54 protein-coding genes and 1 pseudogene (1 of these 55 running past the window's edge) are annotated in these 57,671 nt (G+C 49.7%); 13 read left to right on the forward strand and 42 right to left on the reverse strand.

The window, feature by feature from the left end:
• Positions 1–123: 123 nt before the first annotated feature.
• Entirely contained in the window at positions 124–786 is a 663-nt protein-coding gene (locus K1558_RS12085) for a TetR/AcrR family transcriptional regulator (protein WP_238651836.1), read from the reverse strand.
• Positions 787–951: 165 nt separating this feature from the next.
• Here K1558_RS12085 and K1558_RS12090 point away from each other — a divergent pair, with 165 nt between their 5' ends.
• Positions 952–1,941 carry an aldo/keto reductase gene (locus tag K1558_RS12090; RefSeq protein WP_238651837.1) on the forward strand — a complete coding sequence of 330 codons (990 nt, stop codon included), beginning with the start codon at positions 952–954 and terminating at the stop codon, positions 1,939–1,941.
• Between the two features lie 207 nt (positions 1,942–2,148).
• Here K1558_RS12090 and K1558_RS12095 read toward each other — a convergent pair whose 3' ends face one another.
• Both K1558_RS12095 and K1558_RS12100 read right to left on the reverse strand, forming a co-directional pair.
• Positions 2,149–2,763: a sugar O-acetyltransferase gene (locus K1558_RS12095; RefSeq protein ID WP_274528543.1), complete on the reverse strand. Its 615-nt coding sequence runs from the start codon at positions 2,761–2,763 to the stop codon at positions 2,149–2,151.
• Positions 2,750–3,742 carry an ROK family transcriptional regulator gene (locus K1558_RS12100; protein WP_238651838.1) on the reverse strand — a complete coding sequence of 331 codons (993 nt, stop codon included), beginning with the start codon at positions 3,740–3,742 and terminating at the stop codon, positions 2,750–2,752. Before K1558_RS12100 ends, K1558_RS12095 begins: the two co-directional genes overlap by 14 nt.
• Before the next feature lie 114 nt (positions 3,743–3,856).
• On the opposite strand from K1558_RS12100, the gene K1558_RS12105 reads away from it, so the two are divergent.
• Together K1558_RS12105 and K1558_RS33175 are read left to right on the forward strand one after the other, a co-directional pair.
• Positions 3,857–4,468: a DUF1349 domain-containing protein gene (locus tag K1558_RS12105; protein ID WP_238651839.1), complete on the forward strand. Its 612-nt coding sequence runs from the start codon at positions 3,857–3,859 to the stop codon at positions 4,466–4,468.
• Between the two features lie 67 nt (positions 4,469–4,535).
• Positions 4,536–4,627 (forward strand): annotated as a pseudogene (locus K1558_RS33175) (group II intron maturase-specific domain-containing protein); the annotation flags it as partial.
• A 58-nt stretch (positions 4,628–4,685) separates the two neighbouring features.
• Here K1558_RS33175 and K1558_RS12110 read toward each other — a convergent pair.
• The 15 genes from K1558_RS12110 to K1558_RS12180 form a co-directional block, all read right to left on the reverse strand.
• A complete protein-coding gene (locus K1558_RS12110; RefSeq protein WP_238651840.1) occupies positions 4,686–5,528 on the reverse strand; it encodes a sugar phosphate isomerase/epimerase family protein in 843 nt (280 codons plus the stop codon).
• A 60-nt stretch (positions 5,529–5,588) separates the two neighbouring features.
• On the reverse strand, positions 5,589–6,665 hold the full coding sequence (locus K1558_RS12115) for a hypothetical protein (protein WP_238651841.1): 1,077 nt from the start codon (positions 6,663–6,665) through the stop codon (positions 5,589–5,591).
• 30 nt (positions 6,666–6,695) lie between these two features.
• A complete protein-coding gene (locus K1558_RS12120; RefSeq protein WP_238651842.1) occupies positions 6,696–7,967 on the reverse strand; it encodes a type III PLP-dependent enzyme domain-containing protein in 1,272 nt (423 codons plus the stop codon).
• Positions 7,964–9,250, reverse strand: coding sequence for an ATP-grasp domain-containing protein (locus K1558_RS12125; protein WP_238651843.1), 1,287 nt, complete (start codon positions 9,248–9,250; stop codon positions 7,964–7,966). Before K1558_RS12125 ends, K1558_RS12120 begins: the two co-directional genes overlap by 4 nt.
• Positions 9,247–10,125, reverse strand: a complete 879-nt coding sequence (locus K1558_RS12130) for a sugar phosphate isomerase/epimerase family protein (RefSeq protein WP_238651844.1) — start codon at positions 10,123–10,125, stop codon at positions 9,247–9,249. Before K1558_RS12130 ends, K1558_RS12125 begins: the two co-directional genes overlap by 4 nt.
• Positions 10,106–11,098 carry a hypothetical protein gene (locus K1558_RS12135; protein ID WP_238651845.1) on the reverse strand — a complete coding sequence of 331 codons (993 nt, stop codon included), beginning with the start codon at positions 11,096–11,098 and terminating at the stop codon, positions 10,106–10,108. The genes K1558_RS12130 and K1558_RS12135 overlap by 20 nt, the downstream gene beginning before the upstream one ends.
• 4 nt (positions 11,099–11,102) lie before the next feature.
• Positions 11,103–12,245, reverse strand: coding sequence for a phenylacetate--CoA ligase family protein (locus K1558_RS12140; RefSeq protein ID WP_238651846.1), 1,143 nt, complete (start codon positions 12,243–12,245; stop codon positions 11,103–11,105).
• The gene (locus tag K1558_RS12145; RefSeq protein ID WP_238651847.1) at positions 12,242–12,499 is read right to left on the reverse strand and encodes an acyl carrier protein; all 258 of its coding nucleotides are present in this window, start codon (positions 12,497–12,499) and stop codon (positions 12,242–12,244) included. Before K1558_RS12145 ends, K1558_RS12140 begins: the two co-directional genes overlap by 4 nt.
• The gene (locus tag K1558_RS12150) at positions 12,483–14,027 is read right to left on the reverse strand and encodes a class I adenylate-forming enzyme family protein (protein ID WP_238651848.1); all 1,545 of its coding nucleotides are present in this window, start codon (positions 14,025–14,027) and stop codon (positions 12,483–12,485) included. The genes K1558_RS12145 and K1558_RS12150 overlap by 17 nt, the downstream gene beginning before the upstream one ends.
• The gene (locus tag K1558_RS12155) at positions 14,024–15,820 is read right to left on the reverse strand and encodes an ABC transporter ATP-binding protein (protein ID WP_238651849.1); all 1,797 of its coding nucleotides are present in this window, start codon (positions 15,818–15,820) and stop codon (positions 14,024–14,026) included. Before K1558_RS12155 ends, K1558_RS12150 begins: the two co-directional genes overlap by 4 nt.
• Complete coding sequence (locus tag K1558_RS12160) at positions 15,807–17,183, reverse strand: glycosyltransferase family 4 protein (RefSeq protein WP_238651850.1); 1,377 nt, start codon at positions 17,181–17,183, stop codon at positions 15,807–15,809. The genes K1558_RS12155 and K1558_RS12160 overlap by 14 nt, the downstream gene beginning before the upstream one ends.
• Positions 17,146–18,093, reverse strand: coding sequence for a DUF6005 family protein (locus K1558_RS12165; RefSeq protein WP_238651851.1), 948 nt, complete (start codon positions 18,091–18,093; stop codon positions 17,146–17,148). The genes K1558_RS12160 and K1558_RS12165 overlap by 38 nt, the downstream gene beginning before the upstream one ends.
• Position 18,094: 1 nt before the next feature.
• Positions 18,095–18,601, reverse strand: a complete 507-nt coding sequence (locus K1558_RS12170; RefSeq protein ID WP_238651852.1) for a phosphopantetheine-binding protein — start codon at positions 18,599–18,601, stop codon at positions 18,095–18,097.
• Entirely contained in the window at positions 18,594–19,856 is a 1,263-nt protein-coding gene (locus tag K1558_RS12175) for an AMP-binding protein (RefSeq protein WP_238651853.1), read from the reverse strand. Before K1558_RS12175 ends, K1558_RS12170 begins: the two co-directional genes overlap by 8 nt.
• A 152-nt stretch (positions 19,857–20,008) precedes the next feature.
• Positions 20,009–25,354: a sugar-binding protein gene (locus tag K1558_RS12180; RefSeq protein ID WP_238651854.1), complete on the reverse strand. Its 5,346-nt coding sequence runs from the start codon at positions 25,352–25,354 to the stop codon at positions 20,009–20,011.
• 309 nt (positions 25,355–25,663) lie between these two features.
• Here K1558_RS12180 and K1558_RS12185 point away from each other — a divergent pair, with 309 nt between their 5' ends.
• The 3 genes from K1558_RS12185 to K1558_RS12195 are packed head-to-tail and all read left to right on the forward strand — an operon-like array spanning position 25,664 to position 28,593.
• The gene (locus tag K1558_RS12185; protein WP_238651855.1) at positions 25,664–26,623 is read left to right on the forward strand and encodes a phosphatidylinositol-specific phospholipase C/glycerophosphodiester phosphodiesterase family protein; all 960 of its coding nucleotides are present in this window, start codon (positions 25,664–25,666) and stop codon (positions 26,621–26,623) included.
• Positions 26,610–27,308 carry a response regulator transcription factor gene (locus K1558_RS12190; protein WP_238651856.1) on the forward strand — a complete coding sequence of 233 codons (699 nt, stop codon included), beginning with the start codon at positions 26,610–26,612 and terminating at the stop codon, positions 27,306–27,308. The genes K1558_RS12185 and K1558_RS12190 overlap by 14 nt, the downstream gene beginning before the upstream one ends.
• Positions 27,283–28,593, forward strand: coding sequence for a sensor histidine kinase (locus K1558_RS12195; protein WP_238651857.1), 1,311 nt, complete (start codon positions 27,283–27,285; stop codon positions 28,591–28,593). The genes K1558_RS12190 and K1558_RS12195 overlap by 26 nt, the downstream gene beginning before the upstream one ends.
• 227 nt (positions 28,594–28,820) lie before the next feature.
• Here K1558_RS12195 and rsiV read toward each other — a convergent pair whose 3' ends face one another.
• The 3 genes from rsiV to K1558_RS12210 form a co-directional block, all read right to left on the reverse strand.
• The gene (gene rsiV / locus K1558_RS12200) at positions 28,821–29,705 is read right to left on the reverse strand and encodes an anti-sigma-V factor RsiV (RefSeq protein ID WP_238651858.1); all 885 of its coding nucleotides are present in this window, start codon (positions 29,703–29,705) and stop codon (positions 28,821–28,823) included.
• A 17-nt stretch (positions 29,706–29,722) separates the two neighbouring features.
• Positions 29,723–30,217, reverse strand: a complete 495-nt coding sequence (locus K1558_RS12205) for an RNA polymerase sigma factor (RefSeq protein WP_238651859.1) — start codon at positions 30,215–30,217, stop codon at positions 29,723–29,725.
• A 261-nt stretch (positions 30,218–30,478) separates the two neighbouring features.
• The gene (locus K1558_RS12210) at positions 30,479–31,003 is read right to left on the reverse strand and encodes a GNAT family N-acetyltransferase (protein ID WP_238652058.1); all 525 of its coding nucleotides are present in this window, start codon (positions 31,001–31,003) and stop codon (positions 30,479–30,481) included.
• 460 nt (positions 31,004–31,463) lie between these two features.
• Between K1558_RS12210 and K1558_RS12215 the strand changes: the two genes are divergently transcribed.
• Positions 31,464–32,048 carry a TetR/AcrR family transcriptional regulator gene (locus K1558_RS12215; RefSeq protein WP_238651860.1) on the forward strand — a complete coding sequence of 195 codons (585 nt, stop codon included), beginning with the start codon at positions 31,464–31,466 and terminating at the stop codon, positions 32,046–32,048.
• 105 nt (positions 32,049–32,153) lie between these two features.
• Positions 32,154–32,795, forward strand: coding sequence for a peroxiredoxin-like family protein (locus K1558_RS12220; RefSeq protein ID WP_238651861.1), 642 nt, complete (start codon positions 32,154–32,156; stop codon positions 32,793–32,795).
• Between the two features lie 120 nt (positions 32,796–32,915).
• On the opposite strand, the gene K1558_RS12225 is transcribed toward K1558_RS12220, so the two are convergent.
• Both K1558_RS12225 and K1558_RS12230 read right to left on the reverse strand, forming a co-directional pair.
• Positions 32,916–33,449, reverse strand: a complete 534-nt coding sequence (locus K1558_RS12225; RefSeq protein WP_238651862.1) for a 3'-5' exonuclease — start codon at positions 33,447–33,449, stop codon at positions 32,916–32,918.
• Complete coding sequence (locus K1558_RS12230; protein ID WP_238651863.1) at positions 33,446–34,009, reverse strand: TetR/AcrR family transcriptional regulator C-terminal domain-containing protein; 564 nt, start codon at positions 34,007–34,009, stop codon at positions 33,446–33,448. Before K1558_RS12230 ends, K1558_RS12225 begins: the two co-directional genes overlap by 4 nt.
• A gap of 140 nt (positions 34,010–34,149) precedes the next feature.
• On the opposite strand from K1558_RS12230, the gene K1558_RS12235 reads away from it, so the two are divergent.
• Entirely contained in the window at positions 34,150–35,127 is a 978-nt protein-coding gene (locus K1558_RS12235) for an NAD(P)H-dependent flavin oxidoreductase (RefSeq protein WP_238651864.1), read from the forward strand.
• Between the two features lie 135 nt (positions 35,128–35,262).
• Positions 35,263–36,006 (forward strand): suppressor of fused domain protein, encoded by a 744-nt coding sequence (locus K1558_RS12240; RefSeq protein ID WP_238651865.1) that lies wholly within the window; start codon positions 35,263–35,265, stop codon positions 36,004–36,006.
• Between the two features lie 84 nt (positions 36,007–36,090).
• Here the strand turns inward: K1558_RS12240 and K1558_RS12245 are convergent, their stop codons facing one another.
• From K1558_RS12245 to K1558_RS12295, 11 genes are all read right to left on the reverse strand, one after another.
• Positions 36,091–37,440: an FAD-dependent oxidoreductase gene (locus K1558_RS12245; protein WP_238651866.1), complete on the reverse strand. Its 1,350-nt coding sequence runs from the start codon at positions 37,438–37,440 to the stop codon at positions 36,091–36,093.
• Positions 37,441–37,481: 41 nt separating this feature from the next.
• Entirely contained in the window at positions 37,482–39,110 is a 1,629-nt protein-coding gene (locus tag K1558_RS12250) for a response regulator (RefSeq protein ID WP_238651867.1), read from the reverse strand.
• Positions 39,091–40,944 (reverse strand): sensor histidine kinase, encoded by a 1,854-nt coding sequence (locus K1558_RS12255; RefSeq protein WP_238651868.1) that lies wholly within the window; start codon positions 40,942–40,944, stop codon positions 39,091–39,093. The genes K1558_RS12250 and K1558_RS12255 overlap by 20 nt, the downstream gene beginning before the upstream one ends.
• Positions 40,945–41,004: 60 nt before the next feature.
• Positions 41,005–42,498 carry an extracellular solute-binding protein gene (locus tag K1558_RS12260; RefSeq protein WP_238651869.1) on the reverse strand — a complete coding sequence of 498 codons (1,494 nt, stop codon included), beginning with the start codon at positions 42,496–42,498 and terminating at the stop codon, positions 41,005–41,007.
• A gap of 36 nt (positions 42,499–42,534) precedes the next feature.
• Positions 42,535–43,416 (reverse strand): carbohydrate ABC transporter permease, encoded by an 882-nt coding sequence (locus K1558_RS12265; RefSeq protein ID WP_238651870.1) that lies wholly within the window; start codon positions 43,414–43,416, stop codon positions 42,535–42,537.
• A 13-nt stretch (positions 43,417–43,429) separates the two neighbouring features.
• Complete coding sequence (locus K1558_RS12270; RefSeq protein ID WP_238651871.1) at positions 43,430–44,395, reverse strand: ABC transporter permease; 966 nt, start codon at positions 44,393–44,395, stop codon at positions 43,430–43,432.
• 244 nt (positions 44,396–44,639) lie between these two features.
• Positions 44,640–45,026 carry a MerR family transcriptional regulator gene (locus K1558_RS12275; protein WP_238651872.1) on the reverse strand — a complete coding sequence of 129 codons (387 nt, stop codon included), beginning with the start codon at positions 45,024–45,026 and terminating at the stop codon, positions 44,640–44,642.
• Between the two features lie 15 nt (positions 45,027–45,041).
• The gene (locus K1558_RS12280) at positions 45,042–45,992 is read right to left on the reverse strand and encodes an aldo/keto reductase (RefSeq protein WP_238651873.1); all 951 of its coding nucleotides are present in this window, start codon (positions 45,990–45,992) and stop codon (positions 45,042–45,044) included.
• 319 nt (positions 45,993–46,311) lie between these two features.
• Positions 46,312–46,779 carry a DinB family protein gene (locus K1558_RS12285; protein WP_238651874.1) on the reverse strand — a complete coding sequence of 156 codons (468 nt, stop codon included), beginning with the start codon at positions 46,777–46,779 and terminating at the stop codon, positions 46,312–46,314.
• Positions 46,780–46,907: 128 nt separating this feature from the next.
• Positions 46,908–47,879, reverse strand: a complete 972-nt coding sequence (locus K1558_RS12290; protein WP_238651875.1) for a proline dehydrogenase family protein — start codon at positions 47,877–47,879, stop codon at positions 46,908–46,910.
• A gap of 75 nt (positions 47,880–47,954) precedes the next feature.
• Positions 47,955–48,764 (reverse strand): AraC family transcriptional regulator, encoded by an 810-nt coding sequence (locus K1558_RS12295; RefSeq protein ID WP_238651876.1) that lies wholly within the window; start codon positions 48,762–48,764, stop codon positions 47,955–47,957.
• 203 nt (positions 48,765–48,967) lie between these two features.
• On the opposite strand from K1558_RS12295, the gene K1558_RS12300 reads away from it, so the two are divergent.
• Both K1558_RS12300 and K1558_RS12305 read left to right on the forward strand, forming a co-directional pair.
• Complete coding sequence (locus K1558_RS12300) at positions 48,968–49,726, forward strand: 3-oxoacyl-ACP reductase family protein (RefSeq protein ID WP_238651877.1); 759 nt, start codon at positions 48,968–48,970, stop codon at positions 49,724–49,726.
• 71 nt (positions 49,727–49,797) lie between these two features.
• Positions 49,798–50,397: a TetR/AcrR family transcriptional regulator gene (locus tag K1558_RS12305; protein WP_238651878.1), complete on the forward strand. Its 600-nt coding sequence runs from the start codon at positions 49,798–49,800 to the stop codon at positions 50,395–50,397.
• Here K1558_RS12305 and K1558_RS12310 read toward each other — a convergent pair.
• From K1558_RS12310 to K1558_RS12340, 7 genes are all read right to left on the reverse strand, one after another.
• Complete coding sequence (locus K1558_RS12310; protein ID WP_238651879.1) at positions 50,387–51,874, reverse strand: 4-hydroxyphenylacetate 3-hydroxylase family protein; 1,488 nt, start codon at positions 51,872–51,874, stop codon at positions 50,387–50,389. The genes K1558_RS12305 and K1558_RS12310 overlap by 11 nt on opposite strands.
• Positions 51,875–52,273: 399 nt before the next feature.
• Positions 52,274–52,729, reverse strand: a complete 456-nt coding sequence (locus K1558_RS12315) for a GNAT family N-acetyltransferase (RefSeq protein WP_238651880.1) — start codon at positions 52,727–52,729, stop codon at positions 52,274–52,276.
• Between the two features lie 147 nt (positions 52,730–52,876).
• Positions 52,877–53,422: a DUF2812 domain-containing protein gene (locus K1558_RS12320; RefSeq protein ID WP_238651881.1), complete on the reverse strand. Its 546-nt coding sequence runs from the start codon at positions 53,420–53,422 to the stop codon at positions 52,877–52,879.
• Entirely contained in the window at positions 53,419–53,751 is a 333-nt protein-coding gene (locus K1558_RS12325; protein WP_238651882.1) for a PadR family transcriptional regulator, read from the reverse strand. The genes K1558_RS12320 and K1558_RS12325 overlap by 4 nt, the downstream gene beginning before the upstream one ends.
• 127 nt (positions 53,752–53,878) lie before the next feature.
• Positions 53,879–55,027 carry a galactonate dehydratase gene (dgoD, locus tag K1558_RS12330; protein WP_238651883.1) on the reverse strand — a complete coding sequence of 383 codons (1,149 nt, stop codon included), beginning with the start codon at positions 55,025–55,027 and terminating at the stop codon, positions 53,879–53,881.
• A gap of 3 nt (positions 55,028–55,030) precedes the next feature.
• On the reverse strand, positions 55,031–55,696 hold the full coding sequence (locus tag K1558_RS12335; protein ID WP_238651884.1) for a bifunctional 4-hydroxy-2-oxoglutarate aldolase/2-dehydro-3-deoxy-phosphogluconate aldolase: 666 nt from the start codon (positions 55,694–55,696) through the stop codon (positions 55,031–55,033).
• A gap of 30 nt (positions 55,697–55,726) precedes the next feature.
• Positions 55,727–56,683 carry a sugar kinase gene (locus K1558_RS12340; RefSeq protein ID WP_238651885.1) on the reverse strand — a complete coding sequence of 319 codons (957 nt, stop codon included), beginning with the start codon at positions 56,681–56,683 and terminating at the stop codon, positions 55,727–55,729.
• A gap of 215 nt (positions 56,684–56,898) precedes the next feature.
• Here K1558_RS12340 and K1558_RS12345 point away from each other — a divergent pair, with 215 nt between their 5' ends.
• Positions 56,899–57,588 carry a FadR/GntR family transcriptional regulator gene (locus tag K1558_RS12345; protein WP_238651886.1) on the forward strand — a complete coding sequence of 230 codons (690 nt, stop codon included), beginning with the start codon at positions 56,899–56,901 and terminating at the stop codon, positions 57,586–57,588.
• 58 nt (positions 57,589–57,646) lie between these two features.
• Here K1558_RS12345 and K1558_RS12350 read toward each other — a convergent pair whose 3' ends face one another.
• Positions 57,647–57,671: the final stretch of an AbfB domain-containing protein gene (locus tag K1558_RS12350; protein ID WP_238651887.1), read on the reverse strand. Its footprint extends 1,964 nt past the window's final position; 25 of the gene's 1,989 nt are visible here — the last part of the coding sequence; the start codon falls outside the window, past its right edge — the gene reads right to left on this strand; it ends in the stop codon at positions 57,647–57,649.

Genomic DNA, 57,671 nt, shown 5'->3' on the forward strand with positions numbered 1-57,671 from the left:
AGGTGGCTTGGTCCCTCCTTTGGTTGGATTTTCACCAACTAGATAATGCGTGCCTCTGGGCGCGCATACAATAAAAGAAGGTCCCGACAGAATGCAGTCGACACCTTCTTTTACAACAAAATCTCAGAACAGGTTTCTCGTAATTTTTTGAGCCATATACTCCAGTTTGGGCAGAAATATTTGATCATCTACAAGGTGAAGTTTTTCCGTTCGGAACAACTGGAATTTTCGAAGTTGATAATAATCGTATAGCGCTTGATAAACAGTTAAATTATTTTCCAGCAAAAATTGAGCATCTAGCATATACAACAATATTTCATCCTGCAATGCAATGAGCTGGCCACTAACAGGATTGAAAACACCTTGACTCTGCCCTGCTTCATAAAAGCGAAGCTGCTGTTCATCTCTACGTTTCATCGTCTGCTTCAGCAGCTCATATTGATCAGGATAGCCTTGCTCCAGATCATGCAAGAAGATTCGGGTCAAAAATTCTCTTAACATAACCGATTTTTCGAATATCTCCTGAAAACGGATACCCAGTCTTGTCGCCCCTTCTTCATCGATCACTTCTTCAATGTTTAGCACAAATGCGTGGACCAAAAACTCAATAATATCATCCTTTGTAGAAAAATATTTATATAAAGTGGCACGACTGACACCGGAAATTTTGGATATTTCATCCATCGTCAACGATAAGAACCCATTCTTTCGTACATAGGATAGCAGCTTTTCTATAATTTTGTTTCGATTCTCATTACGACGTTCACTTATCTCTTTTTCACTCATTTCAGGACCTCCCTCATCATCGCTATTATACTGCACAATACATGAAAAATACACACGAAACATTACAAAGTATACAAAGTAATCTTAATTTGTTTACTTTGTAATCATTGTGTGGTATTCTCTTCTCGCAGCAACACTAATCATAAAGTAAAGGAGAATCAATTTATGAAACATCGCAAATTAGGTGGACAAGGTTTGGAAGTATCAGCAATTGGCTTTGGATGCATGGGGATTTCCACGGCTTACGGCCCTACTACGGATGAAGATGGCATCAAGACTATCCAAAAAGCCTTTGATGTAGGGATTAACTTCTTCGACACAGCCGAGGTCTACGGTGCAGGGCACAATGAGCAGGTTCTGGGTAAGGCAATCAAGGGCTTCCGTGATAAGGTTATACTGGCTACAAAGTTTGGCGTAGACATGGAGACTGAGCCTTTCGGCTCTGGATTCAACAGTAGACCCGAGAATATCAAAAAAGTAGCTGAAAAAAGCCTGAAATATCTCCAGACGGACTATATCGATGTATTTTATCAGCATGTACCAGATCCTAATGTTCCTATTGAAGAGGTAGCAGGAGCCGTGGGTGACCTGATTAAGGAAGGGAAAGTTAAATATTTTGGGCTCAGCAATGTCGGTTCTACAACTATTCGTCGTGCGCATGCTGTCACTCCTGTATCCGTATTGCAGAGTGAATATTCCGTTTTCGAGCGGGAACTGGATGAACGAAAGATTACAACTACACTTCAAGAACTGGGGATCGGTCTTGTACCTTACTCCCCACTAGGCAGAGGCTTCCTGACAGATGCAGTCAAACCTGCTGAGGAGTATGCTGAGGACGATTATCGCCGCATTGATGAGCGCTGGAAGGGCGAGAATTTCATATACAACAAGCGTGCAGTAGAACAGTTAAAGGCTCTTGCTGCAAGCAAAAATATCACCGTTGCCCAGCTTGCCTTGGCCTGGATCTTGGCGCAGGATGAGCAAATTGTACCGATACCAGGCTCACGCAGTCCTAAGCGTGTAGCTGAAAATGCCGGTGCTGCAGATGTGGATCTGACCACAGCGGATTTACAAACTATCGCAGAGATCATTCCGAATGGATCAGCCGGCAGCCGCTATCCGGAGAGCATGCTGGGTGTTTTCACAACTGATTAAGAGTACTACATCTTGTATAGCATGAAAAAACGTTGTGCTGGGCTCTGCTGTGCGGTTCACATATATCGCCTGTCGGAGCCATCAAAAAACCGTTGAGCAATGGAGCTCAACGGTTTTTCTCATGATTAATTCTCGGAACTAATGCTAACCTGTTTATTGGTTTACTGAAAGAGATTAAACATTACACTCCTGATGGGAAATGCCCTTTTACAATTGCCCTGACGAAGTCTCGCTTTTGTGATATTTTCTTTTGTCTTCTTCCGTAATTTCTCTAAGCACTCTACAAGGATTACCTACTGCAATCACACCGGAAGGAATGTCCTTATTAACAATGCTGCCCGCACCAATAACGACATCATTTCCAATAGTTACTCCCGGTAATACCGTAACCCCAGCACCGAACCATACGTTATTGCCAACTGTAATTGGATAAGCAAATTCAAGCCCCGCATTTCTTTGTTCAGAATCAAGTGGGTGTCCCGCTGTTGAAAAGCAGCAGTTTGGTGCAATAAATACATATTTCCCGAATGTTACTTTAGCTCCATCAAGGATAGTACAATTAAAGTTAGAGAAAAACCCTTCCCCTATCTCAATGTTATAACCGAAATCACAATAAAAAGGAGCAGTAATGACAAAATTCTCAGGTATCTTTTCCAAAATTTCAGCTAAAATTTCTCGTTTCTTTTTCGTTTCTGATGGTTTTAATTGATTAAAGTCATGACATAAATCTTGGCATTTCTCTTTTTCTTTGAGTAGTTCCGGATCGTAATTAGCATCGTACAACCACCCTTTTTTTGCTTTCTCTTTTTCAGTGATGCTCATATCCTTCACTAACCTCCAACGCCCGATGAAACATTCCCCGGACATAGTATTTTTCCATATCTTCTACATACACAAATGTTGGCAAATATTCTTCAGGAATACTATTAGCACATGTTGTCTTTAATAACTCAACTTCTTGCAAATTCAATAAATCACCACACAAAACCATTTTGTGTGGATTTAACGCTACAATAATAGATACAATTGATTTAGCAGTAAATTCCAAGTGAGAATCAGAGGAGAATTTGGTTTTTAATTCTTCTCTTGAAATCCCAAAGGGAAGGAAGCCGACAAGTCCAGCAATCTGATTAGCTCCGCGAATAATATGTCCTTTAACAATTGTGCTTGTCCCAGGCAAAAGATGTTCTGAGAATAAACCAAGGGTAACAATCTCATTTTCAATACATTCTGCCTTAAAATAGCCGTATGCTTTCAGATGCATATCGTTTTCCATTGCTACTGGAAGTGAAAGTTCCTTAACAAAACTGCTGCCTTCAAGTTCCGGGATATCGCAGTATTTAATGATGTTATGTTCCGCAATACTCGGTGTACCGATACTAATTGAACAGATACGCGGATATTTAAGTCTAATATCGGCAATGACTTTTAAAAGCATAGATTCGTCTAAAAAATCATGGGTTTCAACGCTACGTTCCAACACATGCTCATATATTGTCATAACATTCCAGGTAAGCACCCGTTTTGTCTTGACCATAGAAAATTCTAGGCATAAATAAAGTTCATAATATTCGTTTAGTGAGTAAATAGATGTTGAACGTCCAACTTTACTTGTCAAGGTTTTTTCAGAAACAACTTCTCCTTCGGACTCCATTTCATTTAGAAGTGTATTGCAGGTAGCGACACTCAAGCCAGTCATATTTGACATTTGCTGTTTTGAGGCGGTTATATTCTTACGAAGTTCTTGGCGAATTTTTTTCTTGTTATGTTTTCGAACTTCTGAATTATCGCGAATAATCAATGCCCTCCCTTCTATAATTATAGATATTATAATAATACTTGTAATAATTACGTTAAATCAAGTATTATATGACCAAGGACGCTCAAAATAACTGTAGGAAGAAGGAAACGTTCTATGACACAGCACATCTCATGGCAAAAGGGCAGTTGGACCACTGAACCTAAATCTTCAAGTGAAACAGACAGCCATTTAGTTGTCGAAGCATTGAAAGGTAGTGACTATTGGCAAAAAACAATGTATGAATTCCAGCATGACAATGGACATGCACTTTTGATACCCTGGGATACTGGACAAGCGATGGAAGTGACTTTCATGTTTGAAGGCTTCTCAGAACTCTACGATCAGGCAGGTATTATGTTATGGCATTCTCCAAATCAGTGGATCAAGGCCGGAATTGAAGTTACCGACGGGGTTCCGCATATCGGAGCAGTTGTTACCGATGAGTTTTCTGATTGGTCTACATTCCCGTTGCCAGCTAATTGGAGTGAAAAAAAAGTGACTATTCGTGCTTCGGTGTACAAAGATGCCGTTATCATTAGGGCTCGTGCCCAAGATAGCCATTGGCATACTATTCGTGTTGCACGTTTTCCTTATTCGGAAGGCAATCATGCTGGGCCTTTCCTGTGCGCACCTACTAGTGATGCATTTAAGGTTACCTTTACAAATTGGGTTATCAATGATCCTGATGAAGATATTCATACCGATCCTCCAATAACCGAAAATTAAAATAGAAATTAATTATCATAAAGTAAATATTATGACATATACAACACATACTTAATAATAATCATAAATGTCCCGGAACACCAACAATGCCCTTCCGGCTTCCTACTGGGAAGCGAAAGGGCTGAAAGTTTGCTTTCACGGTACCTGGAGCTTTGTTAACCTTTTTGGAACCGCCATATGCGGACCCGCATGTACGGTGGTGTTAGAGCACGGGAGCTTACACCGGGAGTCCGGCAGCGGTAAATACAAGGTCGAACCCTGCCTTGGAGCGGAGAACCAGCTGCTCCGGCTTATCTTTCGGCTTATCTGCCGTCAGAACCTCCTGGGATACGATTCCGTCATAACCAATATGCTGCAGTCCTCTTAAAAAACCTTCCAGATTGATGACACCTTCCCCGGTGTACAGACGTCCGTTATCGCGCACAGCCTCCAGAGGTATATCCGGAGCGTCGTTAATGTGCACATGAACGATTTGCTGCGCCTGCAGCCGCTCAATGTCACCTGGAGTCTGGCCATTCGTGTGCCAATGAAACGCATCCAGCAGCAGACCGACATTCGGCTCCCCGATCGCGTCTATCCAGTCCAGCGTCTCTTCCATCGTCCAGATGAAGGGGTATTTCCAGGCTGTCCGCAGATGATGCGGTCCGACAAATTCCAGTCCCAGCCTGATACCATAGGCACCCAGTATTTGCGCGCAGACCCGCAGGCGCCGGGTGGCAACTGCTAAAAAGTGGGCAGGTTTGGCGTCGGTTGATGGCAGGATGTAAGTACAGCAGCGTGTGCAGCCGAGCGAACGTGCAGCAGCAGCCGCTTCAGTTAAGCCGGTCAGCCCTGCCCGAAACCGGTCCTCATCAGCTCTCCATTCCACAGGCAAACCTATTGCACCAATCACGATGCCGTGCTGCTGTAGCATCGCACGGGCCCCGTCAATTCCCAGACGTTGTATCAATCCTCTGGCATCCAGGTCAACCGCCTGAAAACCGCCGTTGCCGGCCAGTTCGATGAATCGCTCGTCACTTTCCACTGCCCCCAGACCGCTTAAGGTCAAACCTCTCAGCATTTCATAATCCCCCTCAATGAACAGAAGTTTCAGTCAGTATCCATTAGTCTGACTTCATTATCACTTGTTCCTTGAACCGGCGCAAGATTTGCTAACCTCATTTGCCATTTTCATCGTCTGGACCATGTTATATTCCTTCTTCACAATCTCTTCGAGTTTTACGATCGCTTGATCATGATCACGATTATTAGAGGCGATCATTTTAATAACCGTCGTTCTATAAATTTCCCATAAACGACTTAGCTCCATGCTTTGTTCTGCTAACTTCTTATAGAGATTTGTATGTGACGATTGATCTTCCAGTAACTTGAAAAGCCTGTTATTCTTCTTATGATTTTGTGCAAAAGAACTGCTTCTCAAGGCAAATATGCTAGTATCATTCAAATGACCTACAAGTTCTTCGAATTCCTCTACATAATCGGTCAACGCTTGTAGTCCCAACTGATAATGAAGACCATATTGCTCAAGCAAAACGACTTTATCCTCCAATAGGTTGCTTCTGAGTTCTGAGATAAACGAGTCCTGTATTGAAAATTCATGGTTAAAATTCCTGATCGATCCTTCATGCACAGACACCATTATGAATCTGACTTTTCTGCCGCTTGCAATCAGATATTGGGTAGATTCCATAATAACTTCAAGCGGAGTTTGATAATCGTGCATCCGCCCTGGAGATAAGCAATCTTCAATGACTGTGTATGCCGCCCCACCCGCACATTTTCCATGAATAAAGGTCGGATGGATAAAATGTATTTTCCCGGATTCTCTTCCACTGGAATAAAAAAAGCGGTCCACATCAAGAAAGACATATTTCTGCTTGTCTAAAGCCCCTTGAATCATCTCATCCAGGAAAGGGAGATCCGATTGCTCAATAAGCTGATCCTCAAAGCGAAGATAATGATAGAGCTGTTCCGTGTCATATTGAACCTTCGGCAGCATTAATCCTTGCTGAAGCAAGCTTTCAAAATTATCTTCGGGGAATGTCTGGTTGATGAGTTTTTTCCAGTACTGCGTTTTAAAGGTCAGAGGCAGCTTCTCGAACGATGAATGATGACTAATGAGAATCGCCATCAAGTTATTATTGACACAATCAAGCCATATGTCGTTATATGGCACAATCCGATGGGCAGGTGTCACATGGTCAACTCCCTATGATGAACTCACTGATTAGGTGGATAGCCAGCTCACATCACTTAACGTACCGTCAGGGCGGAGAATCACTTCCTTCGGAAGAGCATGAGACAGAAAATGAACATTGCCGCAGGTTAAGCCATAGGCCCCCATATGGGGAAACGCGATCCAATCCCCCGGCTCTAGCGGGGGGAGCATGACGCTGCCTTGCAGCACATCTGCCGGAGTGCACAATTTACCACACACATTGTAGGAGATTCGGCCTTCTCCTTCACCGGATTCGTATAGCCTGCGCTCCCCCGCCTTCCAAAGCTGAAGAGGCAGAGGCTGCTTGAAGCTTCGTCCCATCAGGCTGGAAAAAGCCTTATGGTGGGTTCCCCCATCGACAATGGCGAAGGCTTTGCCTTTGGAGAGCTTGGTGTACAGCACTCTGACCGCATATATCCCCATCGTTGCGGCAATCCGCCGGCCTGATTCTACGAATACCATGTCCAATTCCAGATCCCGGTTGCGCTCTAACTCCCCGGCAAGATACGCCCCGAGAGCTTCGACAGGAAACGGCTCATCGCCCTCAAACATGGGAACGCCGAAACCGCCGCCGAGACCTAAGCAGCGAAGCTGCAGGCCGAATTGGTCCCGCACCTGCCGGGTGAGACCGAACATCATCGGAACGCTCTCCCGGTAAAAGTCGAGGTGGAAATTTTGCGTGCCCTGGTACGTATGCAATCCGATCAGCTCTAGCCCTTCAAGGGTAATGGCGGTTTGCACCGCTTCATTCATTTCACTGTCGTCGATGCCAAACTGGGAGGCAAGTCCGACCGATGACATACGCGAGCCTTTGGCTCCAGTAGACAAATTGATCCTTAACATAACGGGAGCGGCCATACCCAGCGCAACAGCTTCATCGTGAATGACGAATAGCTCCGGGATGGACTCCGCATTAATCGCGTAGATCCCATGGCGAAGCACATGATGAATCTCGTCCGCGCTTTTGCCCGGTCCGGTAAACACGATGCTGTGCGGATGTACCCCGTTAGAGCGGGCTATCTCATATTCCCCAACCGATGCGACTTCAATCGGCGAACCCCAACCGTGTATGAGACGGCATACCTCCGGATTGGGGTTGACTTTCATGGAATAATATAGCGTCACATCCTGGGGTAAAGCGTCCCGCAGCGAAAAATAATCGGAGGCCAGCTTTTCCTCGTCGTATACATAAACGGGTGATCCAAACGTCTCGGCTGCTTCCAGCCAAAAGGGTTGGCCCACTTCCTGCTGATTAGACAGCCGTTGTGAAACTCTAGTCATACGACAGCTCCCCTCCATTCCATGATGGCTTCCTCCAGCCCTTGACGGGCAAGCTTCTCCGCTTCATCGTCCACCCCCCAGCTCAGAGTCGAGACCCTGCAAGGCCGGATACGGTCTGCCGCTCCCCCATCAAGGTGGAAACCATACACGAATACCCCGCCTTGTCCGGCAGAGATTCTTATTGATGTCACCTTTTCGGCAAATTCTGCAAATTGGGCTTCAGGGTGGAGCTTGAAATCATAGGATTGAGTCTCTATTCTAGGAAACCCGCGTTCGAGCAAGTGCTTGCGAAGCTTTAGCAAATACGTGACCATGGTGAGACGGGCGTTGATCTCAATAACCGGTATTAACGTTCCGTCTTCATCCAGTATGGAGTCTACCCCGATGAAACCCTCGTAGCCCCGGGAATGTAAAGATGTACCCAGCTGCTGCAGCTGTTCGGTATAAGCCGTGATCAAGGCTTCAGGCAGTTCCGGGTGCAGACGGCTCCCCCTGTACACTCCTGCATCCGTAATCCTCTGCTCAGTCATAGCCAGGATATCGCAATCGGTTCCCCCCAGCCAGAGCTGTGCCGTCAGATGGCGCTCGACCTGATGCCAGCGTTCCACCGTCACCACCTGTTGCCCGCCTCCCCGCGAAATCTGCCTCTCTAAATATCCAAGCAGCATCTCCAAATCCGCGCCCCGATGGATATGGAACAGCGCTTTACCGGAAGAACCGTAAGCGGTTTTTACAACCAGCCGGGCTCCAGGATGCCGTGCCTCCAACTCGGCGCAAGTACGGCGGATCGCGTCAAGCCCCTCGCATATCCTGCCGTCGCTGACTGGAAAGCCGATTTCTTCGCATAATTTACGCGTTGCGATCTTGCTGTTCAGTTCCACGGATAATCGGGCTGGCGGGCCGATCCACCTCCCTCCGTTTTCCTTGAGAAACTGCTCCTCCTGCTCGTCCATCAAGTAAGGAACAGCAATCCGGTTGCGAAACTCACCCGTATATTCAGACCGTGCGCCAATCGCGATGGATGGTAGTGCTATCTTCTCTTCTTTCAAATAAGCTAGGAATTCAGGATCCGGAGCCTCTTTCAAGAGAACAAGATCATCCCGGTCAGCCAGATAAATTTGGTAGAGATCCATTTGCGATACGAGCCGGTCTCCGGACGCATTGTGAATATGGGGCAAGCGAATCTCTTGCGCGGCTTTGCCTTGTTCCCAATTAATATTGGAGTACCAGAGCTTTGGTGCGCGCGTTCCGGTCAGATGCTCCACATAAGGTGCGTTATTCATGTTCCCTTCACCTCCACTTTCTCCGGCTTGAGATCGGACTCCAGCCCTTTAAGCCAGCTTAGCTCCGACTTTAAGATTTGAAAGGGTATAGCTCCGAACCATTCCAGAGATACCGGGGCTCGGGTAGGGTCCAAGATAAGGTGCTTCATTATGGCCTGGCAGTCCATTTCTCCATCGGCCAAGGGTACGATACCTCTGCGGCTGCCGCTCGGAGAATAGACATTGTCAGGAGAGAATACTTCGAGCCATTGCCGGGCTTCCACATTCTTCAGATGGATATTGACAATCCATGGCTTCAAGCGTTCGTAGGCGGCAAGGGGATCAGCGCCCGATTCCCACATGTGCAGAAAGTCCATATTCAGCTTCAAGGCAGGGTGGTTGGTCTGCCTGAGCAGTTGAAGTGTGGAATCCAAGCCGTCGGCAGCGGTTCCCGGATGAGTCTCAACCACGGTATAGACCCCTTCCCTCTCTGCTGCGGCGCAAAGGATATTTAGACGTTTGGTGCAAAGCTCCCAGTCCTGCTCATCAAGAGATTGACTGCTCAGGCTTCCGGCGAAAATCCTCAGCTTATTGGTGTGGAAGGCTTTGGCCGCCTGTACGGTGTCCTGCCATTCCTTAAGCAGAACGTCCATCGGGATATTCCCCATGAGAGGGATATAATCGCTCAGCATGCTGATTTCGAGCCCGTAGCTGAACATTTCGTCCAGCATACCTCCCAGCTCCTGTCCCCGTTGGCGAAGCAAAGCCTTGGCATGTACGCCCCACAGCTCTATACCGTTGAAGCCCGTATCAAGAGCATAACGGAGCAGCTCCTGGAAGGATACCAGCTCGTGCCGAAAAGAAATCGTGCATAGATTATACCGCAGTCCAATCACCGCCTATTCCATTCATCCACGCCAGAAATTGAAGCTCCGCCTCCCGGACTTCCCGCAGCCTGGCCAGAGCCGAACGCAGCAGCGCTTCGTCCCCGATGTGCTTGCGGTATTTCACAAGCAGGAAATTCAGTGTCGTCCATAGCTTCACGATCCCGCTGATCCGGTTCGCCCCTTCCAGCGTCTGCCCCTTGTCCATCACGCCCAGCTGGGCAAAGCTATTCCATATGGAAGACCGGAGCTTGGTTATGGAAGCAATGGCGATCGAGTTCTGGCTCAGCCAGTTCGAGGTTTGTTCCGGGCTGAAGGCTAGAGATTCCTGCAAATCCCGGGCAAAGCTGTCCAATGCGGCGGTTCCCGAGCTGTATTGAGCACGGACATACATTTCGTAGTTTCGCTTGGCTGCATAGGCGAAGATATCACGCTTGCCGGGAGACTCGAACATCTTCCCTGCTTGATCCGGCTGAAGCTCGTAGAAAATGATTTCGTCCTCTTCCGGCTCCGCCGATGCCCGCATAAGCTCTTCTCCGGTCAGCAGTCCGTTGAAACCGACAATGGGATCGAATACTCTGAAGGCGTTACGCGCTTCATCGAAGCTGTCTGCGAGGATATAATGCTCGAATCCGCTCTCCGCCATGCTCAGCATATCGGGAGGGAAAAAATCCAGATCGGCTGGGCGGCATTTCACTACCGCGCGGTTCCCTGACTGAACAGACTGCTTTAGCGCCTCAGGTCCAGCTCCCTTGTAAACCAGATGGATGCCGTACAGAAAGGGCAAGCTCTTGTTCAAGCGCACATGCTGGCTCGCCGTAATAATGCGCGAAACATAATTGACATTCCAGTAATCCAGCAGAAACAGATCAGGGTTGGCCCCGGACCGGTATAAGTGGGTCATGATGCAGGAAGCTGCACATTCCATCGCCGCCAGCTTCATCATTTCCGGTTTGGCAACCGGCGTATCCGTATGAGACTTCATCTCTTCATTCTCCTTCTTCATTTGAGGGAATACGGCAGACAAAGGACGGTATTTTGCCGCTGACCGGATCGGCTTCGAGCCTTGAGACGGTTTCTATGGACAATTCCACCGGCTTGCCCGCCGCTTGGTGAAGAAAAGCGGATAGCTTAGTCTGCACGTCCCCGAACTCGCTTGGCGGGGCTTCAGTCACCAGCCGGACGGAAAAAGAAGTGAATGTATTCTGCACGATCTGAAATTGGCGGACGCCTCGGGCTGCAGCAAGCTCCCAAAAAAACTTGTCCAAATACCGGAAGACGGCGGAATGCACCTGCGCTCCGGGCAGCCGGATCTGGGAGGTTCGGACGGGAAGCAGCCCCAGAAGGAGACGGCCGGTATCAGGGTCCCTGCGCATATTTCCGATGTCCCCTGTCCGGTAACGGACATAAGGCAGACTCCTCATGATCAGCGAGGTCACCAGCACTTCGCCGAATTCCCCCTCCTCTACATGGCGTCCGGAGGCCGGATCGATAATTTCCACATATACGGCGGACTCATCGATTTCCAGTTGGCCGCTCTGGCCTGCGAACGCGATACACCAGAACTCTTCCAAACCGTAATAGTCTACGCATGGAACGCGGAACACCTTCTCGATCCGTTCTTTCTGGTAGCCATGCAGCGTTTCGCCCCAGTTCTGGGTAAACAGGAGCGAAGATGGCAACGAATATCCCCCGTCACGCATATATTCGGCCAATGCACAGAGAGCGGAAGCTCTCCCCTGGATAAAATGAGGATCTTCCCTGATCATCAGCTCTGCATAATGTCTAAGGGACCTGGGCTCCGCCAGCAGACGGTTGCTCAGCAGCAGCATCCGGTGCCCGGACGGCAGCCCCCACTTTTTTCTATGCTTATACAGGGTCAGCGAGAGCTTCCAACTCTCCTCCGGGGTTTTCACGCAGCGGAACGGCACTCCGGTCGTTCCCGAGGTGAACGATTCGATCCCCCGTCTTGCCTCGGGATGTTCGAACAGGGTGCGGTTGCCTGCGATCAAGTGCTTGTCTGTAATTGGCAGCTGATGGAAATCAACGTCCGTATAAGGGCTATAAAACGGGTACGTCCGGCACAATTCGCCGGCCAGCTCTTGCAAATGGCCCGGAGTGAACACTATCATGAAGCCACCTTGCGTTCTACAAAATGCAATACGGCCTGGACGCTTCGGAACGATTCCGGGTGAATATCGTCCACCTCCAGCTCAAAGCCGAATGTATCCTCCAGAGCCGCCAGCAGCTCCAGGATCTGAATGGAGTCGATTCCCAGATCATCTACCAAAGCATGGTCCAGCTCGACCTCGCTGGTTAGCCTCTTGGCCACAGCGGCTATCGTATCTCTCACCTTAAAGATTAGATCTTCATGCTCGGTGGACATGCTCTTCCTCCTTCACCATTGATTTCAGGGCTTTGCGGTCCAGCTTTCCGCTGGCAGTTCTGGGCAAAGCCGTAACGAAGCGGAATTCCCTGGGACGCAAGGCCGGGGATAACCGCTTTACGCACCAGGCATGCAGCTCCGGGCTACTGACAGGCTCTGGGGAAGCATCGGATACGACTACAGCAATCAGACGATGTCCCCATTGAAGGTCTTCTACGGCCGACACGGCAGCGTCCGCCACTCCAGGCAAGCTTAACAGGACGCTTTCGACCGCTTCCGGGTACACCGTGTGTCCCCCGACAAGGAGCGCATTATCGGTTCGCCCGGTCAAGTGCAAATACCCATCCTTGTCCAGATATCCGGTATCCCGGGTATGCAGGCCGAGGGGGCCTAGGATCTCGCGGGTGCGGTCCGGATCGTCATAATAGCCGATCATCACATTCGGCCCGCGAACGACCACCTCTCCACTCTCCCCTGTTGCCGCCTCCCTTCCGTCCTGAACGATGGCCAGCTCAACGCCGTTAATAGGTATCCCGGCGGATTGCGGTTTCGTCCTCAACTGAGCGTAGGGCAAATACGAGACGCGCGGAGAGGCTTCGGTCAGTCCATAGGAGGGCGTCAGCCGCACGTGAGGCAGACGGTCAGCCAGACGAAGCAGCATGACGTCAGGCATCGGGCCGCCGACAATGAGCATCTGCCGGAGCGTGAGCAGATCCGCCGCCGCCCATTTGGCGGAATGGATCAGAGGCAGGATCGCAGAGGGCACCGTGCATAAGAAGGTCACCTTGTTCGTACGGACGCACTGGATCATCTCGAAGGGATGCACGAAGCCCCCGCTTAGAACAAGATTGGCTCCAGAGGCCATGGCGGCAAACCATTCCCCGACAATGGTCGAGCAATACCCCAGTGACTTCGAGAGCAGAACGGTGTCCTTGTCGCACAGCGTCGTGTAGTCCAGGATCGCTTCCACATTGGACAGCATGTTGTGGTCGCTCAGCATGATCCCCTTCGGCTCTCCCGTTGAACCGGAGGAGAGGAAGATCATACGCACGGCCTCTGGCGGCGTGTACCGGCGTACTGGCCGCGGAGCGGCGCCGATTCCTGTAACCGGTCCGCTTGCCGTACCTGCATACAGGTAGAATGGCAGCTCTTCCCCTTGCATGTTCCATTTCGCAAGGATGGGAAGCTTCTCTTCCGAGACGAACACAGCTTCGGGTTCAAACTTGCGGATGAGGCGAAGCATGTCCTGTCCCGGCATGTAGCTGTGGATGGGGAGTGGAATGCCTCCCGCCAAAATGACTGCCCCGATGACAGCCAGACACTCCGGCGTTGGAGCCATCCAGACGGCTCCAATAAAATTCGGACGCAGCTGCTCCTGCTTCAGCCGTTCAGCGATAAGGTCCATGCGGCTTCCGAGTTCCGCATAGCTTGTCCAATCGGACTCGCCGCTTCGTGCAGCGTAAGTGATTCCCCGGTCATGTCTCCGTGCACGTTGAAACAATTCCCTGAGTGTGCCTGTGCCATTCATGCCAGTACCCCCTCCTTATGAGATGCCGCTCCGGCCTCAGATGCATCGCGCTCGAAGGTCGATGCCATAGCATAATACTCCGCCGATTGCTTCATGAGCTCTTCGTGGTCGCCTTCCGCCACCAGACAACCGTTCTCCATCACCAGAATACGGTCCGCGTTCATAATGGTTTGCAGGCGATGGGTGGCTACGAGAACCGTCTTGCCCGCCATGACTTGGCGTATGGAATCCATGAGCTCAATCTCCGTAAGCTGGTCCAAGGCGGAGGTCGGTTCGTCCAGGATAAGAATATCGGGATTGTGCAAGAGGGCACGCGCAATAGCCAGCCTCTGCCGCTGTCCGCCAGACAGCTGGAAGCCTTTATGGTCAATCTTCGTGTGGAGTCCTTCCGGCAGTTGATCCAGCAGAGATCCGAGCCGTGCATTCAGGGCTGCTTGCAGGACCATCTCCTCCGTCGCGTCCAGCTTCCCGACAGCAATATTCTCCATAAGGGTACCCCGGAACAAGTAAGGCTCCTGGAACACGATGCCAATCTTGCGGCTGATCGCGCTGCGGGTCATCTCCTCCAGATTCTGTCCGCCGATTCGAATTTCACCTTCGAGAACGGGCATCATCCCGATAAGCGCCCGGAAAAGGGTGGATTTCCCGGACCCGCTTCGCCCGACGAAGGCATACACCTTGCCCGGAGACAGCGACAGGGATAGATCCTTCAAGATTTCTGTTCCACCGTACCCGACGCGCAGACTGCACACTTCGATATCGGACGGGGTGGCTTCAAGCCGAGGCTCCCTTGCAGGCGAAGCCTGCTTCCTCTCATTTTCCGAATAGAGATCGACCGGGGTCTGGATGAATTGCTCAATTCTGCCCATGGCAACTTCCGCGCCTTGAAGCTCTCTGAAAAAGTTGTTAATCTGCTGTACCGGATTCAGAGCGTTCTGCAGATAGGTTACGGAAGCAACCATCATGCCAACGGTCATCACTTGGTCAAGCACCTGGTAGCTGCCGATCCAATAGATGGCAGCCAGAATCAGGCTAATGACGAAACCGCTGATTTGAAACGACATAACGGCATACAGCGTTTCCCGGGTGCTGGCCTTCACCAGCCCCTTGTACATCGTTTCATTCCGCTTCTGTTCCCATCCCTCCAGTCCTAAAGCCCGGATTTCTTGCGAGCTCTCGATCGCTTCATAGAGATAGGCTCCGATCTCTTCATTGTGGGTTCGAACGTCGGACGAATAACGCGCCACGGGCTTGCGGAACAGCCCTGGCACCCATAAGAGGAAGGGGATGCTAAGCGTCGCAACGATGCCAAGCCGCCAGTCCATATAGAACAGGATTCCGAGGGAGATCAGCATCATAAACAGCTGTGAGGTAATCTCGACCAGAATGTGGTTGAGGAAATTTCCCATCGTAGCTGTATCCATCCCGAGCAAGGCCGTGAATTTCCCGGGTCCGTGCTTCTGAATTTCCGGAATGGGGATCTGCCGGACATGCTTCAACAGCTCGTCCCGGATATCCAGCATATTACAGATGCCCAGATAGCGGAACAGACCTACCCGGATAAACAGGAACACGATGGAGAGAACACCGATTCCCAAGGAAAGGCTAAGCAGCGGTACAATCAGGTCACGGTTTCCTTCAATCAGCACATGGTCGATCAGATAGGCGAAGATTAAGGGCTGAAGCATGACGAGTCCCAACTGCAGGAACGTGCAAGCATAAGCGATCAAGGTTAAATTCCATTTGATCTTCACGTAGGGAGCAAGACGTCGGAAGAGTTTAAACGTGTGCATGATGGTTCCTCCCCCCGGCAAAATGTTGAATAAGCGGCTTCACCCTGCGCATCCATTCCTCCGTGTCACCGGGCGGCTGCCAATCCAGAACCGACAGCGGCGATTCACTCAAGCAGCCGGTCGCTTCCAATAAGCTGCAATGATAGATTTCGTTCAGCGTGCTCATCGAAGCTTCCAGCAGGGCGGTCTCCTCCGCCTCACCCGCTATCTGTCCAAGGGGAGCATTCAGGAGTCTCCTGATCTGCGGCATGATGGTCCGATAGTCGTACCTTAGAGCGCCAAGCCGCGCGCCTTGCGAGAGTTTGCCGTGAAGCTTCTCATCCAGCAGAACCCCGGTGCAGCTGCGAACCAGCCCGTCCAGATCGATCTTCGGCTGTTCTCCGGACCAGTCTACCTGGACGAAGGAACCGTCCCCGCCGTCAACAAGCAGCTCCCGGAAGCCGTCCCAGCTAGTGCAGACCACAGGAAGGCCGTAGGCTTTCGCTTCCAGGAGGTTGAAGCCAAACGTCTCTCCCGGATCGGTGGAGAGGTTGACCAGCAGCCTGGATTCCCGGAACAGACGGTCTTTCTCACTCCCGTGGACGGGACCTGTAAACTCCACAGCTTGCTCCAGTCTATATTCCGCTACGATGGCTTCAAGCCGTTCTTGATACCGGTCCGCTTCCTGCACAGACCCCGTATATTCTCCGGCAATCGTCAATACCGTGTCCGGGACCCGCTGCTTGATTTCCGCCATAGCCTCTAAGAGCACATGAATGTTCTTGACCTCTTCCAGCCGGCCGATGGATAACAGACGTTTACCGGCAAGCGGCCGAACCGGCTCCGCAGCCAGCACGGTGTCGATGCATAACGGGATCTTATGGGTATGCGCATACCGGGGGGAGATATTCACCAGCGCCTGTCTGCAGGATTCCGTACTGGCAAGCAGCACATCCTGTTCTGTAATCCAAGGCGCACAGGACAGCCAGGTGGTCAGCCAACGGGCGGATGCGACGGAATGGGCGATCACCATGAAGCGGAGCGGAAGCTTGGCGAAGCTCCGGACCAGCATCAAGTAAGGCATGAAATAAGGAGCGTTCACATAAAGCGTATTGATTCCGTATTCCTCGCACAATCGCGCCAGCCGCTCCGATGCTTGCGGCAGCGAAGACACCGGCTGCTTGGAGAACTGGCGAAGCGAACCCCCGAAGACCTTGGCAAAGCGCACCGGCGGAATGCGGATGAGCTCCGTATATTCAGCCAGATACCCTGTCCATTGGTCATCAATCACCCGTTCGTTCAACCGGGGGGAATGGCCGTCGAAGCAGCCCACCCTGGGTCTGCACTCAGCAGGCAAATCGAGGCTTCCAGCGATGATAGACATCGGTCAATTCCTCCTTCAGCTGTTGCTCCGTCCTGTGCAGCTGCTCCACCTTATCCACCAGCAGTCCGGTTTCCCCGGTTCGTCCCGGCATGGACGTACGGATCGCCAGGTAGGCGAGCGTACTCCACATTCGTATGAAGCCTTCCAGCTGCTCCTGATACTTCTCCGTGCCTTGATTAAGCGCTTCCGAAAAATATTGATACAGCAGCCCGTAGCTGTATTTGCGTTTGGCGAGGATGCCGAGCTGGGATACAGCATCCTTCAAGGCCGCGGGCGGATACCTATCGGGCGACTCTGCCGTCTGCATAATCCTCCGTCTCACCGTGCCGGTTAGCGACCGTTCACCCGGATCGGTCGCAATCGCAGCCTCGAAGATTCTCGCCACCTCGTGAGCGTCCGGCGCATGGAGCCATTCGGGATGAAGCAGCAGTCCCCCGCCCAGCTCATTGCTCAGAAAAGCATCGTGAACATGGCTCGCGGCCACTAATCCTTCCCACTCAAAATAGCGGTCGTATACCATGAATTGACCGCCCCGCATGCCGTGTACGATGACAAAATGGGGCTGATGCATGGTTTGAAACGTTCTTTTTTGATAGGGCATATGAAACAGGTCGAGCTGTACCAACACAGGAAGCTCCGGATAACGCCGCAGGACCTCCAGAAACTTCTTCAGGTTGACGAGCTTGTCGCCCCCGTAATCATACCACTCCACGGCCCCTTCCCCGTACAGGCGGGTGAACATCTGCAAATATTCGGACGGTGTGATGTCCGCTGAGAAATAGGTCAGCTTGCCGTCCTCCGTAACGCTGAATGGCGCGTCCCAAGCACCGATATAGAGCGGACGTTCATCCCATCCGGCTTGCTCCAAGCCATAACCGAGTCCGTTCAGAAAGCAATGGGCTTGTTTCACGTCAAACCCCGGTTTGAACGGCCCGTTTGGCCAATATGCGCTGTGAGATCAAGCGTGCGGTGGCGAAGTTCTCCTGCAGAAGCTCGTCGTCCTCGTAGAAAATCTCGTACTGCTGTTCAATCTGCATCATCAGGTTGACCAGCAGCACCGAATCCACGCCTGCATCCTCCAGCGGGGAGTCTCCATTCAATTCCTCCGCCAGCTCCGGTCTGGAGGTCAAATCGGCCACCCGGTCAATCACGAATTGTATGATGGGTTCCTCCTTAAGGGCATGGATGAAATCGACTAAAGAACCGACCGTTTGGAAGACGGCAGGATCCAAATCCTCCTCGGGCACAGTTACGTTGAACACTTCCTCGATGTAGACCACCAATTGGAGTACCATGATCGAATCTACGTTTAAGTCTTCGTACAGCCGGTCTTCCTCTTTAATGACGTCCGGGAGAGAGAGCTCCAATTGTCCGGACATAAGCTGCCTCAATTGAGCTACCGTTTGTTCCTTATCCATGAATACCATACTCCTCTTCTACCATTTGTTTTCGCATAACCTTCCCTGTACTCGTCTTCGGAATGTCCTCCGTAAAAGCAATAAAGCCCGGAACCTTATAAGCAGGCAGAAACCGCGCGCACCACCTCTTCACCTCCTCCTGAGACAGCGCATCGCCCTTCCGGACAATTCGGGCTTTGACAGCCTCCCCCCAGACGGGATGCGGAGCCTTGTGCACGACAGCTTCCTGAACGCCGTCCAGCCTCCGGATGACATCCTCCACCTCGGAGGGGGCTACCTTCAGTCCTGACACATTAATCAGATCATCCATCCTGCACTGAATATGAAGCCTGCCGCCCGACCAATAGCCCATATCTCCCGTATGAATCCGGCGTCCGCCTGTGGCAATGATGATTTCATCCGGCTGATCCCGGGTTCCGGGCCTTTCAATTGCCATATGCTCCAGCAGCATCCCGGCATCCGTAGGATCGGAGGGCCGGTCGCCAAGCGAGATGCAGCCCGCCTCAGAGCACCCGTATTGCTGGATCACCTCCACATCTGCACCGGCAAGCCTGTTCAGCAGCTCTGCAGACATCGGGGAACCAGAGGATACCAGCTTTCTAAGAAGCACCTTCTCTCTCATCAGGCTGAGCAGAATTTGAAAGAGGAAGGGCACCGCATACACCACATGGCGATCATGCTGCTGCATGAGATGCAGGGCGAACTTGGGGTTCTTGTCCGTCACGATAACCGGCTCGACTCCGCGCTTAAGTGCGGAAAGCGTGCCAGTTATGAAACCGAAGGAATGGGACACGGGCACCAGAATGATCGGTGTATCCTCCCCGCTGCAAGGCAGCAGCTTGTTGTAGGCCTCGATTTCCATTTGCACATGAGACCAAGACCGTTCAATTAGCTTGGGAGCGCCGGTCGTGCCGGAGCTGAATTGAAGCAAGGACGGCTCCCCATGAATCCGATCCAGTCGTGAGTGTAGAGGGTGAAAGACGGCGCCCCCTCCTGCGTCGGTCAGCAGACCCGTACAGCCTGCGTCATTGGCTTGACGGAGAGCGCTTTCAATCGGGGTATCGCCGTTGATCAGAAGCACCGAACCCTCATTCCTGATCATCAGCTCCGTGGCAGCCAGAATATTCGCCGGTTCCTTCATGCATACAGCTGTCCGCCGTTCCTTCCAGACAGAGGAACCCAATAATGCGTATATCGCGTTTATTCGGCGTTCCAGTTCATGCTGGTCATAATGTTCTTTATTAACTATGAACATTGGGTCTCCTTTCCATGAGAATTTATTACTTCTTTAGGTATTTTCGCCACAAATCGACGTTTTCCTTCTCTTGTAATCAGGATTGCCAAAAAGAGACCCTTCCGGCTGGACCTTGCCCAGCCGAAAGGGTCTGCATGCTTCTGTATACGCTTTTACTTAGCCAGATATTCGATGAACTTTATAAAGATAGCAGCTACTTCAGCGCGGGTGGCGGTGGCTTGGGGGGCAAAGAGGTTGCCCGGCTTGCCTGATACAATTCCGATGCCCTGCTGTGCCTGAACGGCCTTCAACGCCCATGAGCTGATCTGACTCTCGTCCGCGAAGGACTTCGATTGACTTTCAGGTATCTCATAGCCCTTGTATTTCATGTAATTGTACAGCATCACCAGCATCTGCTCGCGTGTGAGCGGTGAATTGGGTGCAAACTGGTCTGCGTTTATACCGTTGACGATGCCGCTTTCGGCCGCCCACTCGATTGCCGCCGTGTACCACTGCCCTTCCGTCACGTCGCTAAAGCGGGAATTCGTGTAGCCGGAGCGGTTGACGTTCTCAAGATTGGCCAGTACCTGCACGTACATCGCACGCGTCATTGAGGTGCCTGGTGAGAACGCCGTGGACGTCGTGCCGTTGAAAAGACCGTATGTGTAGGCGGAGTTTACGTAGCTGTAGAACCAGTCGTCCATGTTGACATCCCTGAAAGGATTGCCGGACACCACGAGGAAGCCCAGCGGGGTGTCGTCATTGAGCACAAATTCCGTACCCTCATGGATGTTCAGCGACATGCCTTGGTCTAAGCCGGCACTCGCGCCGCCGTGTAGTGTCACTTCGGCGCTCTTGCCCGCCGGAAGGGTCACCTTTCCTTTTGAATCTATAGTCGTGCCTTCGGGTACCTTAATCTTCGTCCCGCCCTTGGTCGCAATCTCGCCGCCGCCGGGCAGGATGGTGTTGCCGTTCTTGTCCGTGACCGCGGGCTTATCCTTCGGTGTGATCACTGTATAGGTCGGCTTCAACGATCCAGTGACTGTCCCGGTGCTCGTATTGCCGGTATTGCTCATATTGCCCGAACTGCTGGTATTGCCCGTATTGCCGCTATTGCCACCAGAAGGATTGGGTGCGCTCGTTTTTCTCTGCGCGAACATCCAATCAAAGACGCCAGTGTAGTCATTGTTCCAAGCCGGCAACTTAGAGGACTGCGCCGTAGGTATAAGGCTCCACTCCTTGTTGGAACCTACATTGGACAAAGTATCCTTGTACCCTGAAATATTGTTCCACAGAACGGAAGCTTCCATCTCATGGCCGGAAGGAATCCAATTGGTTCCATTAACGGGTGCTTCCGCCTTGGTCCATTGATCATAAGGCCAAACGAATATTTCATTTCTGTCGATGAACGTGTGCCTGGCGTTGTCCAATAGGGGTATTATATTCGCTACATATGTTTCCGCCCCTGTTTTTATTGTTGAAGAATCAGTTGTGTTAACGAATGACCAGTAGGCAAAGTTTTTAAGAGTTTCGGCTTGTTTCGCGTTGATTGATGGCGGAAAAGACATAGGTGCCGCGGCTGCGAGCAAATCGGGATAGGTCGTCAAGAAAGTATTCGTATAAGCGGCTCCCATAGAGAAGCCTGCCATGTAAATACGGTTGGGGTCAACAAGTCCCTTACGTACCAGATCATCGATATAGGCCTTTAAGGTAGCGGGTGTTGCCTGAACGTTGTTTTGCGCCCGCAGAGCGATGATATGACTAGCGTATTTAGCGTTCTTCTCCATCTTTTTCATAAGCGCGGTGGCTCCGTTGGCGGACCTGATGGGCGCAAAGGTATCCCCGTCCTGGGTACCGCCGCGGGTAGAACCGTGAGCATAGATGTATAGGGGAAGCCCTTTTACCGGAGCGCCGTTGCCGTCCTTATGAATATAGAGTCCATACTGCATCGCGTCCGCTTTATCAATTTTGGGACCCACTTCAAATTTGTCGATGATTTCATTGACGGTACCTGACTGTGCGAAAGCTGACTTCACAATGGCAGCCTTGCCATCAAGCTTGATATCGCCACTGGATACAATGTTGTAATTCTGGACGGTGGATTTGGAGGCTTCCAAAGTGGACTGTCCGCCGGTTAATGTCCAAAATTCCAATTCTACAACGATGTAGCGGCCTTTAGTAAGTCCAGCTTGATAATCAGGGGAGTTCTGGCTCACACCCTTATACCCTCTGGGTCTAGGTTCATCATTGACGTATACTCTATTGACGGTGCGTGTGCCTTGATAGGCCAGATCACCGTTCAGCAGAGTATTCCTCGCCGAGACTGTAAACAGGCTTGAACTAAGGCCGGCACCCGCAGCTTCATTTCCCGCACCCAGATCGATGATGACGGCTGTGGTAAATTCTCCGGTGGCAAAGTTATCATTGTATACGATAAAGTTAAGTAACGTTGCGGCCGGATCGGGTTTGAAGGTAACATGAATTACCTTGTCATCGGTGTTCACGTTATTCAAGGTATAGGTATTGTTGGCAATCTCTACAGACTCTCCATTTACAGTTACGGTATCCACGACATAACCGCCGATCGGAGTGAATGTAAAGGATTGGCTTCCGCCGTCAGCTACCCGAATCAAGCCGGATGGCGAGATGGTGCCGTTTAATCCTGCCGTGGCGTTAACGGGGTGTCTGGTTACCGTGGGGCTCCCAAGCAGCAGTAAGCTGTTCTTGAAGCTGTCAGAACTGCCATAACCCGCGTCGGGTTTGCCTAAAGCGGATACAACCTCATAACGGTCATTCCCTGCAGCAGTTGAGTTATTGATGTATACATCAAACGTAATCGGGGAATTGCTCGTGAATTCAATCGTTCTTCTAGGTATCTTCACTTCCGCGATATACCCGGTGACGGTTCGTGTAACTGAACCGTCGCGGCCCGCAGCGGCTTGACCTGAGAAAATACCGCTTGCGCCAATACGCCACTGGTTTGAGCCGTTTTTTCCGTCACCGACATACAATTCCACGCTGTCGGTCATGTACTCCGTGCCAGGCGTGTGACCGGTGCACACATTCGGGTCTGTAACCACAACGCGTGCATACAGGAAGTCTTCGTCCCACAATACTTTGGCTTTGCCGGTGGCCTTGGGGCCTATCTTCTGGTCGGGTGCGCTACTGTTGTTGATGTCAAACGCCGCAGCTTGTTCCCACAGTTTGTCGTTTGTGCCGAGTACAGGTGAACCGTATCCGGCAACAGGCCGATGGTTTGCTGCGGTCTGCGCGAACATCCAATCAAAGACGTCAGTGTAGTCATTGTTCCAAGCCGGCAGGTTAGAGGACTGCGCTGTTGGCGCTATGCTCCACGTCCCCATCGTTATGTCATTGTAAAGAACAGCCGCTTCCACTTCATGCGCCACTGAATCACTCAGGGCAGGTGAATGGTTCGGATTCGGCTTCTGATTCGGCTGATCATATTGATTGTAAGGCCATGTAAGCGCCTCATTGCTCTCAAAGCGCGAAGCTCTCGCGTTGATCATTTTCGGCATATTGGTCGTTATGAAGTTAGCGAGGTTAGTCTGGTATACTCCAACGTTATACTCATTGATAAACATCCAATAGGCCAGATTGGTGTGAACGTAGTTGGCGTTCGCGTTCGGTGAGCCGCTTACCGGAGACATAGGTGCGGCGGACGCGAAGAAGCCGGGATAAGCGTTAACTAAGCTGTTCGTATACTGGCCGCCCCATGAGAAGCCCGCCGCGTAAATACGGTTAGGGTCTACCGCACCGCTGGCAACCAGGTCATCTATAACCTTCTTAACATTGGCGGTGGAGGGAGTACTCGTGCCATTATAGGAAATATTCAGGATATGGCTGGCGTATTTCCCGGGATCTTTTTCCATTTTCTTCATCAGAGCGACCGAGCCGTTCGCGGATTTCATGGCCGCTTTTGGGTCAGTCGCAGAGCTTGTGCCGCCGCGTCCCATGCCGTGGGTATAGACATACAGCGGCAAGCCCCGCGACACCTCACCATTTCCGTCCTTGTGAAGGTAGAGCGCGCGATTGACCGAATTGCCCGTAGGTGCTGTAAATTGGTCAAGGATCGGATTCACAACTTTGTCCTGTTCAAAAACTGCGTAGTTCAGCGGATCTCCTTCTGTCAGCACGAGCTCCCCGTTTTGGACGACGCTGTAAACCTGTTTTGTTGAGTTCATGTTGCCATCCAGCGTGATATTGCCGCCGCTCTCTGAATAGAACTCAAACTCAACTACGATATAACGGCCGCGCTCCAGTCCCTCCTGATAATCCGGCGAATGGCTTACCGTCCCCAGATAGCCGCGCACCTTCGGTTCATCATTGGCGTATACTCTAGTGATCTTGCGCGTCCCTTCAAAGGTTACCGAGTCGCCGTTCAGGGTCGTGTTCCTGGCCGAGACGGTAAACAAGTCCGGATTAAGCTTGGAGCCTTCCGCCGCCCTCCCTTCGCCTAAGTCAATGATGACAGCCGTCGTGTACTCGCCGCGGGCGAAGTTGTCATTCCATACAATAAAGGGGAGCAACTCCGCGGCCGAATCATTTTTGAATGTCACTTGAAGGGTATGGTTAGCGGCAACATTTGAAAAGGTATAAGTGCCATCATCGGATAGAGCAGCGTCCTCTCCGTCTACCTTTACGGTATCTACAATTTTGCCGTTATCGGGGGTAACCGTAAAGGCCACGTCTGAGCCGTTGGCTATTCTCAGAACATTGCCGGGTGCGTTCGGCGTTATCCGGCCGCCCGATTCCGCCGTGGCGGTAATTGAGAATCTGTCATCCGCTCCACTATCGGCAATGAGATTCAGGCTGTTTGTAAAAGAAGCAGCATTGTTGTAAGCCGCGTCCGGCGTTCCGAAACTGGAAACGACTTCATAGCGGTCACCGCCCTTTTCCGACGAGTTATTGATATATACTTCAAAGGTAAACGGGCCTGCCTGCAAGTTCAAGGTTCTTTTGGGTATTCTCATCTCCACGATATATCCGGTGTCCGTAATCTCAGTCCACGCAGCTCTGCCCGGAGCGTTCTGCCCTGAGAACACGCCCGTCGCGCTGATGCGCCATTGATTCGCACCCTGGGTTCCAGTGCCGGCATAAAACTCCAGGCCGTCGTACTGATAATCATTGCCGGGTCCCTGATATAGATTGCTGTCCTCCACGACTACACGGGCATATAGGTAATCTTCGTCCCAGAGGATCCTGGCTGTGCCTGTGGAATGGGGCCTGGGGTCGCCGGGCACAGTGCTTTTGTTGATGAGATGCTCCATGGTCAGGGCCCACAGCGGGTCGTTTGACCCGAGTTCGGGAGTGCCAAATATGGCGGTCGGCGTTTCATTGGTCTGCAAGCTTGTAAGATCTGTTGAACTGCTGTCGCTGTTAAGTGCTTCTGTATATTCGTTGTTGTCAGTGGCGGAGGCAAAGCTTGCAGGCATCAGTGACGCCACCATTAGCAAGCAGCATAGGAACGCGAGCACTCTGCCAAATCGTTTTGATATCAATGAAAATCCTCCTTTTTCGATCCGTGCACCCACGGCTCACTCATATCGTAAACACCAAGTCTTCAACAGCTTACTTCATCATAGTGGATATAATAGCGCTTTCATAATTTCCCTTTCTATAAATTTGTTGTTATTTCACCCTATGCAGAATTTCACAATTTATTCAGTGTCAATCTACAGTGTTGTTATCGAATGTTTATAGTTTCTTAATGTATACAAAATTCATAAATTCCTTCGTTTTTATACCAGTCCTTCTTCATTTGAGTCCTGTAGTATGACATACATCAGGATTACAAAGGAGCAGAACGAATGAAAAAGACGATTATGGTGAGAATACTTATAATTATTACGGCAGGGATGATCTGGATCAACTGGGGGCTTGTTTGGTCAGGTGAGCATAAACTAAACTCTACTGCTGGCAACAGCGGCTGGCAGGAAAACAAGCTTATTGCACATGCATTTGGTGGAATCAACGGTGCTAGCTACACCAATTCTTATGAGGCATTTATAACCAATTATAAAAGAGGATACCGTTTGTTCGAGGTTGACCTTGTGCAGACGACGGACGGGGAGCTTGTAGCAAGACATGATTGGTCACACAAGCTACAGCCGGATTTGACAACTCATCGCGGACAAAACGTATCCACGCTTCAGTTTGCAAATTCGCTTATAATGGGTGAATTTCACCCTTTAACACTGCCAGACATATTGAAGCTGTTGCAACAATACCCTGATTTTGACTTGATTGTGGATACAAAAGCAAACAGCAAGGAGCAAATTCAACAGCAGTTTTCGCACCTAGTCAATGAGGTGCAGCGTACGGATCCTGCACTCCTCGACAGGATCATACCTGAAATTTTCAGCCCGGAAATGTATGACGCTATTATGGGAATCTTCCCCTTTCCAAATAAAATGTACTCACTTTACAAAACTGGTGCCTCTGCCGAAAGTATAGTAGAATTCGTAAGGAACAAAAATTTCACAGCGGTTGCCATGCCTGTATACCGTGTGTATCTGAACCCTAATTTAGTCCCGGCACTAAATAAGTTTGGGGTGAAAAGTTATGTTCACACCGTCAACAGCAAGCCGGTTATGCAGATTCTATCCAGCTTCGGTGTGCATGGATTTTACACAGATCAGGAAGAAACACCGGAGGAGTTGATGCTGGCAGGCGCTTCCCCCGGCCATGACTTTATGGAATACTTGAGTTCCAGATTGGTAAATATAAGAAATGTCGTAATGAAGGTGAGAAACAATGGCTATAAATAACATTCTTGTAGTAGACGATGAACCGGAAATTCGAGAAGCACTCGTTATTTATTTAAAAAGCGAAGATGTGGATGTATTAACTGCGTCTAACGGACTGGAGGCGCTGGAAATCCTTGAGCAAGAGACCATTCATCTTATTATCATGGATAACATGATGCCACAGCTCGATGGAATCAAAACGACATTTAAAATTCGTGAAGACAAAAATATACCGATCATTATGCTATCGGCCAAGTCAGAAGATAACGACAAGATTTTGGGACTCAACGTTGGGGCTGATGATTATATTACGAAGCCGTTCAATCCTCTAGAGTTAATCGCCAGAGTCCGATCTCAACTGCGGCGGTTTACGAACTTAGGTTCTTTCCAGCCCAACGGGGAAGAGATTATTCAAGTAAGAGGACTCGTACTGAACAAAAGCTCAAAGACTGTTGAGGTAGATGGAGAGGACGTCAGATTAACTCCGAAAGAATACAAAATTTTGGAGTTGTTGATGGAGAATAAAGGTAGAGTTTTTTCGATCGAAGAGATTTATGAGCGCGTGTGGAATGAACCGATCTTCAATTCAGAGAACACGGTTGCTGTACACGTGAGGAACATTCGCGAAAAAATAGAAATCAATCCCAAAGACCCGAAATATTTAAAGGTGGTATGGGGAATTGGATACAAAATTGAGAAAAAGTAAAGCTGATCGGAAGGTTCCAATCGACCTTATTGTCATCATTGTTGCCGTTATCTTATGGGGCCTCGTATTCATAGACGGGTATTCATACCGGTCGTTGGGCTATTTAGCTTCAATTTACATTCAAGCACTGCTTGCCTTTATAATTTTATGCTTACTGGCAAGCAGACTGTTTTTTTATTTTAAGGAACCCCTCAGTAGGCGTTCCTTTTGGCATGGCAATCTGCTGATAGATTATTTTCAAATCTGGAAAACGGGCCTTAGAGCCAGTTTGCAAAACTGGAGACTAACGTTTGGCCTCATCATGATAGTTTTGCTAACCGCGATAGCCGGAATTTGTATTTGGCAGGCAACGCTGCACTACAACATATACGATCAGGGTTTGTTCATACTTTATGTATTACTATATATGCTGTTCTTGGTCCCGTATTTACTTTCCAAGCTTGGACGCTTCATGGCCATCATGAAAGGGAGTAAAGAAATTGCCGAAGGAAACATTCAGAATACGATTCAGGGAACCGGCAAGGATGTTCTATCCCAGCTTGCTGGCTATATTAACAATATGAAGGTTGGGTATCAAAGCGCGCTGGAGAATCAGATGAAGAGCGAACGGTTAAAAACGGAGCTGATTACCAATGTATCGCATGATTTGAAGACCCCGCTTACTTCTATTATCAACTATGTCGATTTATTGAAAAAAGAAGATCTGTCTACGGAAGCAACCCGAGCATATATTGAAACACTGGAGCGGAAGGCGCTACGTATGAAGCTGTTGATTGAAGACTTGTTTGAAATCTCAAAGATGGTAAGCGGTACAGTAGAACTGGATATTGAGTACGTCGATGTCGCGACATTGTTGGCACAGGCCATTGCCGAGTCCACCATCAGCAGGGAGCAAGCGTCGCCTGTGATTCGGGAGAAAATCGCAAAATTTCCGATCCATGCCCATTTGGACGGCAATAAAATTTGGCGTGTATTTGAGAATTTAATAGGCAACGCGCAGAAATATTCGCTTCCAGGAACCAGAATCTATATTTATTTGGACGAGTCCGATGATCTGGTATTATTCAAAATTCAAAACACTGCTGCTTATGAGATTAATTTTGCTGCGGAAGAATTGTTTGAACGTTTCAAAAGAGCAGATGAATCCCGCCAGACTGAAGGTTCAGGACTAGGGCTGTCCATTGTGAAAAGCATCGTTGAGCTACACGCCGGGGAAATTAAAATCGAAATTGATGGTGATCAATTCAATGTTATCTTGCATTTGCCCAAGGAGCGCTTAAATTAAGAGATCATAAAACTACGTAAGCCTCAATGCTCGCCATTACTTTGTTATTTCCTACCAGACCAACGAAAGTTCCGCTGGAAGCGTTGCGCCAGCATAATGAAATCTTGGTAGGCGTATTAGCTCTTCGCGCCTGAATATTTGCAAAGAAAAAAGACCGCTGACGCAAATGATTGCGGGCGGCCTTTTGCTGCTGTAATTGAGAAGCCATTGCGCGGTGCAAACGGCTCTTATTGGACATACTTGTTGCTGACAAGCAAGTCCTGAATCGCCTCCGTCGGAATCGTAAACTCGACAACACCCATGTAGCCAGGGGCTACATCATATTCATCGAAGCTGATGACTAGCTTGCTGTCCTGGTTAATATAGAAATTCTGGTCCTTCGTGATGCTGCGGAACAGCTCCTCCTCCGGTATATCCGGCTCGTTCCCGGACTGCTCAACCCAGTACACCTTGCCTGGGTCGTCCTTCATCTGCTGAAGCATTTGCTCTTTAATATTGTCGCTGATCACTTGAACATAGTGGTCATCGCTGAAGAGGCTTGGCAGCGTGATGACGATATGGTTGATTTTGTCAATCGTATCGTATTTGCGGGATTCGGCTGCGGATCCGGCGGATTCGACGACATAGCGCGAGAGGGTCAGCAGCCGATCCGTATCGGTGACAACTTCATAGCCGCTTTCCAGCCCGAGATGTCCTCCCCCGCTTTTTTCCAACTGGGCCACTTCATCCTTGAAGCCCTCATACAGCTTCTTATTTTCCTCTAAATACTTGGTATTTAAGGACTGCTCCAGTTCAGGATCGCCGGTCCCGGCAATGCCTGGCGTTTTCAGATGCACATCAGTCTTGTCGTTCTGTTCGGTATATTCCTGGATGGTGATCACCTTAACAATCTGCCCGAGCACAGGCACTTCAGACATCGCCTTAGCAAAGGCCGGGCTGACGTTTACGCTGGCAAACAGCAGGATGCAGGCAGCCGCAGCGCCGGCTAGCCAGGGCATAGCCTTTTGTTTTGTTCGCCTGGAGGCGATCGTTCTGTTCACCATCTCACCTAATTCATCGGGAATAGGAATGGACTCATACTCCTGCTTCATTCGATTCAGCTTATCATGCATTATCATCGCTCCTCCTATTAGCCTTCCTCACTCATGTTCACCCGAAGCTTCTGCAGCCCTTGATAGAGCCTTGTTTTGACGGTACTAAGCTTCTCGTCAAGCACTTCGGCAATTTCTTCGATCTTCATGTCTTCAAAAAAGCGGAGGATAATTAAAATACGGTATTTTTCCGGCAGCTCCTCCAGTGATCTTGCCAGATCCAGGTCGGCATAACGATCTTCATTGCTTGGCACCACGACCTCCAGTGTTTCTTCGTCCATGAGTTGGATCTTTTTCTGTTTTCGGATGAAATCTAGGGATGTGGTCACAACGATCCGGAAAAACCAGCTTTTTAGTGAACTCGTGTTCTTCAAGCTCTCAATGTTCATGAACGCCTTGTGGATGGCATCCTGCACAATGTCGAGGGCATCCTCTTTGTTGCGGACATAGCTGTAAGCCAGCCGATACGCCCTTTCCTGGTTTTCGGTGATGCATTGGATAAGAAGCTTTTCCTGCTTCCGGCCGACTCTCATTTTATCAGACACTCCTTTGGACCCGCGCGGGTAACCATCAATTGCAATTGCCTTACGGAAGCAAGACGGGCGAGTGGTTCGAAAAGTTTGATTTGCCCACAAGAAATTTCAGCCACTGTGATTTGATCTGCGATTTGGCGGGCCAATCAAGCCGCGCAACAGATAAAAGACCCCAGCTTCACCGGGGTCCCGAGCTCATTTCTGTTTACTTGCTTATTTTCGGATAGGTCTTGCGACCGAATTTATTTTTTAGTTTTTCTTTTAACTCTCCCCGACTCTGAGCCTCCAGTCATTACATCGTATGGTATTGCCCACAGGATATTCAAAATCACATTCACTGACAAGAGTGAAACCAAGTTTACGGCAAATGGCATTTGAAGCAGGATTGATAATTTTGGGAAAAGCATGGATAAATTCGTATTTCTGTTCAGCATTAATAGAAGCTATAGTTTTAGCCGTTGCTTCTGTGGCTATCCCTCTGCCCTGGAATGCTGGCAAAACACTCCATCCTATCTCATAAATAGATTCCCCTTGCCAAGACTGAACCCAATAGCCCACGCTTCCAACCACTTCAAGGCTAGGGGATAAGAGAATCTTAAACATTCGTCCTCTACCTTCTTGAGCGAGTTCTGTATAGCGCTTATTGCGACTCAGGAGTTTTTCCTCAGTTTCCGGACCTCCAAAGTGTACTGTCATCTCTAGCGAATTTAATTGGCGAAGTAAATCTAGATCCCCCTCATTCCAGAGTTCTATTATTACCTTTTGCGTATCACGTTGTTCAGTAATGTTATTCACCTCACTGTTTTATTTCCGAATCTTTATCAGTTAATAGAACTGATGTTCTTATTAGATTGTACCAGAACATTTATTCTTAATCCATCCAATTCAATGAGAAGCCCACCTTTCTGGAATCGGTGGTCTTCCCCGCGGTGCAGAAATTCATCAATCAATTATACTAAACGGTAAAAACCAGTGTACCGACGTCTTCGCCATGTGTCGGAAATATCGCCCAAGGAGGCAGCAGAACGCGTCTCAATAACGTTTCTTGATAATCTATATTTAGAACATTCCCAATAATGGATGGGGCCCGCTTCGACGAAGCGCCTACAAATAAGAAGAGGAGGACGCACACAAGAGGCGGACTCCTCTTTTCGATCGTACAACGTGCGAGAGAATCCAAAGCTTTGGTTTAACCTGTTTCTCTAGCATGCTTGACAACCTACCTATTGGTAGGTAGAATAATGATATGAAAAATATACCTAATACATTTGATGACATTCTGACTTGTGCCCGTTCTTTGATCATCACTGGTGGCTATAACAGTTTCAGCTATGCCGATATCGCCGATGTGGTGGGGATTCGTAAGGCGAGCATCCATCATCATTTTCCAAGCAAGGTCGATCTGGTTCGCACACTGGTTGCGCGATACCGGGAAGAAGCTAAAGCAGGGCTGAATTACATAGAGTCCAATGTATCCGATGCTCTTGAACAGCTTCGGTCCTACATTGGCTATTGGGAAGCCTGCATCGCGGACGCAAGTGCTCCAATATGTGTCTGTGCACTATTGGCAAGTCAACTTCCCGCCCTGCCCGAAGAGGTTGCGTTGGAAGTTAGGGCGCATTTCAGCTACCTGTCCACATGGTTGACATCTGTACTGGATCGCGGATCGAGGCTTGGGCAACTTCAACTTAGAAATACTCCCCATGCCGAAGCCGAAGCATTCATGGCGACAGTTCACGGAGCTATGCTTTCGACACGGGCCTACAGCGATCCGAATATGTTCACCTTCGTAACAGGTCCGCTGCTGGACAGACTCGCACCTCTATCGTGATTGATCCAATGGCCCACAAATGCAAGCTTCAGTCATTCGACTCATCAACTGAAATGTCTTCCTGAAAAACTCGGAGGATATTGAACTAAAAAGGAGAAGCAAAACATGTCACTAGCTCAAGCTTTATCCACAGCAAAACAGGAATTTATAGCGCACACCCCTTTGGAGATCCAAGCGAAGATGTTCCGACAAATCAAGGAGCAACAGGAGTCCGGCATAACTTACGGCCGGCAGGAGGGGCAGAGAGCCAAGGACTTCACGCTCAAAAATGCTTTGGGTGAAACGGTTAACCTTTATGATAAATTGTCCCAAGGACCTGTAGTACTCACGTTCTACCGAGGCGGATGGTGCCCGTTCTGCAACACTCAACTTAAGAGCTATCAGAAGCTTCTTCCGGATATTGTGGCTCTTGGGGGCCAACTGATCGCAATCAGCCCGCAAAGCCCCGATAACACGCTTTCCCAGCAAGAGAAAGAGGGGTTGTCCTTCGAGGTGCTTAGCGACACCAATGGTCTAGTGGCAGCCTTCTATAATATTCTTTATGATGTTCCGGACTATATCCAGAACATTATGAAACAAGCAGGAATGGACCTGGCGGAATACAACGCGATGGACCGCTGGGTTCTGCCGATTCCTTCCACCTTTATGATCGATGAATCCGGTATTATTCGATCCGCCTATGTCAACCCTGATTTTATGCAGCGGTTCGATACAGATGATATTCTGCAGGAATTGAGAAAGCTTTAAGGAATATTGGCGTAATACGCGTTATGTTGAAAAGGTGCTGCACTCTTTACTTAGAGGGCAGCAACTTTTCCTTCAGATTGGTACAAAAAAGAATAAGCCGCCATCACTCGTGCTCATTTATCAAAACTCCAATAGATCAAAAATTTTAACGAAGATCTTAGCAATGTTCTTGGCATCGTCGATCCCTCTATGGTGAGTGCCTTCAAGTGGCAGTTTCAGCAACGTCAAGGCTCTCTCCATGCCTACGCCCCGCTCTCTGCCAATCATCCTCCCGTGCTGATGCTTGAGACTGATATGGTTATCCGTCCATTCACTTGCGATTTGATGCAGTGCACAATCCTTCTGCAACTGGTTTTTATCATAAAATCCCCAGGAGCAGAGGACATGAGGTTCATTGCCTATCCACTCTTGAAATTGACGGATTGCCTCCGGAAAATACACTGCAGCATCCACATCCGTCTGAGAGATGGAGGTTAGCTGCTTGCAAAAATCAGAAAGCTGCGGGCTTAATGCAGGCTTGACAAAAATTTGGAACTCGCTCACAGTCTTCAGCTTTTCATTGAGTTTTACGGCTCCGATCTCAATAATTTCGTTTTGCCTTTTGCGGTCATTCTCCCAACAAGTAGCTTCCAGATCAAAAATGATATAGTTCATACCTGCTTCTTTTCTCTATAAGAATTCAGTTCATTATACAACACTTGTGGCATGGCCCTGAGTGTTCGGTAATTCTGTTCTTCAGGAGTAACGTCCGGTTCACTGAGCAGCCAATGTCGGGTCATATTGGAGCAGGCATAGGCATGGTAGTTCAAGGAAAATTGCAGATCTTTCAGTACAGGAGATTGCCCGCCTTGTGACAGTGAAGCCAGAAACAAATTGGCCGGGTAGGTCTGTGAATGCTCCAACAGAGAGTTTTGTCCACTGTCAATCAGGACTTTTTTATAAAATACTCTTTTCTCATTAAGCTTCTGAAAGAAAAGATAGGTGACTTTACTCCATGATTCGTTTGCGTTTTCCACCATCGCTTTGTTCAAATCAGAGGAGTAAATCCAATGGACTAATTCATATTTATCATGGAAGTGATAGTAGAATGTCTGGCGTGGAACACGGCAGTGATTGGCCAGCATGGTTACCGTGATTTTCTTAAAAGGCACATGATTTAACAGTTTAATTAAGGCTTCTGCAAACATGGTCTTCGTCATATCTTTTGTGGACATCGTTTATTCACCTTCAATTCATATTATGACAAAAGGATCGGCAACGGCAAAAAGTTTGTCACTTGCCTTCAAGTGTCTATATTGTATGAGACTTAGTTCATTATACAATGCTAATGGATTTAAGTTAATTAGCGGGGTGAATGAAGATGAAAACAAAAAATCGTGTTACAGAGATGCTTGGAATACAATACCCGATTGTACAGGCGGCAATGTCCTGGTTGACCGATGCTAAGCTTGTCGCAGCCGTATCCAATGCGGGAGGCATGGGGGTGATGGGGCCTCATGCGGGTTACCAGACGCGGCCCTCCGGTCCCGATGAAGTGGGTCAAAGGATTCGCCATGAGATTCAGAAGATTAAAGCATTGACGGAAAAGCCGTTTGCGCTAAATCTATATCTGCCTCCAGACGGCCAATCAGATCCCTATTCCCAAGCTACATTTGAGGCTGCTGTCGCGGAAGGCGTTCGATATTTTGTGACTGTTGGTTCTGTGAATAGAGCTATGGCCAGAGCAATCAAGGATAACGGCAGCATGTGGATTCATCGTGAGCTTACGCCTTCCCCGGAAGCAGCGAAAATGGCTGAGCGGCATGGTGCAGATATCCTCATTGCAACAGGGTATGATGAAGGCGGAACCATTCCCCAGAACAAAATAGGCACCTTCTCGATTGTTCCCGCGATTGTGGATGCAGTAAGTATCCCGGTTATGGCCACAGGCGGTATCAATGATATTCGTGGAGTGAGAGCGGCCTTTGCCCTTGGAGCTGAAGCGGTATATTTGGGGACACGGTTTATCGCCTCTGAAGAATGCCCTGCTGCTGAGGCGACGAAGCAGGATATTATTCAATCCAAAGGTTCAGATCTGATTATGGTATCATCGTTTTCACGCTCCACCCCGCATCAATTTGCCCGTGAGTTGGAGGCTATGTACCGCAATGGGGAATCCTCTGAAAATACCGAAAAGAGGATCAGTGAAAACGGGGGTGTGTCTAAAAGCATGCTGCATGGGAAGCTGGATGAAGGGGTCATCACAATCAATACAGCGATCGATCTGATTACTGAGGTGAAGAGCTGTAAAGCAATCATTCATGAATTGATGGCTGACTTTATGAAGGAGTAGCTTAATTGGTTGATGCAGGATCATCTTGCATGGATATCCAAACTAATTCGAATCGATAGACCCATCGCTCCGGGACTATGCCTTTTGTTATACTTTCAAGTGTAATTATATACCCACACAGAGGAGCGCAAAGACATGAACTTTTTTAAAAAGCTGTTTGGCGGCAAAACAATGGGAAAATCGGAAGACGGTACCACCATTTATGGTTATGACGCTCTGGATGAGCAGCAGATTACCCCTCCCTCCAATATTTTGTACATGGAGGATTTGAACGAACATTTCAACCGTGTCTTTCCAAACCGGGAAACCGGCGTGTTCCATGAGCTGATTTCTGACATCGTACATATTGATGTGAATATTATGGAAGCGACAGCTGATGAGCCTTACCGGGTGCTGTACACCAATGGGATGAGCGATCTGCCGCTGACCCTCCCGCAGGAGATCCGTGAGGAGTATAAGCATCTGGAACGCGCGGAGCTGATGATGTTCTTGCCGGCGGACTGGCCGCTGACGCAAGAGGATTTTGAGTCGGAAGAGAACTACTGGCCCATCCGGCTGATGAAGATGCTGGCCCGGTTCCCGCATATGTATCAGACATGGCTTGGCTACGGCCATACGATCCCCAACACGGAGGATTACGAGCCCTATGCGGATAACACGGAGCTGTCCGGCGTGATCCTGTATGCTCTGCCGGAGGAGGTCAGCACCGTCCATGCGAAGGACGGCAATCAGGTTCAGGTTTATTTCCTGGTTCCGCTATTCCGGGAGGAAATGGAGTTCAAACTAGCGTCCGGTATGGACGAGCTGATGGCCAAGCTGTTCGAGCTTCCAGAGGATTTCCTCATTCTGAATCCGAATAGACACAACGCATGTAAATAACTGCCCGGATGAACGGGTTAGAAACAGCTTTAAAAGGCTGAGCCTAAGTCAAGGATATGACTTTGGGCTCAGCCTTTTTATTTGTTAGTACCGCTCATTGATCTGCTCTCCTAACCATGCGCCTTGGCGGACAAGTCTGCGCTGCAGATCGGTGATGTCGATACTGCGCGTTTCCCGCGTGCCCGTCTTGGTCAGAATCGCCGCGGCCGTCCCGGAGGCTTCGCCCATGGCAAAGCAATTCGGCATGACCCGGGTGGAGCCTTGGGCCGCTCTATCGGTTGATATCGCTCTGCCGGCTACGATTACGTTCTGAATACCGGCCGGAAGCAAGGCGCGATAAGGAATGCCGTGCGACTCTCCCGGCGATAGACGTACCATCGTCATGCCGCTCGTAGGCTTTGCCATATGAATATCAATAAAGTAGGCATTTCGGGCAATATCGTCCGGGAACGAACGGCACGCCAGAAAATCGTCGGCGGTGACGATATAATCGCCGATGATCCGGCGGGTCTCCCGAATGCCGATCTGTTCGCCCGTCAACGTCAGGAAAGCGTTCTCAAATCCGGGAATCGCTTCCCGCAGCCAACCGGTAATGTGTTCAACAAGCGCGCGGCCTTCGATCGCTCCGCGGGTCAGATCATCCGTATTGGTGCCATCTATCCCGAAGACATGCCCGAAATTTAAGCCTGCCGTATGATTGTTCAGCCAGGAAATACCGGCCCAATCTCTGGCGACACGTAATCGCCCTTCGTGCTTCGCCTTGTTGATCGCATGCTTCAGATCATGACTGTGCGTCTCCACACTTGAGAGAAATTTGTTCCGGTCCAGGTTATTCAGGACAAAGCACATTGTCCCCGGCTGCAGCTCTCCATCATCCCCGCCTTTGGCGAACTGCCCGCCCGCAAGATAGGTGAGATCCGCATCGCTCGTGGCATCAATGTATATCTTCCCCTTCACCGCCTGGGTTCCGGTCTTGTTGTAAATGATCGCCGCTTCAAGGAAGCCGTCCTGCTGAAGAACTTGACCGACGAACGTATGATACAGCACTTTAACGCCAGCCTCCATCATCTTCTCGTCCAATATGCGCTTTAGAATTTCCGCATCAATCGGCACCCAATCCAGCCGGTCCTTCCATGCTTCCTGAAACGTCTCCTCCATCCTGCTCTTCATAGCAAGCAGGATTTCCAGCCCAATTCCACGGATTACCGGCTTGATCTGATCGGTATACGGGCAAAATGCAGGAACCTGGGAGACCGTTGCCATGCCGCCCAGGTATCCCCTTTGCTCTATCAGCAATACGGATGCCCCGTTTCTTGCCGCTGCGAGCGCTGCCGCAACTCCTGACGGTCCTCCCCCGGCAACGACAACATCCACTTCCGCGTAGACAGGAATATCGCGCTCGGGTATTTTAAGGGTTAATGCCATATCGGTCATTCTGACCACCTCCACCTGATTTCTTCCACTGCAGCTTTAGCTTACAGCACACGCGGTGAGACCGAACGCTCTTGTTTTTTTAATTCACTCGGGGCTACGCCCCAATATTTACGAAACACTCTGGCAAAATAGCTGACATCACGATATCCGGCCGCTTCTGCTGCGTCATACACCTTAACGCCGCTGTATAGGAGCTCTTTGGCATGCTCCATACTCCGCTTCAGGAGATATTCCGAAATGGACTTCCCTTCCTCCCGCTTAAAGAGCCGGCTAAGGTAAGAGGGATTGACATATAATCTTTCGGCCAGCGTGTGCAAGGTCAGTTCTTCCTTCCCCAGCATTTCCTCCACGGCCTCGATCACTTGTTTAACAAGCCGATGGCTGGAATGGTTTCGCTCGCGTTCCCGGTATTGGGTAATGCGGCTGGCCACTCTTTTAGACCATTCCACGATTTGCTCTTTGGAGAGCAGGGATTCAAAGGACAGAAACCTCAAATAATCCTCTTGCAGCACCTCCTGCATCGACCAGCCCCGCGATTGAATCATACGTGTAAATAAGCTGCTCAAATACAGCAAATGCTCATATATCTTTTGAGTCGAGACCGCTTGGGAGTATACATTCTTGAAATAGCAGTCCATCAGCTCAGCAACCGCTGCCGCGTGATCCGTATGAACCGCAATCTCCAGCTGTTTTTCGAACTCGGTGTCATAATGAAACGGCTGCTCCTTGCTGGTTACGTCCAGGTAAGGAACGAACACCTCATTTCCGTAAATGGCCCGCTCCTGCAGCGCACGGCGTGCCTGCCGGTAGGACAGCGAAACATGCTCCCATGAGCCTGGGGTCCCGAGTCCGGCGCTGGCGGTAAGCTTCAGGCACTCTTTCACAATGTTGAAGAGACGGGGAACGTGAACATTGATCCGCTGGATGATATCTGGAGCCGATTCTTCCGGTTGTCCCAAAAAGAGCAGTACGGTTGCTCCGTCCGCATCATTAAAGACCCGGCAGTCTTCATGCTGCAAACATTCAGCCGCTATGCATTCCAGCGAAAACTGCAGCAACGGCTGATCCGAAGACGTAAATCGTTCTCCTTGCTCGTGAATCGGATCGATTTCACATACGGCTACAGCAAACCAGGTGTAGAGGTCAAGCTCCAGATTCAGCTCCTCCATATGCTTCTTGAGCTCCCAGTCTGCATACCGGCCCTGTATCCAGTTTCTATAAAAATCATCCTGGAGCTGAGGCAGACGGTCACGCCATTTCCGCTGCAGCTCAATCATGCTGTGCTTTTCCATCAGTTCCTCTCGGATCTCTTCCGCAGCCGCAAGAATAGCATTCAAAATCTCATCGTCTCCGGCCGGCTTCAGCAAGTACTTCATGACGCCAAGCCCCACAGCAGCCTGCGCATACGGGAAATCGTCATGACCGCTTAAAATCACGATTTTCATGTGCGGCTCCTGCTGCAGCACCGTTTTCGCCAAGGTCAACCCGTCCATCTCCGGCATCTCGATATCGAGCAGCATGATATCCGGCTTCCTGCGCCCGATCATGGCCAGCGCTTCTAAGCCGTTCTCGGCAAGCGCGACCACTTCGATGCCATGCTCATTCCACGGTATATTATTGGCCAGACTATTCAAAATCCTGATTTCATCTTCAACAATCATGAGATTCATGTTCCGGTTCCCCTCTCTCCTCCCGGCAGCGGTCAGCCGGTAAATCGATGATCGCCGTCGTTCCGTCCCCTTCCCCGCTGACGATCTTCAATTCCGCCGTCTCCCCATAGTAAATGGCGATTCGAGCCTGGACATTGAGCAGCGCAAAAAACTCGGAGTTCTTCTCGGGAGGTGTCGTGTAATCCCCGAATCTGATTCTTGCCAGGGCCTGTTGAATCCGCATAAGCCTCGACTCTGGAATCCCTCTTCCGTTATCGGTTACCTGGATGATCAGCCGGTCATTAGCCACTTCGGTGCGAATGCTTAAGACTCCGCCTTTTTTTCGCTTCTCCAATCCATGCAATATGGCATTCTCAACCAGCGGCTGAAGCAGCAGCTTCAGAATATGCAAATGCCGGCTATCCTCAGAAGCGCAGTACTCCACCGTAAACCGCTCGGCAAAACGGATTTGCTGAATCCGAATATAGTAATGAAGGTGCTTGAACGTTTCCTCTACCGTAAACGACTCCTGCCCTTTGCTCAAACTCAGCCGGAAGAAGTTCGACAAGTTGAGCACCATCGTACTGATCTCTTCCGCTTCATAATTTTTGGCTGTCCAATAAATCGAATCCAGCGTGTTGTACAAGAAGTGGGGATTAATCTGAGCCTGCAGAAATTTGAGCTCCGTCTTGGTCATTCTGAGCTGTTGCTCATAGATGTCCTTGATCAGATGACGCTGCTGGCCCGCCGTTTCATTGAAAGCATCCGTTAAATACCCTAACTCGTCCTGCCGCCCGTTCTCCAGCCTGATATTCAGATTGCCTTTACGCAGCTGCCGCATGCCGGACACCAGTCTTGATATCGGGGAAGCAATTCCGCTGTAGATAAACCAGGCAATCCAGACGGCAAGGACGACGCTGAGTGCAATAATGCAGTAGGAGAAAATTTGCAGCGGCCTCGACTTATCATAAATCTCATGCTCGGGCTGGATCAGCAGCAGCGACCATCCGCTTCGCGGAGAATTCACCCGCAGAATCAATTGCTTCTCATCCGTTTCCGGGGTTTCCCGGACAAACACACTCCCTGGCTGGACGTCCCTCCATTCGAAAGACAACGTTTCTGCAGGAGCATTCGATACGATCAACCGCTCTCGGGCATCAAACAGATAGACCTTGGAGCTGCTGTTCGCCAGCAAATGGGACAACGAGCGGAGCAACTGATTCTTCGAAATGGACAGCATGAGGACATTTTCGCCTTTTTCGCCGCGATAGAAATCCATAAGTCTCATCATAATAAGCTGATTCCGGTTATAGATAGGATCCGGGATTCCGGACAAATTTTCTTCATGGCGTTCTGACAAGTAGTATATGCTTGCGCCATTTGCCTTCAGAGCCTCACCGTACCAGGGTTCAGGGCCTTGGGATTCACGATGCAGCAGCCCGAGCTTTGTTGAGATCAACGAGTTGGAAGGACGATGATAAATCATGGTGTCGCTTAAATATTCATTGACCATGGTTATATTTGTAATCTCTTTCATGACACGCGTGAAGTCCATAATTGCCCCGGAGGTCAGGGTCTTCTCCTGATGGGACAGCAGGGCGGATAAATTGGTATCCGTTGCGATCAAGGTGGACAGATTATGGATGCTCTTTAAGGTCAGGTCAACAAACTCCAATGCAGAGTTCATGGCACTGAGCGTGCGTTCGCCAAGCTCCTGCTCCAAAATCCGCTGAGACTTTACATTGGCAAACATACTGAACGCCACCAGCGGCAGCAGGATGAGAAGAAAATAACAGGTAAGCCTAAACTGAATCGACTGCTTCAAGACGTTGCGGAATTGCGTCAGCCACTTCATACGATTCCCCCACGATTCTGCATGTCTTCATTATAGCTTAGACCCTGTTATCCGTCCTGTTCATTGCCCGTTGACTTCCTTCGTCATTTCCTCGCCGCCGTTTTTCTTCCAGTCTTCAACAAATTGATCAAAGCTGTCTACTGGCTGCTGGCCTATGATGATTTTCGTGAATGCTTCGACCTCCATCTTGGACAGCTTAGGCCCGTATTTACCCATTCCTGGCGTCGGTACGCCCAGATATTGATTACGGATGGCAACCTCGTTAATCTTGTCGACAATCTCATTCAGCTTAAACTCCATACCGAGCGAGTCCAGACGCTCTCTGGATACTTTAGAATTGAACGGTACAATCGCTTCGCCGAGCGTTAGCCGGTAAATATGCTTGTTGTGCTCATCAAAATTCGTAACCACCTTCCCGTCCTCCATATTCCATACCTCGCCCTCAAATCCGAGCATGAGTGTGCGGTATCCGTCTCCGATCATGAAATCCATCATCTTAATGACAGCCTCCGGATGCTTGCTCGTAACCGGAATCACATTAAACCCGGCAACATAGCTGTTGCCCCAGGTTCCCTGCTTCCCGTCAGGTCCGGTAGGGTATTCGAGGGTAATCCACTCTGCATTGGGATCATTTTTCTGGTTGGTCAGGATCGGGCCGCGGGTATCATACCAGTTCCCGGAGAACAGGCCCACTTTGCCGCTGGCGACTTTCTCGTCAACATTAGCCATCTTATTTAGAGCCCACTCGGGATCAATCAGCTTCTCCTTATAGAGCTCGGCAAGATAGCGTAGTGCTTCCTTCATTTCCGGCAGTGTGCTGGAATTCACCAATTGCCCGTCCCCTTCAGTCCATTGGCCCCGCTGGATTCCCCATGCTCCAATAAACGGAGCTACTCTGCCGAGGTTTTCCTGCAGGATCAGGCCAAACGTATCATCTTTGCCGTTTCCGTCCGGATCATCCTGCGCAAAAGCGCGAATTACCTCTTTGTATTCTTCCAGCGTTGTCGGCGGCTTGAGGCCCAGACGGTCCAGCCAATCCTTGCGTGCAAACATGATTTCATTGCCCGGGATCGGGTTCAGGCTGGGAATCGCATAGATTTTTCCGTCCACGGTGACGACCTTCCAGGCTTCCTCCGGGATACTTTTCTTCAGATTGGGACCGTATTCGTCGATTAAATCATTCAGAGGGGTAAGGGCTTTCTGCCGGACATAGCTTTCGAACCAATTGGCGTCATAGGACAGGAGCATATCCGGCAGATCATCGGAGGCCATAATCACGTTCAGGGCATCCCCGTAACCGTCGGCAGGAGGCGTGATCAGCTTGATGTCCAGGCCCGTGTTCTTGCGGATGTAATCAATATAAGGATTATTGTTCTCGTCCATGCCCTGCGGGAACTTCCGTCCGGCATTGCTTAATACGATATCAATGGCCTGGCGTTCTTCCTTCCCTTCGGCTCCTTCCCCCTTCGAGCCGGATGAACACGCGGACACCAGCAGCATGGAGGTCACCGCCAGAATGGATACGGATCTTTGTACAAAGATTGAGACTTTCATATGACAATCCCCTCTCTTTTCATGTTACATGCAGTTCTAGCCTTTCACGGATCCAAGCATAATCCCTTTGACAAAATGCTTCTGCAGAAACGGATACACGATCAGGATCGGAACTGTGCTGGCAATCAGCGCCGCAGCCTTCAACGACTCGAGGGCCAGCAGGGTGCTGTCGATATTGGCGGAGTACCCGTTGTTATTGCTGATGTTCGATTGATTGAACATGATCAGCTCACGCAGATACACCTGCAGCGGGAAGAGGTTCCGGTCCGTCACATACAGGACGGTGTCAAAGAAGGCATTCCAATGTCCGACCGCATGGAACAAGGTAATGGTTGCAATGACCGGCATAGATAACGGAACGACGATCCGGACGAGCGTTCCGATATTGGAGGAGCCGTCAATCTTGGCGGATTCCTCCAATTCGGGCGGCACGCCTTGAAAGAAATTTCTCATAATAATAACATTGAACGCGCTAACCGCTCCAGGAATGATATAGACCCAGAAGGAATTCAGCAGCCCGGTCGCTTTTACGACCAGAAAGGTTGGAATCATGCCCCCGTTGAACAGCATCGTGAACACAATCAGGAACATGATCGCTGATCGTCCTGTAATATAAGCCTTGGACAGCGGATAGGCCAGCATACAAGTGATCACCACATTCAAGAGTGTGCCGATGACCGTGCGCAGCATACTGACCTTGAAGGCATTCACAAAAGCATGCTCGCTCAGCACCTTCACATACGCTTCGAAACTGAAATCTACAGGCCATAACGTCACCCTGCCGGAGGTTATCGCCTGATGACTGCTGAAAGACTGGGCCACGATATGCAGGAATGGCAGGAGCGCAAGCAGAGCAATGAAACCCAGGATCAGGTGATTAATCCTCGATGCCAGGCGTTCCCCCCTGGTAAGTCTCATAGATTCACCCCCTCTACCATAAGCTGTCCTGGCCAAGCTTTCTGGCGGCTTGGTTGGCGAGGACGACCAATATCAGACTGATGACCGATTTGAACAATCCGACAGCGGTAGTAAAGCTGAATTGGCCCTGCGTAATTCCGGTCCGGTAGACATAAGTCTCGATAACATCGGCCACATTGTACACCAGCGGATTGTAGAGCACAAAGATCTGTTCGAAGCCGACATCCAGAACGCTCCCGAGGCGCAGGACGAACAGGATCACGATGGTCCCGATGAGCGATGGCAGGGTAACGTGAATCAGCTGCTTCCATTTGCCCGCACCGTCTACGACAGCGGCCTCGTAGATCTGCGGATCGATCGAGGCCAGCGCAGCCAGATAGATAATGGCCCCCCAGCCCGCTTCTTTCCAGATATCGCTGACCACAAGCACTGTTCTGAACCATTCCGGACTGCCCAGGAAGAAGACCGGCTCCAAACCGAGCATCCCCAGAAACTGATTAACGATTCCCGTTGCCGGGGACAGCACGTTGATCAGAATACCTCCGATGATGACCCAGGACAGAAAATGCGGTAAATAGACCAGCGTCTGGACCCCGCGCTTGTACAGCATGTGCCGGACTTCATTCAGCATCAGGGCCAGGATGATCGGACCCGGAAATCCCCAGATCAGCTTGTATAAGCTGATCAGCAGCGTATTTTTGAATACCGTGTAAAACTCGCTGTCCATAAACATATTTTTAAAATGCGCAAGTCCCACCCATTCACTGCCGCGGATGCCGGCAAAGGCGTTGAAATCCTGAAAGGCAACAATGATACCTCCCATTGGCACATATTTGAAAATGATAAAATACGCAAGTCCCGGCAGCATAATCAGGTATAAGTCCCAGTACTTTTTCAGGGCTTGAAACCGCTCCCATTTTTCCGTACGAAGGGGATGTTTCCCGGGCTGCCGGTCCGCCGCTACCAAATCTGAATCCATAGGCTACCTCCTTTACCCTTAGTCATAATCTCTTATCCGTGTGACATCCTCATTGTACCTGCCGTTTGGCATTTGCTTTAAGGGCATTTGCATGACCTTTTAGGTGAATTTCTTGACCAATTGGCCGGAAATAACAATATTCCAAACCCAAACTCACCATCTGTGCTACTATACATACAGAAAAAAGCTGGCTAATTAGCCAGCTTCTAGTCCATCCAGTATTCTAAGTCTTTCTATTATTCTTTCAGGCCTCCCGCCTGGTTTCCTCTTCCCAAGAACGGTAGTAATCAATTTTACCCCGCAGAATATCCAAAGTCTGATGAATCGTCTGAGCCTGCTCGATTAATTTCCGCTCATGCTCCTCCAGAAGCTGTCTGCGCTGGGGAATGCCCTCATTGCCAAGCCGCATCATATCAGCGAACTGCTGCATAAGTGCGATCGGCATTCCTGTAGTCTTAAGCTTTGCGAGTAATACGATCCATTCAAAATCATGCTCCCGATAGATCCGATGACCATTCTCGGCACGGGGGATGGGATCCATCAGGCCGATCCTTTCGTAATAACGAAGAGTATGTACGCTTAACCCCGTCATCTCAGCTGCCTGCTGAATGGTCAGTTCTTTACCGGTCATAACCTTACGCTCCTTTCAACATCCGTTCAATTGATCAAGCTGTTCCGGGCTAATTTGCAGCTTAAGTGCCCCCAGATTTTCCTCCAATTGCGCTAGACCGCTTGCAGCAACAACGGGAAGAGCTCTCGGATGCTTGTGCAGCATCCAAGCCAGTATAAGCTGATTCGGTGTCGCTCCCAGCTCTCCGGCAACCTTCCTTAGCGTATGCAACCGGGTCATCTGATCCTCTCTCCGGTATGCCTCGGGCAGGACCGCTTCCTTCCTGTTGTACATACCTCCCAGGAGGGGGGAATATGCCAAGAGCGTAAAATCATCATTTTGACTGCAGTAAGCAAGTAAATCCTCATCCGCACTGACCTGCACTCCGAAATCCGCATCCGCTCTAGGCTGCAAATACGTATGCCGCTGCTGGATGCAGCAATAGGACTCCCATCCTTTTGACTGACTAATCGCCTTGGCCTCCAGGAGCCTGGAAAACCGGTAATTACTGCAGCCTATAGCCCTTACTTTACCTGATTTGACCAAGGAATCCAAGGTCTCCAAGGTTTCCTCAAGCTCAGTTTCGTTATCGTCAATATGAGCATAGTATAAATCTACATAATCTGTTCCAAGATTCAGCAAGCTTTCGTCAATTGCCTTCTCAATCGCTTGGCGGCCTAAGCCTTCCATTCTTTCGCTTTTTGGCACTACCGGTTTCGCTCCCACTTTGGTGGCCAAAATGATCTGATCTCTGTTTTTTCTTTCTTTCATCCATTCGCCAAGCAAAGACTCGCTTTCTCCGCCAACACAGCCTTCGTTCCATATCGCATAGTTGTTGGCTGTATCCAGAAAATTCCCGCCTGCTTCAACAAAATGATCAAGCAGCTGGAAAGAGGTTTGTTTGTCGGTTCGCGATCCAAAATTCAGACACCCCAAAGAATAAGCGCTTACCACCAATCCTGTATTTCCCAACGTATAATGCTTCACACTAAATCCTCCCTTTAACAAACTGAATGAACTTCCACTTTTTTGCATCCTACGTGACCAGTATAAGAGTTTAAGCGCACTCTAAGTCAATACTGCTAATCCAATATCTTCTCTATTTTTAAAAATGCAAAAACACCCTCAAAATAGTCTCCATATCTTCCGACATGAGAGCATCTCTTGAAGGTGTTTTAATGAGTACGATAAGCCAGCCTCATTCTCCCGGTTACCCCTATCGTAAAACAGTTATAAAAAGAGGCCAACCAGAAATCTCTGGCTGACCTAATAATAAGAGACCCGCTAAATTAGCGGCTCTGCTTGTTCATTTAGCGAGATTCATTTTCGGCGGAATATACCCGAGCTGCCTGCCCATTTTTACAATTTGACCTCTATGATGAAATTCGTGGGTGATGGTGTGCGTAAATAACCATAATTCGGTTAACTCTGCACTGTCACAATGCCAGGATGCTGGTTTGGTGGGATCCCATTTGTTTTTAAAGTCATTTAGAAATTCATACACCAGTTCATCCGTGTTCTTAAAAACCTGACGCATTTTCTCTACATTGTCAACGGATTCAGGATTTATTGTGGGAAGTGATTTGCCAAGGGCGCGAATCCCTAACCATATCCGGTAACAATCGGCTACATGAGCATGCAGACTGCGAATAGAAGCTCCGCCAAAGCTTTCTATTTCTTTCACATAATCTGCGGGGGACATGGACTCGCAATAACGAAATAATGATTCCCTTGTGCGCTGGATCATTTCATACTGACCTTTGAATACATCCATCTGCTCGCTCTCCTTTTGATTCTACTTACACAACGAACCTTCCGAATGAAGACTTTAGATATCTATAATAACTATTATATTTCGTTACGTCAAGGAGTTACCTTGCGAAGCCCTTCTCAGTAGTTAGTTCAATCATATGCCTCCACAGGATCAACGCGCTGCGAATCGGTTATATTTGCAACGGCCCGGTACAGATTTGGCGGATATTCGGCGATCCGGTGGCATAAGTACAAGTACCACTCATGGCCATAGGTCAAATAGATCTGCACCGGATAACCGGCTGATTTCAGCCTGCTGCCAAGCTCCGGCCGGATGCCGTACAGCATCTCCAGCTTCGCGCCATGCTCCGTCAATAGACCCCGCTGTATCGCTGCCTCGATGATGCTCTCATCATGCGTAGCAATTGAAACCCGGTGTCCGTCTGCGAGAGCCTGTCCCACTAGCTGTAAATATCGCTCATTTAGTGATTCAGATCGGGGTATTGCGACCTCTCCCGACTCTTGGTAGGCGCCCTTCACGATTCGTATCCGGCCTGGCGAAGCGGATAGCTCGGCCAAATCATCCGGTGTCCGATGTAAATGTGCCTGCAGCGTAATGCCGATATTCGGATACTTGGAGGCGGCCCGCTTGTATACCTCGAGGATCTGCTCTGTCTTAGCCGACTCTTCCATGCTGATGAACAGTTCCAGTTCCGTTCCCGGTGCCCGTGCCGCTAATTTGGTTAAGTTCGTATAAGCAAGCTCCATATCCAGCATCAGGCCGATATGCGACAAATCGAAGGATATACAGGCGGATGCCCCCTGTTCCCCGAGATCATCGATTAGCGCTGTTATCTCCAGAGCGGCCGCCTCACACTCCTCCGCATTTACCGTATTCTCGCCGATGTACTCTAGTGAAATGGCATAGCCTTTGGCAGTAAGCCTCTGCCCTGCTTCGAGCCCGTCTATACGGGATTCGCCTGTTACATACTGCAAAGCAGCCTTTTTCAGTAGCCCGTATAGCAGTGGTGTTTGCTCCACATACGCCTTAATATCCATTCGTCTGGCGACTGACTTTAATGCCTCTGCCGCTTGCTGTTCCCAATCTTTGTTATTATGCATTTGACATTTCCCCCTTCTAGAAGTATTTCAAGTGTACTTGCACAGAAGGGCGTAATCTTGTAAAAAATTGCTCATCTAGATCGACATCGCATATTGCCTGGGCGTTGCTCCTACAATTTTCGAAAAAGCCTTGGTAAAATGGCTTTGGTCATAATACCCTGCCTCAGCCGCGATATCAACGATCGGACGCTGCTTCGCCAGCTGAATTTTGGCATAATTGATGCGCAGCAGGTTTTGATAGGCATGAGGGGGCAGATGGCTCCCTTTCTTGAAGAGCCGGATCAGATGAAAGCGGCTGATTCCGGCTTCCTGTTCCAATTGCTCAAGCGTGACCTGCCCGGTAAAATTCGCCTGCAGGTAGTCTTTGATCAGCCTCACGTATTTGTGCTCCTGAACACCTGATAAGCCTGTGTGTCCCAGGTCATTCTCATTAGGGTCAACCAAAGCTTGGACAAGTTCAATGAGGGCCGTCTCGGTTTCAAGCGGAGAACCGCCGCCTGCGAGCGCGCCCATCGTGTAATTTAATCGTTCGCGGCACGCTTCATTCTTGCCTCCGCCCAGTAAGAACGGGATGTGCAGCTGGTTAAGCTCCTCCGGTCTAAGCTTTTGCAGCCAGTCAGGGCGGATAAACAACATCTTATACCGCCATTCCACGTCCGGTTCCGGATGGCAGGCATGCAGCATCATTGGCGGAAAACTGATCATCCTCCCAGCTGCCACCTGTATCTGTTTGCCGTCGCACCAGGCGTTCGTGCCGCCTGCATCTATGAGCCCGACCGAATATTCTTCGTGAAAATGCCTATGGTAGGCTAGATCGTCCGCCGTACAGTGCTTCCCCTCCAGAAAGGGCAGTGCTTCATCCCGGTAAAATGTAACTTCAGGCATGTTTTCGCCCCTTCCTCCTGATTGCGCATTGATGTTCAATGATTATTGTATCGGTTGTACTCTCATATTACATCAAGTGCTTCTCTTTATCGAATAATGATTGATCGCTAATAGGCTTGAAATTAATGATTGCATTTTTGAACCGTAAGGTCCATAATAATTATGGACTTATTGGTCCAAAATAAAAGAAGAGGAGTTTTACTATGAATACAACAAGTACAATGAATAAACCCTTAGCAGGCAGAAAGGCATTCGTTACCGGAGGAGCGCGCGGCATTGGCGCGGCCATTGTCAGACGGCTGGCAGAAGACGGTGCATCGGTTGCATTTACTTATGTAAGTGCGCACAGCAAGGCAGAGGAACTGGTAGAGGAAATTAAAAGCGCAGGAGGCCAAGCTTTAGCCATTCGCGCGGACAGCGCTGATTTCGAGGCCTTGAAAGGTGCTGCTGATGAGACGATCCAAACCTTTGGCGGTATTGACATTCTTGTCAATAATGCAGGCATTTCAAGTCTAAAGCCTTACGACCAATTCACCCTTGAGGAATTCGATCAAATCGTCGCGGTTAACCTGAAGGCGGTATTCGTTGCCGTTCAAGCAGCTGCTCCGCAAATGAAATCAGGTGGCCGTATCATTAATATTGGCAGTATTTCTGCCGAATTTAATCCTTTTCCGGGAAACAGCCTGTATGTCGCGACCAAGGCCGCTGTCGCCGGATTGACACGGGCGTTAGCCCGCGATCTGGCACCTCAGGGTGTTACCGTCAACAATATTCAACCCGGTATGATTGATACGGATATGAATCCGGAGAACGGCCCTTATGCTTCGGGCGCAGACATGATTCCGTTAGGAAGATATGGAAAGGCCTCCGAAATTGCAAGCATGGTGGCGTATCTCTCTTCCTCCGAGGCTGGCTATACTACAGGGGCAACTCTGAATATTGACGGAGGCGGAAGCATCTAATCATAGCCAGCTTTACAGAGAGGCCCGGGGAACGTAAACTAATAATTATCTTTTGCAAAGGGGAAATCATTATGGCAGCCGGACGCCCTCGGGCCTTTGACATTAATAAAGCACTTGAAAGTGCTCTGGAGATTTTTAGGAGGAAGGGATATGAAGGGACATCGTTGTCCGACCTGACCGAAGCCATGAAGATTAACCGTTCAAGCTTTTATGCGACCTTCGGAAGCAAGGAGAACCTGTTTCACAAGGCGTTAGATTTATATATGAACGAAGGACCGATTCAAGCTTCAGCAGCTGCTCTAAAAGAACCGACAGCCCGCCTGGTTATTGAGAAGCTTCTTCGGGCTACCGCAGATTCGGTGGTCGATCCCAACTATTCTCCGGGCTGTCTAACGGTCAAAGGTGCTCTTGCGTGCAGTGAGGAATCTGACCCGGTCCAGCAATTGTTAACCGATCTGCGCGTTCAAATGGAACAGGCACTCACCACCCGGCTGGAGCAGGCCAAGGAAGATGGAGATTTGCCCAAGCATAGTAATCCTGCCGCTCTATCCCGGTATGTCGCAACTCTCTTAGCGGGCATGTCGATTCAGGCCGTCAACGGAGCCAGCCGTGAAGATCTTGAAGACGTGATTAGCATCACTCTTTCTGCAATGTCCTATATCAATCAATAAGACTCTTTTCATTTGCCAGTCTATCGGGCTTCCCCCGCTGCAGAAATTCATCAATCATCGCTGTGTATTTGTCCAGACTGTACACTTTATACATCCGGGAAGTAAGCGTACGGGTATTTCCGAAGAAAAAGCGCTCAAACTGCTTCTGTCTGCCGCCGAAGGGACCGATCGCCAGTTCCCGGGCCAGCCGGAAAAGAGCAATCCGGTCGCGGGCTGATGTATCCTGTCCTTTAAGATAAAGACGGAGAAAATCGCCGGCATCTGATGCCAGGTCTGTCTCGGAAGGAAGCATTACCAGATTACTGGAGCTGATGTCCTGAAGCATCCCCAGCATCTCCTGATAAAAGGAGGAATACTGCATCGTAGCAGCAATCAGCGGCTTCGGGGCCGGTACATAATAGCCCTGGGAATCCGGTTCCGCCATCATTTCCGAAGCCAGGCGAAGAGATTTCAGGTTCTCAAGCATGGTCAGAATCCGGGATATCCGCTCCCTCGTAACCGCTTCGAGAGCGATATTCTGTTCATCTGACAATGCAGAGATCAAGCCGAGCAGAAATTCCGTCTTGGCAATGTAACGGGTAAGCACCTGATGACCGGCATGGCTGTGAAAATTCCCTTCGCTGAACAGTCTCTCTCCAATCTCTTCATCCCCTAAGTAAAAGATCCGGTTACGTGGAATAAGCACGTGATCGAAGATCACCATGGCGTCCATTTCTTCAAATCTGCTGCTCAGCGGATGATCATAATGCGATGTGCCTGAATAGCTCTCACGGCAAATGAAGGTCATTCCTTCCAGATCATTGGGAACGGCAAAGGCAAAGGCATACGGATTATCCGGCTCCAGCATGGAAGGGAGAGGTGTAGAGAATACCAGGATTTCATCGCAGGTTGCTGCCTGCGTAGCCATCATAAACGCACCGTTTACTACAATTCCGTTCTCCTTGCGGTCGATCACTTTGGCTGTAATCGAATCCTGGACATCGTCCACCAGCTCGGACAACCGGCTGGCAAAGGGCTGGATGAATACATGGGATAAGGTAATGTCCTGACTGCGGCAGTAATCATAGTATTTTGTGAGATTATCTTCATATTCGGGATTGTATTCTCGTAACAGATGAGCCGCGGTATATAAAGACATCAGCGTCGTGTTCATATAATCCGGGGATCTCCCTAAAAACCCGTGGTGCTTCTCTGCCCACAATTCCATCATGATTCTCCTGCGGACCAGGTCTTCCCTGCTTCTTGGTGCCAGGAAGGAAAGTCCGTAACGCTCCCCGTCCGTAACGCTTTGAAAGGTCATTTGTTCGATGGTTTCCTTCTGATGCTGCATATCATACATTTCCGCTTGGGTCTTCATTAATCCGTTGAAGGCAGGATGGCTGGATAAAGGCCTGTCGATGGTTTTACCCTGATACCATATCTTGATATGCTGGCGGTTGATCCGCTCGGTATATTCTTTGCCGTTCTTAACTGCCATGCCCCCACCCCATTCATGAACATTCAACAGTTCAGCTATCTGACCGAACCAGTTTCCGTAAAATATGTTGTGCCGCAAAAAGCAGTACATTGTCCATGTTCAAACATTTATTTTGCATAGTGAACGATCATAGGGGGTGGGGCAATAAGTCTAATTTTCTGACGTCAATATCCGCTTGTTTGAATCCCTGTCTGATTTCATGCACAACCTCTTTACCTTTCTCCACATTCCTTACCCCTTCTCTTCATTCGTTAAGTCTAAGATACTATTGATCAGGAGCCTGGTACATATACGCATCCACTGCGGATTTATCCGAATCTCTGTAATGTTCTGCCCCACGCCAAAAAACAGCATCCTCTGCAGCTACAGAATGCTGTTCTTCAAGTGTTATAGAATAAACTACAGTTCCTTCGTCATAAATCTGCTGTTCGGATCCGGGATGTAATCTGCAAACGGCTCACAATAGGTGAAGCCGAAATCTTCATACAGCTTGCGGGCAGGGATGAATGAATCCATGGAGCCGGTCTCCAGACTGATCCGTTTGTATCCGCGGCTTACGGCTTCTTCAATAATATGAGCAAGCATATTTCTGGCTACACCTTTGCGCAAATGCTTCTTGGCGGTCCGCATCGATTTGAGCTCGGCATGCTCTTTGTCCAATTCCTTGATCGCCCCGCAGCCCAGAAGCTCCTCATCCTCCCAAGCGCACCAGAACGTAATTTCCGGCTGCTTCAGCCCGTCCAGATTAAGGGCATGAATGCTCTCCGGCGGAGAGTCCTCTGCCATTCCCTGCAGATGTTCCGCAATTAATCCAATCACTTGTGTCCCGCTCAAATCATCTACAAGAATCTTCACTGAAAACCACTCCTACGTTAATGTTAAGTATGAACCATAGCTGTTAAACTTCTGTATATCATATTACCCCCATGGCAGGTTTTCTGACAAGTCTATTATGACTGCATATGAAATTTGATATATCACAACCCAAATTCTCGTCTTGGATTAACCTTTTAATATTTGCTTGTATTGCTTGTTAGCCTTATATGCAAAGTAAAAATACAAAAGAAATGTTACGAAAAAAGAAAACCATAGGACAGGGGTAACAAAGCTGAGCGGAGTTTTTAGAGAGAGAGTTTTAGAGTCTAAAGGCATCGTTGTTATAACTGCAACTCCGATAGGAAATAAAGAAAAGGACAGAGTTTGCCACATATCAGATAGCCGTTTGTAACGACCAGCTATAGAAGCGGTATCAGAGAATATTTCTTCTGACCCCTGCTTATTGGCTTTTCTAAAATATTGGTGCCCCGAATTTATCGTTCCGAAGATATGCTCCCATCCGCTGTCTTCGAATAATGCACAATAATCTTCAAAAGCATCCTGTGTCTTGAAGCTGCGGTAATCCAATTTAATGATCGACCTTCTAGATGAAGTTTTAGCAAATGTATAGATAAATAATCGTTTATTTATCATCTGAAAACCCTTTTGCTCCATACTCCCGAGCCACTTTTCTTCTTTCTCAAAGCTGGTGAAAAAATTGCAAGTTTTCATCCAAGGTTCCTCCGATCTTTTTTTAACTGTTCTTCTGCTGCAGACATCATATGATTCATTCTCTCTACATCAAGCTGCAATATCCGTTTTCCTTGTTCGGTAATGATATAGACCTTCCGGCGCCTATCATCGCTGGCTGTAGGCTCAATGAATCCAAGATTAACCAGATTTTCGATAGCGCCATACAAAGTCCCTGCCGCCATACGCACTTGACCACCGCTGAGTTCTTCAATTTTTTGCATAATAAGATATCCATGAGCCGGTTCAATAAGAGCTAAAAGAATGTAAAAGACGGTTTCAGTAAGCGGTAAATGTTTTTCTCGCTCCATGGTTATCCTCCAAAAAAGAAATAAACAAATTATACAGTTATACTATACAGTTGAACTGTATAGTGCAACTTAAAATCAAAAAAAGCCGCTAAATTAGCGGCTTCAACAGTACTATATATGCATAACCTTACCACTCCGCAATGCTGCCGTCGCGGTGCCGCCAGACCGGGTTTCTCCAGCGGTGGCCCTCCGCCGCCATCCTCCGTACATACTCCTCGTTCACGGTAATGCCAAGGCCGGGTCCGGAAGGGATATGGACATGACCGTAACTGTAGGCAAAGACGGCCGGATCGGTGATATAATCCAGCAGGTCATTGCCTTGATTATAATGGATGCCCAGGCTTTGTTCCTGAATGACTGCATTGTACGATGTTGCATCCACCTGAAGACAGGCGGCCAGAGCGATCGGCCCAAGCGGGCAATGCGGAGCGACTGCGACATCGAACGCCTCGGCCATGGCGAATATTTTCTTGCATTCCGTAATCCCTCCCGCATGGGACAAGTCGGGCTGGATAATGTCAACCACGCCATCTTTCAGCAGGTTTTTGAATTCCCAGCGCGAGTACATCCGTTCACCCGTGGCAATCGGAGTGCTGGTATGATGTGCGATCTCCCGCAGCACCTCATTGTTCTCCGGCAGCACCGGCTCCTCTATGAACATCAGGCGGTAAGGATCCAGCTCTCTGGCCAGTCCCCGTGCCATCGGCTTGTGCAGCCGTCCGTGAAAATCTACAGCAATTCCGAACTCCGGTCCGCAGGCCTCCCTGATGGCAGCGACCCGCTCGACGATAGCATAAATTTTGTCATGGGTATCAATGAACTGCATCTCTTCCGAGGCATTCATCTTAATCGCCGTGAACCCGGCGGCCTTCTTCTCCAGAGCCGCCTTGACAACATCGATGGGACGGTCTCCGCCGATCCAGGAATACACCCGCATGGAGTTGCGGCAAGCTCCGCCCAGCAGCTGGTACACAGGCGCATTGTAGATTTTCCCTTTAATATCCCATAACGCCTGATCGATCCCGGCTATCGCACTCATCAGAATCGCCCCGCCACGATAGAAGCCTCCCCGGTACATGAGCTGCCATAAGTCTTCAATCCGCTGCGGGTCCTGCCCAATCAAATAATCCATCAGCTCTTCCACTGCGGCCTGCACCGTATGCGCCTTGCCTTCGACCACCGGCTCCCCCCAGCCGGATAGGCCTTCATCGGTTTCAATCTTCAGAAACAGCCAGCGCGGAGGAACGATAAAGGTCTCAAATCCGGTGATTTTCATAGGTTATTGTGCTCCTTTGGTGTTGTTCATTCTGGCCTTGCGGACTTCCTCGGCGAATTGGCGGGCCGTCTCTGTGATCTTCCCATAATCCTCCTGCTCCACCGCTTCCCGGTCAACGAGAGCGCTTCCAAGACCGACGGCAACGGCACCGGCGGCAATGAAGGCTCCGGCATTCTGGAGGGTCACGCCTCCTGTCGGCATCATGCGGATGTGGCCAAGAGGCCCCTGCAGCTCCCTGATGTAGGAGGCACCCAGTGAACCGCCCGGGAATACCTTAAGCAGGTCTGCACCCGCTTCATGTCCTCTGACCGCTTCGGTCGGTGTCATTACACCTGGAATTGAGATTCGCCCGTGCTGTAAGGTCAGTTCTACAATCGCCTCATTCAAATTTGGGGAGAAAATAAAATCGGCTCCCGCTGCAAGCGCCTGCTCGGCCTGCGCCAGCTTCAGTACGGTACCCGCCCCCACCAGCAGGCGGTCTCCATATTTCGCCTTCATGTCCGCGATCAGCCGATAGACCTCCGGGCTATCGGCTGTTATCTCCAGCGCTCCGACCCCGCCGTCTGCCAATGCCGCAGCAATGTGCTCCACCCGTTCAGGCGGTGGTCTGCGAATAACGGCGACCAGCCCGGAGGTGATCAGCTGCTTAATCTGTCTATCTTTGTCCATTTCTTCTTCCTCCTTGGGAATGCGCCTCACTTACCGGATAATATCCTCTATGCCGGCTCCCCCGGCCAAGAGTAGGTCCACATCCTGCCGGGACGGGAGACCTTCGATGTCGCCGCTTACCCCCACAACAATGGAACCGACAGCATTGCCGCGCCGCACGGCAGCAGGCAGGTCCTCTCCCTGGAGCAAACCGCTGATAAAGCCTGCGGCAAAGCCGTCCCCGGCACCCATCGGATCAATGAGCCTCTTCACAGGAAAGCCGGGCGCATTTCCAGAGATTAGTCCGTTATTATAATAAGCTCCGTCCGCGCCGAGCTTGATGACGGCAGCACCGGCTCCAGCTTTCAGCAACCGGTCTGCGATCTCTGCAGGCGAACTGCATCCTGTCAGGAACCTCCCCTCATCGATGCCTGGCAGTACATAGTCGGCAAGCGCCGCAATTTCGTTAAGAACACGATAAGCCTCTTCTCTGTTCCACAGCTTCCAGCGGATATTGGGATCGAACACAATGGCTGTACCGTGTTTTTTGGCTGCCTCAAGAGCCTGGAAGGTTAATTTCCTGCACTCCGGGCTAAGGGCCGGTGTAATGCCGGTAATATGCAGGATGCGGGCACCGCCAACATATGCCTCATTAAGCTCCTCCGCTTGCATCAGGCTGGCCGCCGAACCTTTGCGATAGTAGTACACCTGTATTTGGTCTGGAGAGATTTGTTCTTTGAAGAACACTCCTGTGGGCGCTTCATCGGTAAACCTGACTTCGGAAATATCGACGCCATGTCCTCTGACGAATTGCCTGATATACCGGCCAAACGGATCATTTCCGAGCTTGCTGAACCAGCCGGCGGTGTGCCCCATCCGGGCAAGCCCAATGGCCACATTGGTCTCTGCTCCGGCAACATGCTTCTGAAAACCGTTCACATACTCCAGCGGAACCATCCGGTCCGGTGCCAGAAGCACCATGGTTTCCCCAAAGGTTACGACCTCCATTGCCCCTCCTCCTCTGCTGCGTGACTAATCGGGTTCCTCTTTAAAGATCGTATCTTTATCGCGAATTATTCGCTATAGATACTATCTTTACGGTATGATCATATTATCTTGTTCTTCGCTAGTCAACACTAAATCCATACTCAGACGTATCTGTTTATTGTCACGAAGCGCTTATGCTAGAATGAATGTATTCTAATACAAAGGGACGGCTAATCATGAAACAGAATAAACAAACCGCGTTTCAAGCGACCATAGAGCTTATGAAGCAGAAAATTACAGGCGGGGAATGGGCTCCGGGAGACCGGCTCCCTACTCTGCAGCAGCTGGCCGTTGATTTCTCTGTAAGTGTAACTACAGTTCGTGAGGCGCTGCGGACACTAGAGAGTCAGGGGAATGTCAGCATTGAGCACGGCCGCGGGATGTATGTGCGAAACGATCCGCTGCTCCTGGATGATCCGGCGGCTGGCTTAGAGGAATTAGACAACATTTCGATCGTGGATCTGCTGGAAGCCAGACTGCTCATTGAGCCTGAGCTTGCCGCTTTAGCCGCGCAGCGGGCCGATGAGGATCAGATCCGCCGGCTGCGGGTACTGGCTGACCGGATGGTGCAGCAAATGGAGGAAGGCGGCTCCTTCTTCGAGACCGACCTCGCCTTTCATCAGTTAATCGCTGAAGGGGCAGCCAATCCGGTAGTGGCGAGGATGCTCCATTCGATTCTTCCCTTGCTGGCCGAAGGCCGCAAGCAGACCAATACGCTGCCCAATATGCGCACCAAGGCTTCCAATTACCATGTTCTGATCGCCATAGCCATCGAGGAGCGGCAGAGCGAAACAGCACGGCAGCTAATGGAAAGCCATATTCAGAGTATGCTGACTACCCTTAAGCAGAAGAAGGAGATTTCTTAACGATAATTAAGGCCATCGATTTCGATGGCCTTAATCCGTTCAACGGGAAACTTCCCGCTTATTTTACATAAAATGTGGCATCC

The sequence above is a fragment of the Paenibacillus piscarius genome (genome assembly GCF_022234545.1).
Classification (GTDB): domain Bacteria; phylum Bacillota; class Bacilli; order Paenibacillales; family Paenibacillaceae; genus Paenibacillus_AQ; species Paenibacillus_AQ piscarius.

Excerpts from the sequence above, each read along its gene's own strand:
- K1558_RS12085 (WP_238651836.1), bottom strand. The coding sequence starts at position 786 with ATGAGTGAAAAAGAGATAAGTGAACGTCGTAATGAGAATCGAAACAAA.
- K1558_RS12090 (WP_238651837.1), top strand. The coding sequence starts at position 952 with ATGAAACATCGCAAATTAGGTGGACAAGGTTTGGAAGTATCAGCAATT.
- K1558_RS12095 (WP_274528543.1), bottom strand. The coding sequence starts at position 2,763 with ATGAGCATCACTGAAAAAGAGAAAGCAAAAAAAGGGTGGTTGTACGAT.
- K1558_RS12105 (WP_238651839.1), top strand. The coding sequence starts at position 3,857 with ATGACACAGCACATCTCATGGCAAAAGGGCAGTTGGACCACTGAACCT.
- K1558_RS12110 (WP_238651840.1), bottom strand. The coding sequence starts at position 5,528 with ATGCTGAGAGGTTTGACCTTAAGCGGTCTGGGGGCAGTGGAAAGTGAC.
- K1558_RS12120 (WP_238651842.1), bottom strand. The coding sequence starts at position 7,967 with ATGACTAGAGTTTCACAACGGCTGTCTAATCAGCAGGAAGTGGGCCAA.
- K1558_RS12125 (WP_238651843.1), bottom strand. The coding sequence starts at position 9,250 with ATGAATAACGCACCTTATGTGGAGCATCTGACCGGAACGCGCGCACCA.
- K1558_RS12135 (WP_238651845.1), bottom strand. The coding sequence starts at position 11,098 with ATGAAGTCTCATACGGATACGCCGGTTGCCAAACCGGAAATGATGAAG.
- K1558_RS12140 (WP_238651846.1), bottom strand. The coding sequence starts at position 12,245 with ATGATAGTGTTCACTCCGGGCCATTTGCAAGAGCTGGCCGGCGAATTG.
- K1558_RS12145 (WP_238651847.1), bottom strand. The coding sequence starts at position 12,499 with ATGTCCACCGAGCATGAAGATCTAATCTTTAAGGTGAGAGATACGATA.
- K1558_RS12150 (WP_238651848.1), bottom strand. The coding sequence starts at position 14,027 with ATGAATGGCACAGGCACACTCAGGGAATTGTTTCAACGTGCACGGAGA.
- K1558_RS12155 (WP_238651849.1), bottom strand. The coding sequence starts at position 15,820 with ATGCACACGTTTAAACTCTTCCGACGTCTTGCTCCCTACGTGAAGATC.
- K1558_RS12160 (WP_238651850.1), bottom strand. The coding sequence starts at position 17,183 with ATGTCTATCATCGCTGGAAGCCTCGATTTGCCTGCTGAGTGCAGACCC.
- K1558_RS12170 (WP_238651852.1), bottom strand. The coding sequence starts at position 18,601 with ATGGATAAGGAACAAACGGTAGCTCAATTGAGGCAGCTTATGTCCGGA.
- K1558_RS12175 (WP_238651853.1), bottom strand. The coding sequence starts at position 19,856 with ATGTTCATAGTTAATAAAGAACATTATGACCAGCATGAACTGGAACGC.
- K1558_RS12185 (WP_238651855.1), top strand. The coding sequence starts at position 25,664 with ATGAAAAAGACGATTATGGTGAGAATACTTATAATTATTACGGCAGGG.
- K1558_RS12190 (WP_238651856.1), top strand. The coding sequence starts at position 26,610 with ATGGCTATAAATAACATTCTTGTAGTAGACGATGAACCGGAAATTCGA.
- rsiV (WP_238651858.1), bottom strand. The coding sequence starts at position 29,705 with ATGCATGATAAGCTGAATCGAATGAAGCAGGAGTATGAGTCCATTCCT.
- K1558_RS12205 (WP_238651859.1), bottom strand. The coding sequence starts at position 30,217 with ATGAGAGTCGGCCGGAAGCAGGAAAAGCTTCTTATCCAATGCATCACC.
- K1558_RS12215 (WP_238651860.1), top strand. The coding sequence starts at position 31,464 with ATGAAAAATATACCTAATACATTTGATGACATTCTGACTTGTGCCCGT.
- K1558_RS12220 (WP_238651861.1), top strand. The coding sequence starts at position 32,154 with ATGTCACTAGCTCAAGCTTTATCCACAGCAAAACAGGAATTTATAGCG.
- K1558_RS12225 (WP_238651862.1), bottom strand. The coding sequence starts at position 33,449 with ATGAACTATATCATTTTTGATCTGGAAGCTACTTGTTGGGAGAATGAC.
- K1558_RS12230 (WP_238651863.1), bottom strand. The coding sequence starts at position 34,009 with ATGTCCACAAAAGATATGACGAAGACCATGTTTGCAGAAGCCTTAATT.
- K1558_RS12235 (WP_238651864.1), top strand. The coding sequence starts at position 34,150 with ATGAAGATGAAAACAAAAAATCGTGTTACAGAGATGCTTGGAATACAA.
- K1558_RS12240 (WP_238651865.1), top strand. The coding sequence starts at position 35,263 with ATGAACTTTTTTAAAAAGCTGTTTGGCGGCAAAACAATGGGAAAATCG.
- K1558_RS12245 (WP_238651866.1), bottom strand. The coding sequence starts at position 37,440 with ATGACCGATATGGCATTAACCCTTAAAATACCCGAGCGCGATATTCCT.
- K1558_RS12250 (WP_238651867.1), bottom strand. The coding sequence starts at position 39,110 with ATGAATCTCATGATTGTTGAAGATGAAATCAGGATTTTGAATAGTCTG.
- K1558_RS12255 (WP_238651868.1), bottom strand. The coding sequence starts at position 40,944 with ATGAAGTGGCTGACGCAATTCCGCAACGTCTTGAAGCAGTCGATTCAG.
- K1558_RS12260 (WP_238651869.1), bottom strand. The coding sequence starts at position 42,498 with ATGAAAGTCTCAATCTTTGTACAAAGATCCGTATCCATTCTGGCGGTG.
- K1558_RS12265 (WP_238651870.1), bottom strand. The coding sequence starts at position 43,416 with ATGAGACTTACCAGGGGGGAACGCCTGGCATCGAGGATTAATCACCTG.
- K1558_RS12270 (WP_238651871.1), bottom strand. The coding sequence starts at position 44,395 with ATGGATTCAGATTTGGTAGCGGCGGACCGGCAGCCCGGGAAACATCCC.
- K1558_RS12275 (WP_238651872.1), bottom strand. The coding sequence starts at position 45,026 with ATGACCGGTAAAGAACTGACCATTCAGCAGGCAGCTGAGATGACGGGG.
- K1558_RS12285 (WP_238651874.1), bottom strand. The coding sequence starts at position 46,779 with ATGGATGTATTCAAAGGTCAGTATGAAATGATCCAGCGCACAAGGGAA.
- K1558_RS12290 (WP_238651875.1), bottom strand. The coding sequence starts at position 47,879 with ATGCATAATAACAAAGATTGGGAACAGCAAGCGGCAGAGGCATTAAAG.
- K1558_RS12295 (WP_238651876.1), bottom strand. The coding sequence starts at position 48,764 with ATGCCTGAAGTTACATTTTACCGGGATGAAGCACTGCCCTTTCTGGAG.
- K1558_RS12300 (WP_238651877.1), top strand. The coding sequence starts at position 48,968 with ATGAATACAACAAGTACAATGAATAAACCCTTAGCAGGCAGAAAGGCA.
- K1558_RS12305 (WP_238651878.1), top strand. The coding sequence starts at position 49,798 with ATGGCAGCCGGACGCCCTCGGGCCTTTGACATTAATAAAGCACTTGAA.
- K1558_RS12310 (WP_238651879.1), bottom strand. The coding sequence starts at position 51,874 with ATGGCAGTTAAGAACGGCAAAGAATATACCGAGCGGATCAACCGCCAG.
- K1558_RS12320 (WP_238651881.1), bottom strand. The coding sequence starts at position 53,422 with ATGAAAACTTGCAATTTTTTCACCAGCTTTGAGAAAGAAGAAAAGTGG.
- K1558_RS12325 (WP_238651882.1), bottom strand. The coding sequence starts at position 53,751 with ATGGAGCGAGAAAAACATTTACCGCTTACTGAAACCGTCTTTTACATT.
- dgoD (WP_238651883.1), bottom strand. The coding sequence starts at position 55,027 with ATGAAAATCACCGGATTTGAGACCTTTATCGTTCCTCCGCGCTGGCTG.
- K1558_RS12335 (WP_238651884.1), bottom strand. The coding sequence starts at position 55,696 with ATGGACAAAGATAGACAGATTAAGCAGCTGATCACCTCCGGGCTGGTC.
- K1558_RS12340 (WP_238651885.1), bottom strand. The coding sequence starts at position 56,683 with ATGGAGGTCGTAACCTTTGGGGAAACCATGGTGCTTCTGGCACCGGAC.
- K1558_RS12345 (WP_238651886.1), top strand. The coding sequence starts at position 56,899 with ATGAAACAGAATAAACAAACCGCGTTTCAAGCGACCATAGAGCTTATG.